The organism is Escherichia sp. MOD1-EC5950, from assembly GCF_002965345.1.
Classification (GTDB): domain Bacteria; phylum Pseudomonadota; class Gammaproteobacteria; order Enterobacterales; family Enterobacteriaceae; genus Escherichia; species Escherichia marmotae.
On record NZ_PTSR01000010.1, the window covers coordinates 1 to 57,671 of the forward strand.

The window sequence follows — 57,671 nt, forward strand, 5'->3', positions numbered from 1 at the left end:
GTAATGAACGTTTCACCACGTTTGAAGTGGCGGAACTGGTTATGCCACGCGTTGTTAAAAGCAACGACGTGCGCGAACCGTTTAATGAAGAAAAATTGCGTAGCGGAATGCTGCGGGCGCTGGAAAAACGTCCGGTAAGTTCCGATGATGTCGAAATGGCGATTAACCATATAAAGTCACAGCTCCGCGCCACCGGTGAGCGCGAGGTGCCGAGCAAGATGATTGGCAATCTGGTGATGGAGCAATTGAAAAAACTCGATAAAGTCGCCTATATCCGTTTTGCCTCTGTCTATCGCAGTTTCGAAGATATCAAAGAATTTGGCGAAGAGATCGCGCGCCTGGAGGACTAAACCGTGCAGGATGAGTATTACATGGCGCGGGCGCTAAAGCTGGCGCAACGAGGACGTTTCACCACGCATCCCAATCCGAATGTCGGATGCGTCATTGTCAAAGATGGCGAAATTGTCGGTGAAGGTTATCATCACCGTGCGGGTGAACCACATGCCGAGGTACACGCGTTGCGCATGGCGGGTGAAAAAGCTAAAGGTGCAACTGCGTATGTGACTCTCGAACCTTGTAGCCATCATGGTCGTACACCACCGTGCTGTGATGCGCTAATTGCTGCTGGCGTGGCGCGTGTGGTTGCCGCAATGCAGGATCCTAACCCGCAGGTCGCAGGGCGTGGACTTTATCGTCTGCAACAAGCAGGGATTGACGTCAGCCACGGCCTGATGATGAGCGAAGCCGAGCCGTTGAATAAAGGCTTTCTTAAGCGGATGCGCACTGGCTTTCCTTATATCCAACTGAAACTTGGCGCGTCGCTTGATGGCCGCACGGCGATGGCCAACGGCGAAAGCCAGTGGATCACTTCACCCCAGGCGCGTCGCGATGTTCAGCGTTTGCGTGCGCAAAGTCATGCTATTTTAACCAGCAGCGCCACGGTGCTGGCGGACGATCCGGCTTTAACGGTGCGTTGGTCTGAACTGGATGAACAAACTCAGGCGCTTTATCCGCAACAAAATCTACGCCAGCCGGTACGCATTGTGATTGATAGCCAAAATCGCGTAACGCCGGAACATCGCATTGTGCAGCAGCCGGGTGAAACCTGGTTCGCGCGCACTCAGGATGATTCTCGTGAATGGCCGGAAACGGTGCGCACCTTGCTGATTCCAGAACATAAAGGTCATCTGGATCTGGTTGTGCTGATGATGCAACTGGGTAAACAGCAAATTAACAGCATCTGGGTGGAAGCGGGGCCAACGCTCGCTGGAGCACTACTACAGGCGGGTTTAGTCGATGAACTGATTGTCTATATCGCACCTAAACTATTAGGCAGCGACGCCCGCGGATTATGTACGCTGCCGGGGCTTGAGAAATTAGCCGACGCGCCCCAATTTAAATTCAAAGAGATACGTCATGTAGGCCCGGATGTTTGCCTGCATTTAGTGGGCGCATGATCTCCCGGCTCGAAAGGGAAGCAGCGCACGAAATATTATGCTAAAATCCGCCCCCCTGCGGGGCCATACTCGAACCCGAAGGAAAAAAATGAACATTATTGAAGCTAACGTTGCTACCCCGGACGCTCGCGTCGCCATCACCATTGCGCGTTTCAACAACTTTATCAATGACAGCCTGCTGGAAGGTGCGATTGACGCACTGAAACGTATCGGTCAGGTAAAAGATGAAAACATTACCGTTGTTTGGGTGCCTGGTGCCTATGAGCTGCCGCTGGCGGCAGGCGCACTGGCAAAAACCGGTAAATACGACGCGGTGATTGCGTTGGGAACCGTTATTCGTGGTGGCACTGCCCACTTTGAATATGTCGCTGGCGGTGCAAGCAACGGCCTGGCGCATGTTGCCCAGGACAGCGAAATTCCGGTTGCTTTTGGTGTGTTGACCACCGAAAGCATTGAACAAGCGATCGAACGTGCTGGCACCAAAGCTGGTAACAAAGGTGCAGAAGCTGCACTGACCGCGCTTGAAATGATTAATGTATTGAAAGCCATCAAGGCCTGAAATTAGTAAGGGGAAATCCGTGAAACCTGCTGCTCGTCGCCGCGCTCGTGAGTGTGCCGTCCAGGCGCTCTACTCCTGGCAGTTGTCCCAGAACGACATCGCTGATGTTGAATACCAGTTCCTGGCTGAACAGGATGTAAAAGACGTTGACATCCTGTACTTCCGTGAGCTGCTGGCCGGGGTGGCGACTAACACCGCATACCTCGACGGACTGATGAAGCCATATCTGTCTCGCCTGCTGGAAGAGCTGGGCCAGGTAGAAAAAGCGGTACTGCGCATTGCACTGTACGAGCTGTCTAAACGTAGCGATGTGCCGTACAAAGTGGCTATTAACGAAGCGATCGAGCTGGCGAAATCGTTCGGCGCAGAAGACAGCCATAAGTTCGTCAACGGTGTACTCGATAAAGCAGCACCTGTGATTCGCCCTAACAAAAAGTGATATCCAGGCCGGTAGAGTAACGGAAAACAGTTCCGCACTCGCCGGCCTTTTCTTTTTTACCTGCTGAGGCGTAACGTATGGCATGTGGCGAGTTCTCCCTGATTGCCCGTTATTTTGACCGAGTAAGAAGCTCTCGTCTTGATGTCGAACTTGGCATCGGTGACGATTGTGCACTTCTCAATATCCCCGAGAAACAGACCCTGGCAATCAGCACTGATACGCTGGTGGCGGGTAACCATTTCCTCCCTGACATCGATCCTGCTGATCTGGCGTATAAAGCACTGGCGGTAAACTTAAGCGATCTGGCGGCGATGGGGGCCGATCCAGCCTGGCTGACGCTGGCATTGACTTTACCGAACGTGGACGAAGCGTGGCTTGAATCCTTCAGCGACAGTCTTTTCGAGCTCCTCAATTATTACGATATGCAGCTCATTGGCGGCGATACCACGCGTGGACCGCTATCAATGACGTTGGGTATCCACGGCTTTGTCCCGATGGGACGAGCTTTAACGCGCTCAGGTGCGAAACCGGGTGACTGGATCTATGTGACCGGTACGCCGGGCGATAGCGCCGCCGGGCTGGCGATTTTGCAAAACCGTTTGCAGGTTGCAGATGCTAAAGATGCGGAGTATTTAATAAAACGTCATCTCCGCCCATCGCCGCGTATTTTACAGGGGCAGGCACTGCGCGATCTGGCGAGTTCAGCCATCGATCTCTCTGACGGTCTGATCTCCGATCTCGGGCATATCGTGAAAGCCAGCGACTGCGGCGCACGAATTGATCTGACATTGTTGCCATTCTCTGACGCACTTTCACGTCATGTTGAACCGGAACAGGCGCTGCGTTGGGCGCTCTCTGGTGGCGAAGATTATGAGTTGTGCTTTACTGTGCCGGAGCTTAACCGTGGCGCGCTGGATGTTGCTCTGGGGCACCTGGGCGTACCGTTTACTTGTATCGGGCAAATGACCGCCGATATCGAAGGGCTTTGTTTTGTGCGTGACGGCGAACCTGTCACGGTTGACTGGAAAGGATATGACCATTTTGCCACGCCATAAAGATGTCGCGAAAAGTCGCCTGAAGATGAGTAACCCGTGGCACTTGTTGGCTACAGGGTTTGGGAGTGGGTTAAGCCCGATTGTTCCAGGTACGATGGGCTCGCTGGCGGCGATCCCCTTCTGGTATCTGATGACTTTTTTGCCCTGGCAACTCTACTCACTGGTGGTAATGCTGGGGATCTGCATCGGCGTCTATCTTTGCCATCAGACGGCGAAAGATATGGGTGTGCACGATCACGGCAGTATCGTCTGGGATGAGTTTATCGGCATGTGGATCACCCTGATGGCGCTGCCGACCAATGACTGGCAGTGGGTCGCTGCCGGGTTTGTCATTTTCCGGATTCTGGATATGTGGAAACCGTGGCCGATCCGCTGGTTTGATCGCAATGTGCATGGTGGCATGGGGATCATGATCGACGATATTGTCGCCGGAGTGATTTCCGCTGGAATACTCTATTTTATCGGCCATCACTGGCCGATGGGTATTCTGTAGCAGGCCGGGTAAGGCGTTCACGCTGCATCCGGCGGTTGTGCGCGATGTCTGATATGACGCTTGCCGCGTCTTATCAGACCTGCATACCTATTTAAATCCCACTATCGGATGCGGTTTATATGGCGTTTCCAGCTCGGCAATTTGTTCCGGCTTCAACGTGATATCCACCGCATTCAGTAACTCATCTAGCTGTTCTTCCCGCGAAGTTCCGATAATCGGTGCGGCAATGCCGGGTTTGCTCAATAGCCATGCCAGTGCGACTTGTGCCCGCGTAACGCCCAGTTCTTCACTTACACCGGCTAAACGGGCAGCTATTTGCGCGTCATTCTCATCGCTTTCTTTATAGAGATTTTTTCCCACTTCGTCAGAAACCAGTCGTGCAGTGGTTTCACCCCACGGACGCGTCAGACGGCCCCGTGCCAGCGGGCTCCACGGAATAACCGCCACGCCTTCCTGATAACACAGCGGCAGCATCTCGCGCTCTTCTTCACGATAAATCAGATTATAGTGATCCTGCATACTGACAAACTGCGCCCAGCCGTGCTGTTTTTGCAGTTCCAACGCCTGAGCAAACTGGGAGGCGTACATTGATGACGCGCCGATATAACGCGCTTTTCCGGCTTTTACGACGTCGTTCAGGGCTTCAAGCGTCTCTTCAATCGGCGTGTTGTAATCCCAGCGATGAATTTGCAGGATATCGACATAATCCATGCCGAGACGACGCAGGCTGTCGTCAATAGAGCGCAAAATTTGCGTGCGGGATAATCCTTCTGGTAAGTCACCGACACGATGGAAAACTTTTGTCGCGACGACCACGTCATCGCGACGGGCGAAATCCCGCAATGCGCGACCGACGATCTCTTCGCTGCTGCCATCGGAATAGCTATTCGCGGTATCAAAAAAGTTAATGCCGCCCTCAAGGGCGCGTTTGATTATTGGGCGACTGCTTTCTTCCGGCAGCGTCCATGCGTGATTACCGCGATCTGGCTCGCCAAAGGTCATACAGCCGAGGCAAAGTCGGGAAACGCGAAGGTCGGTTTTCCCTAAGAGGTTGTATTGCATGCTGCCACTCCCGTTATACTCGTCATACTTCAGGTTGCATGTGCTGCGGCTGCGAGTTATTCGGCCCATCCATGCCTTCACCCTTAACAGGGCCGCTGCAAACAGCGTTCAAATCCGCTCCATGCGGATTTGTCGTTCACCCCAGTCACTTACTTATGTAAGCTCCTGGGGCTTCACTCGTTTGCCGCCTTCCTGCAACTCGAATTATTTAGAGTCTATGAACAATCTTTTAAGCATAGCAGGAGTGGAGTAGGGATTATGCCAGCCAGGCTTTGATTTTGGCTTCCATTCCGGCGGCATCGAGGCCGAGCTCGGCGCGCATTTCTTCCTGCGTTCCTTGTGGAATAAAGAAGTCCGGTAGGCCAATATTCAGCACTGGCACCGGTTTACGATGTGCCATCAATACTTCGTTCACGCCGCTGCCTGCGCCGCCCATAATGGCGTTCTCTTCAACGGTGACCAGCGCCTCATGGCTGGCGGCCATCTCCAGAATTAACGCTTCATCAAGCGGCTTCACAAAACGCATATCGACCAGCGTAGCATTTAGCGATTCAGCGACTTTCACCGCTTCCTGCATCAAAGTACCAAAGTTGAGGATCGCCAGTTTTTCACCGCGACGCTTCACGATACCTTTACCAATCGGCAGTTTTTCCAGCGGCGTCAGTTCCACGCCAACGGCATTGCCGCGCGGGTAACGCACCGCTGACGGGCCATCGTTGTAGTGGTAACCGGTGTAAAGCATTTGGCGACATTCGTTTTCATCGCTTGGGGTCATAATGACCATTTCCGGGATGCAGCGCAGGAAGGAGAGATCAAAAGCCCCCTGGTGGGTTTGACCATCAGCACCAACAATGCCCGCGCGGTCGATAGCGAACAGAACCGGTAGCTTTTGAATTGCGACGTCATGCAGCACCTGATCGTAGGCGCGTTGCAGGAAGGTGGAGTAAATAGCCACGATCGGTTTGTACCCGCCAATCGCCAGACCAGCGGCAAAAGTCACCGCGTGTTGCTCAGCGATTGCCACGTCAAAGTAGCGATCCGGGAATTTCCGCGAAAACTCGACCATGCCGGAACCTTCACGCATCGCCGGCGTAATCGCCATCAGCTTGTTGTCTTTCGCTGCCGTTTCGCACAACCAGTCGCCAAAGATTTTTGAATAGCTCGGCAGACCGCCGCTGCTTTTGGGCAGGCAACCGCTGGACGGGTCAAATTTAGGCACGGCGTGGAAAGTGATTGGGTCTTTTTCTGCTGGTTCATAACCACGACCTTTTTTGGTCATGATATGCAGGAACTGCGGGCCTTTCAGGTCGCGCATATTTTTTAGCGTGGTGATAAGCCCCAGCACGTCGTGACCGTCAACCGGGCCGATGTAGTTAAAGCCCAGCTCTTCAAACAGCGTGCCAGGCACTACCATGCCTTTGATATGTTCTTCAGTGCGTTTGAGCAGTTCTTTAATTGGCGGCACGCCAGAGAAGACTTTTTTACCGCCTTCGCGCAGTGACGAGTAAAGTTTACCGGAAAGTAGCTGTGCCAGATGGTTGTTGAGCGCGCCGACATTTTCGGAAATCGACATTTCGTTGTCGTTGAGGATCACCAGCATATCAGGACGAATATCGCCCGCATGGTTCATCGCTTCAAACGCCATGCCTGCGGTAATCGCGCCGTCGCCAATTACGCAGACGGTGCGGCGATCCTTACCTTCTTTCTCGGCAGCCACCGCAATACCGATTCCGGCACTGATGGAGGTTGATGAATGCCCGACGCTTAACACGTCATATTCGCTTTCGCCGCGCCACGGGAACGGGTGTAGGCCGCCTTTCTGGCGGATAGTACCGATTTTGTCGCGGCGTCCGGTTAAAATTTTATGCGGATAAGCCTGATGCCCCACATCCCAGATTAACTGGTCAAATGGAGTGTTATAGACATAGTGCAGCGCCACGGTCAGTTCGACCGTGCCCAGCCCAGAGGCGAAGTGTCCGCTGGAACGGCTCACGCTGTCGAGTAAATAACGGCGCAGTTCGTCGCAGAGTTTCGGTAAACTCTCTTTTGGTAGCAGTCGCAACTCCTGGGTGGAGTCGACCAGTGCCAGGGTCGGGTATTTGGCAATATCAAAACTCATCAGAGGCCTATTAATACTTATTGTTTATTTATTACGCTGGATAATGTAGTCCGCTAGCGCTTCCAGTGCCGAGGTATCGAGCGACTGTTCAGCCAGTTGTTTCAGCGACTGGCGAGCATCGTCGATAAGATCTCTGGCTTTCTTCCGGGCTTGCTCAAGTCCCAGAAGTGCAGGGTAAGTACTTTTGCCAAGCTGCTGGTCGGCACCCTGACGTTTACCCAACGTTGCAGTATCTCCCACCACATCCAGGATGTCATCCTGAACCTGGAAGGCAAGACCGATGCTCTCTGCATACTTGTCGAGTATTGGCAGGGCATGACGTCCTTTATCTCCGGCGCTTAACGCACCAAGACGAACGGCGGCACGAATTAACGCACCTGTTTTATGACGATGAATACGTTCAAGTGCGTCCAGAGGTACGTGTTTGCCTTCCGCGTCTAAATCTAACGCCTGGCCGCCACACATTCCGGCAATACCGCTGGCATTTGCCAGTTCTGAAATCATCGCGATTCTGTCACGGTCTGAAACTTCTGGCATATCCGCATCGCTTAAAATCGAGAATGCTAACGTTTGTAAAGCATCCCCGGCGAGGATGGCGTTCGCTTCGCCAAACTTCACATGACAGGTGGGTAAACCACGACGTAAATCGTCATCATCCATTGCCGGTAGATCATCATGAATTAATGAGTAAGCGTGGATACACTCTACGGCTGCTGCTGGTGCGTCCAAAGTATTCAGACTTACGCCGAGCATTTGACCAGTAGCATAAACCAGGAAAGGTCGCAGGCGCTTACCACCTAATAATGCGCCATACTGCATGGTTTCTACCACGGGAGTGTTCTGAAAGGGCAGTGGGGCGATAAAACGGCTCAGCGCCTGGTTGGCCTGCTTAACGCAGGCTTCGAGTTGCTGCGGAAAGTCCATTACTCATTGTCCGGTGTAAAAGGTGTTGGAGAGGCGTCTTCGTTGTCAGACAGCAGGATCTGTACGCGCTGTTCGGCTTGTTGTAATTTGGCCTGCCCCTGACGTGCAAGCTGCACGCCACGTTCGAACTCATTCAGTGCCTCTTCCAGCGGCAGGTCGCCACTTTCCAGACGGGTCACAATCTGTTCCAGCTCGCTTAGCGCCTTTTCAAAGCTGGCGGGCGCCTCATTTTTCTTCGGCATAATGAATGTCTGACTCTCAATATTTTACGCCCCGTCATGGTAACGGACTCAGGGCAAATAGCAAATAACGCGCAATGGTAAGGTGATATGCGCAGCAAAGCGATGTTAGTGGTATACTTCCGCGCCTGGATGCAGCCGCAGGTGTGGGCTGCTGTATTTTTCCCCAAACAAGTCGCTTAAGACTTGCCAAAGAACCATTGCCGCCATGAAGTTTATCATTAAATTGTTCCCGGAAATCACCATCAAGAGCCAATCTGTGCGCTTGCGCTTTATAAAAATCCTTACCGGGAATATTCGTAACGTTTTAAAGCACTATGATGAGACGCTCGCAGTTGTCCGTCACTGGGATAACATCGAAGTTCGCGCGAAAGATGAAAACCAGCGTCTGGCAATTCGCGACGCTTTGACCCGCATTCCGGGTATCCACCATATTCTCGAAGTCGAAGACGTGCCGTTTACCGACATGCACGATATTTTCGAGAAAGCGTTGGTTCAGTACCGTGACCAACTGGAAGGTAAGACCTTCTGTGTACGCGTGAAGCGTCGCGGTAAGCACGATTTTAGCTCGATTGATGTGGAACGTTACGTCGGCGGTGGCTTGAATCAACATATTGAATCCGCTCGCGTGAAGCTGACTAACCCGGATGTGACTGTCCATCTGGAAGTGGAAGACGATCGTCTGCTGCTGATCAAAGGCCGCTACGAAGGTATTGGTGGTTTCCCGATAGGCACCCAGGAAGATGTGCTGTCGCTGATCTCTGGTGGTTTCGACTCTGGCGTTTCCAGTTATATGCTGATGCGCCGCGGTTGCCGTGTGCATTACTGCTTCTTTAACCTCGGCGGCGCGGCACACGAAATTGGTGTTCGTCAGGTGGCACATTATCTGTGGAATCGCTTTGGCAGCTCTCACCGCGTGCGTTTTGTCGCCATTAACTTCGAACCGGTAGTCGGTGAAATTCTTGAGAAAATCGACGACGGTCAGATGGGCGTCATTCTCAAACGTATGATGGTGCGTGCCGCATCTAAAGTGGCTGAGCGTTACGGCGTACAGGCGCTGGTGACCGGCGAGGCGTTGGGCCAGGTGTCCAGTCAGACGCTGACCAACCTGCGTCTGATTGATAACGTTTCTGACACGCTAATCCTGCGTCCGCTGATCTCTTACGACAAAGAGCACATCATTAACCTTGCTCGTCAGATTGGCACTGAAGACTTTGCCCGCACGATGCCGGAATATTGCGGCGTGATCTCCAAAAGCCCGACGGTGAAAGCGGTTAAGTCGAAGATTGAAGCGGAAGAAGAGAAGTTCGACTTCAGCATTCTCGACAAAGTGGTTGAGGAAGCGAATAACGTTGATATTCGCGAAATCGCCCAGCAGACCGAGCAGGAAGTGGTGGAAGTGGAAACCGTCAATGACTTCGGCCCGAATGACGTGATCCTCGATATTCGCTCTATCGATGAACAGGAAGATAAACCGCTGAAAGTCGAAGGGATCGATGTAGTTTCCCTGCCGTTCTACAAATTGAGCACTAAATTTGGCGATCTCGACCAGAGCAAAACCTGGCTGTTGTGGTGTGAGCGCGGGGTGATGAGCCGCTTGCAGGCGCTCTATCTGCGCGAGCAGGGCTTTAAGAATGTGAAAGTGTATCGCCCGTAATTATTGGTATTTACGTCGCATCTGGCCAGATGCGACGCTTACCGCATCGACATTACTCGTAATAATTATAAATCCCTGCCGCCATCACCAGTTGTGATGCGACTTCATGGGCTTTCTCGCGCCCAACCAGCAGGTCGATAATTTTCAGACCAAAATCAATAGCCGTGCCTGGCCCCTGGCTGGTCAGCAATTTTACGCGTGCGTCCCAGACGACGCGCTTGTCTTGCCATTGTTCTGCGGGAATTTTATCTTTCAGCGTCGGGAAACCGGTCATATTGCCAATCGGGAAGATGTCGTGCGGCACCAACACCGTGGCTGGCACAGCACAAATCGCCGCAACGATACGCCCGGAACGGTGGAACTGTTTAACCGTTTCGACCAGTAGGGTGCTGTCACGAAAACACTCTGCACCTTTGATCCCACCAGGCAGTACAATCACATCATATTCGCCATCGGCCACTTCGACCAGCGGCGCATCCGCCAGCAGTTTCACGCCGCGCGAGCAGGTAATTGCCAGGTTGCCATCGCTGGCGACGCTGGCAGTAGTGACATTAATGCCACCGCGAACCAACAGGTCGATAGTGGTGACCGCTTCAGTCTCTTCACTACCAGGGGCGAGGCAAACCAGTGCCGATGCGCTCATATTCACTCTCCTTTCTTTTTACCATTTCAAACAGGCGGGTGTTTTCCGGTACAGCAATCCCATGCGCGCGGGCACGACGTAGCAGAAAACCGTTGATATAGTCGATTTCTGTATGGCGCAACGCGCGAATATCCTGCAGCATTGACGAGATGTTTTCTGCCGTAGCATCAATCACCTGCATCACATAATCACGCAGATCTTCCGCAGAAGTATGATGCTCTTCGCGTTCAATCACCGCCGCAACTTCTTCGCATATCTGCATAATTTCTTGCGGATGATGACGTAATTCGCCATTCGGGCAATTCCAGATGGCAGTCAGCGGATTAATCACACAGTTAACCGCCAGTTTTCGCCACAGCTCGGCGCGAATATTGTTATGCCAGGCGACGTCAGGTAAAACGGTTTGCAAAATATCTGCCAGATAGCTGTAATCACCATCCTGTTGACGCGCCGGGCCTATATGAGTAATACCGCTTGCCACGTGAATGATGACGTTGCCGTCGCGGCGCGCTGCATGGGTGGTCGTGCCCATCAGTAAAGGTTGCTCAATGTTCTGTAACTCTTCAATGGTGCCCATGCCGTTGTGGATCAGCAAAATTGGCGTGGTTACAGGTAGTGTTGATGCCAGACTTTTGACGGCATCAGACACCTGCCAGGCTTTCAACGTCACCAGTAACAGATCGCTGGTGGCCAGAAAATCTGGATCATTGGCGGTCAGAGATTCGTTAAATATCGAACCGTCTGTTTCAACCAGATTCACGCTACAGTACGGTTGTGGCACCCGCAGCCAGCCCTGAACTTCGTGGCCCTGTTTGCAAAGTGCTGTAAGCCATAATTGCCCTAAGGCACCGCATCCCAATACGGTAATTTTCATTGTTCCTCCTCACCCGCAACCACACCGGGTGTTCAATAAGGCTATCCCTTAATTGTGCATGGTGTTGTGACCATGCACAATTAAGGGATGCGTCCTGGCGCAGGACTGTCTGTTATTTAACTTTGCAGGTATTATGCTTCGCATCAAAAATGAAGGGAGAGAAAAAGATGCCATCTTTCGATATTGTCTCTGAAGTTGATCTTCAGGAAGCGCGTAACGCGGTCGATAACGCGAGTCGCGAAGTAGAGTCTCGTTTTGACTTCCGTAACGTTGAAGCGTCGTTTGAGCTGAACGATGCCAGCAAAACCATTAAAGTGTTGAGCGAGTCCGATTTCCAGGTCAATCAGTTGCTGGACATTCTGCGTGCCAAATTGCTGAAACGCGGCATTGAAGGCAGCTCGCTGGATGTACCGGAAAATATCGTTCATAGCGGTAAAACCTGGTTTGTGGAAGCGAAACTGAAGCAGGGCATTGAGAGCGCGACCCAGAAGAAAATCGTCAAGATGATCAAAGACAGCAAACTGAAAGTGCAGGCGCAAATTCAGGGTGATGAGATCCGCGTAACGGGTAAATCTCGTGACGATTTGCAGGCAGTGATGGCGATGGTGCGTGGTGGCGATCTCGGCCAGCCATTCCAGTTCAAAAACTTCCGCGATTAATCGCGATAACATACGCTTTGTTCATGCCGGCTGCGGCGTGAATGCCTTTTCTGGCCTACAAAAGTTTGTGAATTCAAAAGATTGCTGCAACTTTGTAGGCCAGATAAGCATAGCGCATCAGGCAATTTCGCCTCGTTTTTATGCCTGACGAATTGCCTGTTCAACCTCAAAGCGATTCGTCACTTTGCTGTCGATTTTCACGTAAGCTGAATGTTCTTCTTCTGCAATCAACACTTCTTTGACGCCTGCAGTTTCCTGTAAACGCACTTTTAACGCCTCGTTTGCGGCAATATCCGCCGGGATTTCAATGCGCAAACTGCTGACATACGGCGGTTCTTTCATGGTACTGGCGACTGCCAGCCACACTGCTGCCAGCATTGCGCCCGCGAGAAATACGCCCTGGCCGTCAAACATGCCGTCAATCCAGCCGCCGAGCGAACCGCCAATCGCCACGCCAAGAAACTGGCTGGTGGAGTAAACGCCCATCGCCGTACCTTTGTAACCTGCTGGCGACTCTTTACTGATAAGCGAGGGCAGGAGGGCTTCCATCAGGTTAAACGCCACAAAGAAAAGCTGCACGCCGACCACCAGTTGCCAGAACTGCGTTTGCGCGTTCCACAGCACGATTTCCGCAACCACGATCAGCCCGACGCAGAAGACAAAGACTTGCTTCATCTTACGCTTAACTTCAGCGTAGATAATGAAAGGCACGACAGAGCCAAAGGCGATTAACATCGTTGCCAGATAGACTTTCCAATGTTCCGCTGCCGGAAAACCCGCGCCAGCAAGTTGCCCAGGAAGAGCGACAAACGTCGACATCAGTAGCATGTGCAGACACATAATGCCAAAGTTGAGTTTCAGTAGTCGCGGTTCTGCCAGCACTTTGCTGAAACTGCCTTTCACCATCCCGGACTCACGATTAAGTACGTGCGTGCTGCTGTTGGGTACAACCCAAATGGTCAACGCAATGCCGGTCGTTGCCAGAATAGCGATCATCCAGAACAGCGCATGTAGCCCAAGTTTGTGAGTGATAATTGGGCCAAGCACCATCGCAATGGCGAAGGTAATGCCAAAGCTAACGCCGATAAACGCCATCGCTTTGGTACGGTTTTGTTCGCGGGTGAGATCGGACAGCAACGCCATAACGGCAGCGGCAATTGCACCGGAACCTTGTAACGCCCGGCCCAGAATAATTCCCCAGATGGAGTCAGAGAGCGCGGCGATAACGCTACCGGCGACAAATACGGCTAACCCGCCGACAATTAATGGCTTGCGACCAATGCGGTCAGAAAGCAGGCCAAACGGAATCTGAAAAACGGCCTGAGTCAGACCGTAAATGCCAATCGCAATACCGATCAACGCTTCGCTGGCGCCTTGCAGAGCCATACCATACGTGGTCAGAACCGGCAGAACCATAAACATTCCCAGCATGCGCAATGAAAATACGATCCCTAAACCCCAGGTCGCGCGCCGCTCACCTGGCGTCATTTTATAATCGTTCATTACCACCTCTATTTTAAATTCGCGACTAGTGTAAAGCGGTAAACGAATGGGGTAAACAAGCGGATTTTTTAGTAAATATTTCGTGGGGGATATGTTTCTAATGCTAAGAAAAAAGGTGCCGTAGCACCTTTTTTAACAGGGATGTTGCGTTACCAGACGGCAGCCAGCAGCGTATGCGAGTCCGGCACCATAAAATCAATGGACATCATTACCGAGAGAGCTGTGATGGCGATGATCGAGAAGCCGAACAGTTTACGCGCCCAGACTCTGTCATCAGCGACTTTATAACCGCGCAGGGCCATACCTAACCACCAGACGCTAACTGCCGCGGCGACCACCAGATATTTATACCCTGCGTAACCGCCGAGAGAGAGCATCAGTGTGGCAACGGCAAAGGCGATGATGTACAGCGTGATGTGATTCTTCGCCACGGAAATGCCTTTCACTACCGGCAGTACCGGAATGTTTGCCGCCTGATAATCTTTAAAGCGGAAAATGGCGATAGCATAAGAGTGAGGCATTTGCCACAGGCTGAAGATAGCCAGCAGAATCGCTGCGCCACTATCGAAATCACCGGTCACTGCACAATAGCCAATCACCGGCGGCGCAGCGCCGGAGAGAGAACCAATCAACGTGCCGTAGACCGAGTGGCGTTTCATGTACAGGCTATAAACGCCGACATAAACCACAAAGCCCATTACCCCCAGCCAGCAGGCCAGCGGATTCGCGCCAAACCACAGCAGCATAAAGCCAGCAATACCCAGCACGGTGGCGTACACCAGCGAGACAGCAGGAGAGATCAGGCCTTTAACCAGCACCCGGTTCTTCGTCCTTTCCATCTTTCTGTCGATATCCCTGTCGATGTAGTTGTTAAACACACAACCCGACGCCACAACCAGTGACACCCCAACCAACGTGTAGATAAACAGGGGATAATCAATGCTGCCCTTTGAGGCCAGCAGGAATCCCCCAATCACCGAGATCAGGTTGCCAAAGATGATGCCTGGTTTCGTTACTTGCAGGTATTGCTTAAACATCATAACCGCCGCTCTTAGTGCATCATCATGTTGTAGTTGAGGTTCCACATAATCCAGATGGAGCCTACAACCAGAATAGCGATGATTAGCACGGTGAAGACAAACGCCGTCATGTTCCAGCCTTCATCTGATTTGGTATTCATGTGCAGGAAGCACACCAGATGCACCAGAACCTGTACCACTGCCATTGCCAGGATCGTTCCCAGAATTACGGCCGGGGAGGCAGTTCCTGTCATTACCATCCAGAACGGGATCACCGTCAGGATTATCGACAGGATAAAGCCTGTCATGTAGGTTTTTACGCTGCCATGGGACGCGCCGCCGCTCACGTTAGAATGACTCATTACATCGCCCCCATCAGATAAACAACAGTGAACACACAGATCCACACCACATCGAGGAAGTGCCAGAACAGACTCAGACACATGATGCGGGTACGGTTAGTGCTGGTCAGGCCGCGACGCGCGATTTGCACCATCAGCACCGCCATCCAGATAAGACCGGAAGTGACGTGCAGACCGTGCGTACCCACTAGCGCAAAGAACGCTGACAGGAAGCCGCTGCGATCCGGGCCCATGTCGTTAACAATCAGGTGATGGAATTCATAGAGTTCCATCCCGATAAATCCAGCACCAAACAACCAGGTCAACGCCAGCCAGGAGATAACCTGGCTTTTGTTGTTTTTGTACATGGCGATAGCCGCCATGCCGTAGGTGATGGAGCTGAACAACAGCAAGAAAGTTTCAACCAGAACGAACGGCAGTTCGAAAATGTCCTTACCTGTCGGGCCGCCTGCGGTGCCGTTCACCAGAACGGCATAGGTAGCAAACAAGATAGAAAACAGAATGCAGTCGCTCATCAGGTAGATCCAAAATCCGAAGATTTTGGTTCCGCCTGCATCGTGGTGCCCGTGTTCGTGCGCGTGGGCAGTCGCGTGCGTCAAAGTATCAGTTGCCATTTTTCAGCCCTGCCTTAGTAATCTCATCGAAATGCTGATTTTCCAGTTTTTCGATTTCTGCCACCGGCACGTAGTAATCCACGTCCTCGTCGAAGCTTTTCACGATCCAGGTGATGATCATGCCTGCGAAGCCAACAATCGCCAGCCACCAGATATGCCAGATCATGGCGAAACCGAAGATGGTGGAGAAAGCAGCGATGACGATACCGGCGCCGCTGTTTTTCGGCATATGAATTTCTTCATAGTGGTCAGGCTTTTTGTACGCTTCGCCTTTCTCTTTCATTTCCCAGAATGCATCACGCTCGTGAACGTGCGGCACAACGGCAAAGTTATAGAACGGAGGCGGGGAAGAGGTTGCCCACTCCAGCGTGCGGCCACCCCACGGGTCGCCAGTCAGATCACGGTTCTGATCGCGGTCGCGAATAGAGACGTACATCTGAATCACGAGGCAGAGAATACCCAGCGCAATCAGTACCGCACCGCTGGCTGCAATCATCAGCATCGTGTGGAACTGCGGGTCAATCTGCTGGCTCAAACGACGGGTCATGCCCATGAAGCCCAGCGCGTACAGCGGCATAAAGGCAACGAAGAAGCCGATAATCCAGAACCAGAACGCGCGTTTACCCCAGGTCTCGTTCAGTTTGAAACCGAACGCTTTAGGCCACCAGTAGGTCATCCCTGCGAAGCAGCCGAAGACCACGCCGCCGATGATAACGTTATGGAAGTGTGCAATCAGGAACAGGCTGTTATGCAGAACGAAGTCTGCGCCCGGTACTGCCAGCAGCACGCCAGTCATACCGCCCACTGAGAAGGTGACGATAAAACCGATGGTCCACAGCATCGCAGAATGGAACACGATGCGACCCTGATACATGGTGAACAGCCAGTTGAAGATCTTCACCCCGGTCGGGATGGCGATAATCATCGTGGTGATACCGAAGAAGGCATTTACGTTCGCGCCCGCACCCATCGTAAAGAAGTGGTGCAGCCAGACGATGAACGACAGCACGGTAATACAGACAGTCGCCCATACCAGCGAGGTATAACCAAACAGACGTTTACGCGAGAAGGTCGCTGCAATTTCGGAGAACACACCGAAAACAGGCAGGATCAGGATGTAAACTTCCGGGTGTCCCCATGCCCAAATCAGGTTGATGTACATCATCATGTTGCCACCCATATCGTTGGTAAAGAAATGGGTGCCCAGATAGCGATCCAGGGTTAGCAACGCGACGGTAACCGTCAGAATTGGGAAGGAGGCGATAATCAGAATGTTTGCGCACAGTGATGCCCAGGTAAATACCGGCATCTTGAACATGGTCATGCCCGGTGCACGCATCTTCAGAATGGTAACGAAGAAGTTAATACCGGTTAGCGTCGTACCTATACCGGATAGCTGGAGACTCCATATCCAGTAATCGACACCGACTCCCGGACTGTACTCTATTCCCGATAGCGGTGGATAGGCCAGCCAGCCAGTCTGCGCGAATTCGCCCACGCCGAGAGAAACGTTAACCAGAATCACACCAACAACGGTAAACCAGAAGCTTAAGTTGTTGAGGAACGGGAACGCAACGTCACGCGCGCCAATTTGCAGCGGAACCACCAGGTTCATCAGACCGATAACGAAAGGCATCGCCACGAAGAAGATCATAATCACACCGTGAGCGGTGAAAACTTGATCATAGTGGTGTGGCGGCAGGAAGCCTGCTTCGCCAGCCGAGGCCAGTGCCTGTTGACTACGCATCATAATGGCATCTGCAAAACCACGCAGCAGCATCACAATCGCTACGATGATATACATGATACCAAGGCGTTTATGGTCGACAGAGGTCAGCCACTCTTTCCACAGGTAGGTCCACTTACCGAAGTAAGTGATCAGGCCAACGAGCGCCAGACCTCCCAAAATAATGCCAGCGATCGTAACCATGATGATAGGTTCATGGAACGGGACTGCATCAAGTGTTAATTTTCCGAACATCTTTATTCTTCCTCAACCCCTTTAATGGGCGGATTCCGCGTGGCTCATGTCCATGCCTTCCATACCTTCGTGTGCGCTGTGCTCACCTTCGGGCTGAGTCATGTCCATGCTCTTACCGTGAGCCATAAACTTGTTAATCACATCGGCAAACAAGTCGGGTTTCACGTTGGAGAAATATTCCACCTGGTTGTATTCGCTAGGCGCAGCCAGTTTTTCGAAGGTGGCCATGTCAGACATGGTTTTCGTCGACTGTTTTGCTTTTGCGACCCATTGGTCGAATGCGGCACGATCCGGTGTGGCGATAGCGTTGAACTTCATGCCGGAGAAGCCCTGACCGCTATAGCTGGCGGAAATACCGTCATAAGTACCGGGTTCGTTGGCGATCAGATGCAAGCGAGTCTGCATACCGGCCATGGCATAAATCTGGCTACCCAGACGCGGAATAAAGAAGGAGTTCATCACGGAGTTGGAGGTCACTTTGAAGTACACCGGAGTGTTCGCCGGGAAAGCGATTTCATTCACGGTAGCAATGCCCTGTTCCGGGTAGATGAAGAACCATTTCCAGTCCATGGAAACCACTTCGATGGTAATGGGCTTCTCGTCGTGTGCCAGCGGCTTGCTAGGCTCAAGAGCGTGAGTGGTTTTCCAGGTCAATACCGCAAGGAAGATGATGATTAAGATTGGCACCGTCCAGACCACAGCTTCCACTTTATTGGAGTGTGACCAGTTCGGGCTGTACTTAGCATCTTTATTGCTCGCACGGTACTTCCAGGCGAAACCAACAGCCATCAAGATTGCGGGAATAACGACAATCAACATCAGGCCAAATGCCGTCAGTATCAGCGAACGTTGCTCCAGACCAATCTGTCCTTTGGGATCTAACAGCGCAGAATTACAGCCACTGAGCAATACAGAGCCTGCAAATAATGACAACCATCCCAAACTTTTATTGTATTTCCTGAGTCTCATTTAACGACCTCAATTCCACGGGATCTGGTGGCGTTTAAAGTGTGTGGGCATTTTACGGGAAGGTTACATTACTGTAAACATGATTAAATTACTGTTACTTGAATTTGGCTCGCAGGTCACATATGTTGCAAAACATATCGGATTGATTTTAAGAAGCTGTTGCAAAAGGGCGTTATAACGAAAGGGGACTGAAGGAGGGGGTGGGGATGGCAATTGGTATAACCAATCTCAAAATAAAACAATTATTTAACAAATAATTATCATTAAGGTGACAAAACGGGCGTGGAGAAATAAAGAGTCATTAGCTGAATCGTGTAAAAAATAAAATATATAGATGGGGTCAATAATTTCCGAAAGCTAAGCCGCACAAAAGAACAAATATTATTAAGCGCTGCTGATGTTTATTTAGCCGTAATAATTACGCCGGGTGATTACTACAGCTAAATAATATTCACTGATTACGTCAAATGCGTTTTTCGTAGTGCCAGATAGTCCAATAAACCACCAAGTATGACACCACCCAGAGCGACTAAAACGCCGATTTCCAGCAGTGCAGGCAGGAAAGAGAAGTGAGTCAAATCCAGCGCATTCATCGTTAACAGCAGTAACCACACGGCCAACAGACTGACGCCTGCTGCCAGTGTCCACATGGCAAAGGTATAACCAGATGGATACTCGGTACGTGGGATAAAGTTGTCGTTGACCCGCGTGTACTCCAGCGTCTGGCGGCAAACCAGCAGCAAAATAAGTCCAGGTACAGCGGCCGCAACAGAGAACAGATAGAATGTCGACCAGCCGTGAGCTTCAACAAACCAGCCCGCTACGGGGCCTACATAAACCCGTCCTACAGCAGAAAGCGCTGAGAGCAGGGCGAACTGAGTAGCGGAAAATGACTTATTACACAGGGTCATTAACAGCGCCACAAATGCCGATGTGCCCATCCCGCCACACAGGTTTTCGAAAAAGACTGCCGCGCCCATGCTGTAGAGATGCTTATCAGTCACAGAAAGCAGCCAGTAACCGGCGTTGGACGCACCTTGTAAAAGGCCGAAAATCAGCAGCGCACGGAACAGTGAAAGACGCTGCATCAAAATACCGCCGTACAATGCGCCGACGATGGTCGCCAGCAAGCCGAGCGTTTTGTTAACCACGCCCACTTCGCCGGCATCAAATCCGACACCGCGAATCAAAAAGGTGGTTGTCAGGCTCATGGCGAAAGCATCGCCCAGCTTATACAGCACAATTAAAAGCAGAATTAACCATGCGTTATTGCGACCAAAGAAATCACGTAGTGGCGCAACAACAGCTTGCTCCAGCGTTTTGGGTACAGGAATGGTGTCGGTTGGTTCTGGCGCAAGCAAAGTCGCAATGATGCACGGGATTAACAGAGCTGCCATTAGCCAGTACATGCCTTGCCAGCCCAACCATTTATCCGCCAGCCATAAGGCTAAACCGCCGGAAACCAGCATCCCTAAACGGTAACCCAGCACGCTGATTGCCGCACCTGCGCCGCGTTCTTCCGCGGGAAGCACATCCGTTTTCCACGCATCAAAGACGATATCCTGGGAGGCCGAGCAAAAAGCGATAACGACTGCCAGTGCCGCCATCCAGCGAAGTTGCGTACCAGGTTCGAGAAAACCCATCGCCGCAATCGCCAGCAACAATAACGCTTGCGTGGCGAGCAGCCAGCCGCGCCGTCGCCCGAGAAACGGCGGAGTATAGCGGTCCATCAGCGGCGACCAGAGAAATTTAAATACGTAAGCCTGACCCACCAACGAGAAGAAACCTATGGTTTTAAGATCGATATTCTCGACTGTCATCCACGCCTGTAACGTGCCGGATGTCAGGGCGAGCGGCAGCCCGGAAGCAAAACCCAGAATCAACAAAATAGCTGAACGAGGCTGTTGGAAAATACGTAAATATTGACTGGACATGGGCGTCTACAGGCCCGACTTGCACCGGGCCAGAGGGCAGAAATTAACGTGCGTTCTGCTTAATGAATTCGTGGATGCTGGTGTCCTGAGACATGTCAGCGATGGTGTCGGTCAGCACGCTGTTAACCGCGTCAGCGATGTTTTTGTTAGAGGCCTGAAAAGCGCCCTCAACGTTGTAGCTGGCACGATAGTTTTTGGTCATTTTGTTGCCATTCTGCGCGGTGGCGATGATGGCGATATCCGCTTTGGTAGCAATGTTGTAGCGCACATTGCCCTGGGACACGTCGGCATACAACTGGCTAACGATGATTTGCAGATTAACCGGGCCATTCGGGCCAACCATATAACCGCGAGCGGTCATTTGTTTTTCCAGCACTTCTTGCAGCAGGAAACGCAGATCGCGGGACGCGGTCAGGGTAACAATTTGGTTGTCACGGGTGACTTTTGCTAACGCCTGATCGGTACGCTGATCGGCACCATTAATGCTAACGGTGACGCCCATCAGACTTGGATCTTGCTGTGGCAGTGTCATCGTCGGAGAAACTTCAATGGTTGTTGGCGGTTTCGCGCATCCTGCAAGCATAAACAGAGCAACTAACGGGAAGAGGATTTTTTTGAACATGTTCTGGCTCTCAGAGACTTTTAAGCGTGTTTGGTAAAGATTCCCGCCATCATAACATCGCCAACGACGAGGGGAAGTGGGTAAGACATGTAAATTCATTATGTTGACGAAATAATCGCCTTAGGTAAAAGAAACACCGATGTGAAGCCGGTGAATCAATCTTTAAATCAGTAAACTTCATACGCTTGACAGAAAAAACAGGATGAAAGCTAATTATTTGTTGTTAAGCTGTAATGGAAACGGTTAAAGCGGCTAGTATTTAAAGGGATGGGTGACATCTCAGCGTTGTCGGAGGAGATATTTCATGATGATACGTGAGCGGATAGAAGAAAAATTAAGGACTGCGTTCCAACCCGTATTCCTCGAAGTTGTGGATGAAAGCTATCGTCACAATGTCCCAGCCGGCTCTGAAAGCCATTTTAAAGTTGTGCTGGTCAGCGATCGTTTTATGGGTGAACGTTTTCTGAATCGTCATCGAATGATTTACAGTACTTTAGCGGAGGAACTCTCTACTACCGTTCATGCGCTGGCTCTGCATACTTATACCATTAAGGAGTGGGAAGGATTGCAGGATACCATCTTTGCTTCTCCTCCTTGTCGTGGAGCGGGAAGCATCGCCTAAAAACGCATTTGCAACAGTTAGCGTTTTTCCAGTATGTTGCTAAAGATTTTATGAAAAACGGCCTGCGGGCCGTTTTGTTTTGTCTGGATTTTGCGCTTTTTGCCCAGCATTCAGACGAAAATTGCCCGGGAATTGTGAAAAAATACGCGGCAGCGCGCAATAACCGTTCTCGACTCATAAAAGTGATGCCGCTATAATGCCGCGTCCTATTTGAATGCTTTCGGGATGATTCTGGTAACAGGGAATGTGATTGATTATAAGAACATCCCGGTTCCGCGAAGCCAACAACCTGTGCTTGCGGGGTAAGAGTTGACCGAGCACTGTGATTTTTTGAGGTAACAAGATGCAAGTTTCAGTTGAAACCACTCAAGGCCTTGGCCGCCGTGTAACGATTACTATCGCTGCTGACAGCATCGAGACCGCTGTTAAAAGCGAGCTGGTCAACGTTGCGAAAAAAGTACGTATTGACGGCTTCCGCAAAGGCAAAGTGCCAATGAATATCGTTGCTCAGCGTTATGGCGCGTCTGTACGCCAGGACGTTCTGGGTGACCTGATGAGCCGTAACTTCATTGACGCCATCATTAAAGAAAAAATCAATCCGGCTGGCGCACCGACCTACGTTCCGGGCGAATACAAGCCGGGTGAAGACTTCACCTACTCTGTAGAGTTTGAAGTTTATCCGGAAGTTGAACTGCAGGGTCTGGAAGCGATCGAAGTTGAAAAACCGATCGTGGAAGTGACCGACGCTGACGTTGACGGCATGCTGGATACTCTGCGTAAACAGCAGGCGACCTGGAAAGAAAAAGACGGCGCTGTTGAAGCTGAAGACCGCGTGACCATCGACTTCACCGGTTCTGTAGACGGCGAAGAGTTCGAAGGTGGAAAAGCGTCTGATTTCGTACTGGCGATGGGCCAGGGTCGTATGATCCCGGGCTTTGAAGACGGTATCAAAGGCCACAAAGCAGGCGAAGAGTTCACCATCGACGTGACCTTCCCGGAAGAATACCACGCAGAAAACCTGAAAGGTAAAGCAGCGAAATTCGCTATCAACCTGAAGAAAGTTGAAGAGCGTGAACTGCCGGAACTGACTGCTGAATTCATCAAACGTTTCGGCGTTGAAGATGGTTCCGTAGAAGGTCTGCGCGCTGAAGTGCGTAAAAACATGGAGCGCGAGCTGAAGAGCGCCATTCGTAACCGCGTTAAGTCTCAGGCGATCGAAGGTCTGGTAAAAGCTAACGACATCGACGTTCCGGCTGCGCTGATCGACAGCGAAATCGACGTTCTGCGTCGCCAGGCTGCACAGCGTTTCGGTGGCAACGAAAAACAAGCTCTGGAACTGCCGCGTGAACTGTTCGAAGAACAGGCTAAACGCCGCGTAGTTGTTGGCCTGCTGCTGGGCGAAGTTATTCGCGCTAACGAGCTGAAAGCTGACGAAGAGCGTGTTAAAGGCCTGATCGAAGAGATGGCTTCTGCGTACGAAGATCCGAAAGAAGTTATCGAGTTCTACAGCAAAAACAAAGAGCTGATGGACAACATGCGTAACGTGGCTCTGGAAGAACAGGCTGTTGAAGCCGTTCTGGCGAAAGCGAAAGTGACTGAAAAAGAAACCACTTTCAACGAGCTGATGAACCAGCAGGCGTAATTTGCGCAGCCTAACGCGCTAAATTCGCACAAAGGCCCGTCACCGCCAGGTGGTGGGCTTTTTTTTGTCATGAATTTTGCATGGAACCGTGCGAAAACCCTCTTTCGGTGTTAGCGTAACAACAAAAGATTGTTATGCTTGAAATAGGATGATGCCGTACCCATAACACAGGGACTAGCTGATAATCCGTCCATAAGGTTACAATCGGTACAGCAGGTTTTTTCAATTTTATCCAGGAGACGGAAATGTCATACAGCGGCGAACGAGATAACTTTGCACCCCATATGGCGCTGGTGCCGATGGTCATTGAACAGACCTCACGCGGTGAGCGCTCTTTTGATATCTATTCTCGTCTACTTAAGGAACGCGTTATTTTTCTGACTGGCCAGGTTGAAGACCATATGGCTAACCTGATTGTGGCGCAGATGCTGTTCCTGGAAGCAGAAAACCCGGAAAAAGATATCTATCTGTACATTAACTCCCCAGGTGGGGTGATCACTGCCGGGATGTCTATCTATGACACCATGCAGTTTATCAAGCCTGATGTCAGCACCATTTGTATGGGCCAGGCGGCCTCAATGGGGGCATTCCTGCTGACCGCAGGGGCAAAAGGTAAACGTTTCTGCCTGCCGAATTCGCGCGTGATGATTCACCAGCCGTTGGGCGGCTATCAGGGCCAGGCGACTGATATCGAAATTCATGCCCGTGAAATTCTGAAAGTTAAAGGGCGGATGAATGAACTTATGGCGCTTCATACGGGTCAATCATTAGAACAGATTGAACGTGACACTGAGCGCGATCGCTTCCTTTCCGCGCCTGAAGCGGTGGAATACGGTCTGGTCGATTCGATTCTGACCCATCGTAATTGATGCCAGAGGCGCAACTGTGCCGCTATACTTATTCAGGTTGGCACAACGCTGGTAAGCGGCTTGCGCCTGAGAATGGCATTTGCGTCGTCGTGTGCGGCACAAAGAACAAAGAAGAGGTTTTGACCCATGACAGATAAACGCAAAGATGGCTCAGGCAAGTTGCTGTATTGCTCTTTTTGCGGCAAAAGCCAGCATGAAGTGCGTAAGCTGATTGCCGGTCCATCCGTGTATATCTGCGACGAATGTGTTGATTTATGTAACGACATCATTCGCGAAGAGATTAAAGAAGTAGCACCGCATCGTGAACGCAGTTCGCTACCGACGCCGCATGAAATTCGCAACCACCTGGACGATTACGTCATCGGTCAGGAACAGGCGAAAAAAGTGCTGGCGGTCGCGGTGTACAACCACTACAAACGTCTGCGCAACGGCGATACCAGCAATGGCGTCGAGTTGGGCAAAAGTAACATTCTGCTGATTGGTCCGACTGGCTCTGGTAAAACGTTGCTGGCGGAAACGTTGGCGCGTCTGCTGGACGTTCCGTTCACTATGGCTGATGCCACCACCCTGACCGAAGCGGGTTATGTGGGTGAAGATGTTGAAAACATCATTCAGAAGCTGTTGCAGAAGTGCGACTACGACGTACAGAAAGCGCAGCGCGGGATTGTCTACATCGATGAAATCGACAAGATTTCGCGTAAGTCTGACAACCCGTCCATTACCCGTGACGTTTCCGGTGAAGGCGTACAGCAGGCACTGTTGAAACTGATCGAAGGTACGGTTGCCGCCGTTCCACCGCAGGGCGGACGTAAGCATCCGCAGCAGGAATTCTTGCAGGTTGATACCTCCAAGATCCTGTTTATCTGTGGCGGTGCATTTGCCGGTCTGGATAAAGTGATTTCCCATCGTGTCGAAACTGGCTCCGGCATTGGTTTTGGTGCGACGGTAAAAGCGAAATCTGACAAAGCAAGCGAAGGTGAGTTGCTGGCGCAGGTTGAACCGGAAGATTTGATCAAATTTGGTCTGATCCCTGAGTTCATCGGTCGTCTGCCAGTTGTGGCAACGCTGAATGAACTGAGCGAAGAAGCTTTGATTCAGATCCTCAAAGAGCCGAAAAACGCCCTGACCAAGCAGTATCAGGCGTTGTTTAACCTTGAGGGCGTGGATCTGGAATTCCGTGACGAAGCGCTGGATGCTATCGCCAAGAAAGCGATGGCGCGTAAAACCGGTGCCCGTGGTCTGCGTTCCATCGTAGAAGCTGCGCTGCTTGATACCATGTATGATCTGCCTTCTATGGAAGATGTGGAAAAAGTGGTTATTGACGAGTCGGTTATTGAAGGGCAAAGCAAGCCACTGCTGATTTATGGCAAGCCGGAAGCGCAACAGGCGTCTGGTGAATAATTAACCATTCCCATACAATTAGTTAACCAAAAAGGGGGGATTTTATCTCCCCTTTCATTTTTCCTCTATTCCCGACGTTGAATGTGGGAGAAACATCCCCATATACTGACGTACATGTTAATAGATGGCGTGAAGCACAGTCATGTCATCTGATTACCTGGCGGACATTAAACTAAGAGAGAGCTCTATGAATCCTGAGCGTTCTGAACGCATTGAAATCCCCGTATTGCCGCTGCGCGATGTGGTGGTTTATCCGCACATGGTCATCCCCTTATTTGTCGGACGGGAAAAATCTATCCGTTGTCTGGAAGCGGCGATGGACCATGATAAAAAAATTATGCTGGTCGCGCAGAAAGAAGCTTCAACGGATGAGCCGGGTGTAAACGATCTTTTCACCGTCGGGACCGTGGCCTCTATATTGCAGATGCTGAAACTGCCTGACGGCACCGTCAAAGTGCTGGTCGAGGGGTTGCAGCGCGCGCGTATTTCTGCGCTCTCTGACAATGGCGAACACTTTTCTGCGAAGGCGGAGTATCTGGAGTCCCCGACCATTGATGAGCGCGAACAGGAAGTGCTGGTGCGTACCGCAATCAGCCAGTTCGAAGGCTACATCAAGCTGAATAAGAAAATCCCACCAGAAGTGCTGACGTCGCTGAACAGCATCGACGATCCGGCGCGTCTGGCGGACACCATTGCCGCACATATGCCGCTAAAACTGGCTGACAAACAGTCCGTTCTTGAGATGTCCGACGTTAACGAACGTCTGGAATATCTGATGGCTATGATGGAGTCGGAAATCGATCTGCTGCAGGTTGAGAAACGTATTCGCAACCGCGTCAAAAAGCAGATGGAGAAATCTCAGCGTGAGTACTATCTGAACGAGCAAATGAAAGCTATTCAGAAAGAACTCGGTGAAATGGACGACGCGCCAGACGAAAATGAAGCGTTGAAGCGCAAAATCGACGCGGCGAAAATGCCAAAAGAGGCAAAAGAGAAAGCGGAAGCAGAATTGCAGAAGCTGAAAATGATGTCTCCAATGTCGGCAGAAGCGACCGTGGTGCGAGGTTATATCGACTGGATGGTGCAGGTGCCGTGGAATGCACGTAGCAAGGTCAAAAAAGACCTGCGTCAGGCGCAAGAAATCCTCGATACCGACCATTATGGTCTGGAACGTGTGAAAGATCGCATCCTTGAGTATCTCGCGGTTCAAAGCCGCGTAAATAAAATCAAGGGGCCGATCCTCTGCCTGGTTGGACCGCCGGGGGTAGGTAAAACTTCTCTGGGGCAGTCCATCGCTAAAGCTACCGGACGTAAATATGTCCGTATGGCGCTGGGCGGTGTGCGTGACGAAGCGGAAATCCGTGGTCACCGCCGTACTTACATCGGTTCTATGCCGGGTAAATTGATCCAGAAAATGGCGAAAGTGGGCGTGAAAAACCCGCTGTTCCTGCTCGATGAGATCGACAAAATGTCTTCTGACATGCGTGGCGATCCAGCTTCCGCACTGCTTGAAGTGCTGGATCCAGAGCAGAACGTGGCGTTCAGCGACCACTATCTGGAAGTGGATTACGACCTTAGCGACGTGATGTTTGTTGCGACGTCGAACTCCATGAATATTCCGGCGCCACTGCTGGATCGTATGGAAGTTATTCGTCTCTCTGGTTATACCGAAGATGAAAAACTGAACATCGCCAAACGTCACCTGCTGCCGAAGCAGATTGAACGTAATGCACTGAAAAAAGGTGAGCTGACCGTCGACGATAGCGCCATTATTGGCATTATTCGTTACTACACCCGTGAGGCGGGCGTGCGTGGTCTGGAGCGTGAAATCTCCAAACTATGCCGTAAAGCGGTTAAGCAGTTGTTGCTCGATAAGTCATTAAAACATATCGAAATTAACGGCGATAACCTGCATGACTACCTCGGTGTTCAGCGTTTCGACTATGGTCGCGCGGATAACGAAAACCGCGTTGGTCAGGTAACTGGTCTGGCGTGGACGGAAGTCGGCGGCGACTTGCTGACCATCGAGACAGCGTGTGTTCCAGGCAAAGGTAAACTCACTTACACCGGTTCGCTGGGCGAAGTGATGCAAGAGTCCATTCAGGCGGCGTTAACTGTGGTTCGCGCGCGTGCGGAAAAACTGGGGATCAATCCAGATTTTTACGAAAAACGCGACATCCACGTGCACGTACCGGAAGGTGCGACGCCGAAAGATGGTCCGAGCGCCGGTATTGCCATGTGCACCGCACTGGTTTCTTGCCTGACCGGTAACCCGGTTCGCGCCGATGTGGCGATGACTGGTGAGATTACTCTGCGTGGTCAGGTGTTGCCAATCGGCGGTTTGAAAGAAAAACTGCTGGCAGCGCACCGCGGCGGGATTAAAACAGTGTTAATTCCGTTTGAGAACAAACGCGATCTGGAAGAGATTCCGGACAACGTGATTGCCGATCTGGACATTCATCCTGTGAAGCGCATTGAGGAAGTTCTGACTCTGGCGCTGCAAAATGAACCGTCTGGAATGCAGGTTGTAACTGCAAAATAGTGACTTCGCGCAAATTGCACTAATAAAAAAAGGGCTGGTGGGTCAATTCGGGCTTGCCAGCCTTTTTTTGTCTCGTTAAGTTAGAGGGCGGATTAGGCTTGCCCTTATTAAGGGGTGTTGTAAGGGGATGGCTGGCCTGATATAACTGCTGCGCGTTCGCACCTTGAAGGATTCAAGTGCGGGATAAATTATAAAGAGGAAGAGAAGAGTGAATAAATCTCAATTGATTGACAAGATTGCTGCAGGGGCTGATATCTCTAAAGCTGCGGCTGGCCGTGCGTTAGATGCTATTATTGCTTCCGTAACTGAATCCCTGAAAGAAGGGGATGATGTAGCACTGGTTGGTTTTGGTACTTTTGCCGTTAAAGAGCGTGCTGCCCGTACTGGTCGCAACCCGCAGACCGGTAAAGAGATCACCATCGCTGCAGCTAAAGTACCGAGCTTCCGTGCAGGTAAAGCGCTGAAAGACGCGGTAAACTAAGTATTGTCCCCATTGGGGATGTGACGAAGTTCAAGGGCGCATCTACTGATGTGCCTTTTTTATTTGTATTCCGTGACTTTCTGCAAGTTGTGGGCTGACAATTGCCCCCGTTTCTTGTCACAATAGGCCTTTGCACGCAGCGATATGTTGCGTGAGGTATACAGTCACCTACAGCGGAGTGTTGTTACACCATGATGGACAGCTTACGCACGGCTGCAAACAGTCTCGTGCTCAAGATTATTTTCGGTATCATTATCGTGTCGTTCATATTGACCGGCGTGAGTGGTTACCTGATTGGCGGAGGCAATAACTACGCCGCAAAAGTGAATGACCTGGAAATCAGCCGCGGGCAGTTTGAGAACGCTTTCAACAGCGAGCGTAATCGGATGCAGCAACAGCTTGGCGATCAATACTCTGAGCTGGCTGCGAACGAAGGCTACATGAAAACCCTGCGTCAACAGGTGCTGAATCGTCTGATCGACGAGGCGCTGCTGGATCAGTACGCCCGCGAACTAAAACTGGGTGTCAGCGATGAGCAGGTTAAACAGGCTATTTTCGCAACCCCAGCCTTTCAGGTTGACGGCAAGTTTGATAACAGCCGCTATAACGGTATCCTCAACCAGATGGGGATGAGTGCCGATCAGTACGCACAGGCGCTGCGTAACCAGCTTATGACCCAACAACTGATTAACGGCGTTGCGGGCACTGACTTTATGCTAAAAGGTGAAACCGACGAGCTGGCAGCGCTGGTTGCTCAACAACGTGTAGTGCGTGAAGCGACTATCGACGTTAACGCTCTGGCGGCTAAGCAGGCAGTGACCGAACAGGAAATCGCCAGCTACTACGAGCAAAACAAAAACAGCTTCATGACTCCGGAACAATTCCGCGTGAGCTACATCAAACTGGATGCCGCAACGATGCAGCAACCGGTTAGTGATGCGGATATCCAGAGTTACTACGATCAGCATCAGGATCAATTCACCCAGCCGCAGCGTACCCGTTACAGCATCATCCAGACCAAAACTGAAGATGAAGCGAAAGCGGTACTTGATGAGCTGAACAAAGGTGGTGATTTTGCTGCGTTAGCAAAAGAAAAATCTGCCGATATTATCTCTGCCCGTAACGGCGGCGATATGGGTTGGTTAGAAGATGCCACTATCCCGGATGAACTGAAAAATGCTGGTCTGAAAGAAAAAGGCCAACTGTCCGGCGTCATCAAATCTTCTGTGGGTTTCTTGATCGTGCGTCTGGACGATATTCAGCCTGCGAAAGTGAAGTCGTTAGACGAAGTCCGTGACGACATCACGGCGAAAGTGAAACACGAAAAAGCCCTGGATGCGTACTACGCGCTGCAGCAGAAAGTGAGCGATGCGGCAAGCAACGACACCGAATCTCTGGCCGGTGCAGAGCAGGCTGCGGGTGTTAAAGCCACCCAGACTGGCTGGTTTAGTAAAGATAAACTGCCGGAAGAGTTAAACTTTAAGCCGGTTGCGGACGCTATCTTCAACGGCGGTCTGGTTGGTGAAAACGGTGCGCCGGGCATCAACTCTGACATCATCACCGTAGACGGCGATCGCGCATTCGTGCTGCGCATCAGCGAGCATAAACCAGAAGCGGTTAAACCATTGGCAGATGTTCAGGAACAGGTTAAAGCGCTGGTTCAGCACAACAAAGCTGAACAGCAGGCGAAAATCGATGCTGAAAAACTGCTGGTTGATCTGAAAGCGGGCAAGGGTGCGGAAGCTATGCAAGCTGCCGGTTTGAAATTTGGCGAGCCGAAAACCTTAAGTCGTTCCGGCCGTGACCCAATTAGCCAGGCCGCGTTTGCACTGCCTCTGCCAGCGAAAGACAAACCGAGCTACGGTATGGCGACCGATATGCAAGGTAATGTGGTTCTTCTGGCGCTGGACGAAGTGAAACAAGGCTCAATGCCGGAAGATCAGAAAAAAGCGATGGTGCAGGGTATCACCCAGAACAACGCACAAATCGTCTTTGAAGCGCTGATGAGTAACCTGCGTAAAGAGGCGAAAATCAAAATTGGCGACGCGCTGGAACAGCAATAATCCTGAAGCCGCTTCGCAAAAAAATGCTTTGTAGCTGTAACAAGAAAAGGTCGCTTTCGCGGCCTTTTCCATTTCTGAATATTGCCATTTGTTTACTGTTTTCACTGCCGTTAAGGTGATTCCACTGTTAACAAACAAGGAGAAAACAGTATGAAACACGGAATCAAAGCACTTCTCATTACTCTGTCTCTGGCTTGTGCCGGAATGTCTCATAGCGCGCTGGCGGCTGCCCCTACGGCGAAACCGGCAGCGGTAGAAACCAAAGCGGAGGCACCCGCAGCACAAAGCAAAGCGGCAATACCGGCGAAAGCCAGTGACGAAGAAGGCACCAGAGTCAGTATTAACAATGCCAGTGCGGAAGAGTTAGCCCGCGTTATGAATGGTGTTGGCCTGAAGAAAGCGCAGGCGATTGTCAGTTATCGGGAAGAGTACGGTCCGTTTAAAACGGTGGAAGATTTAAAACAGGTGCCGGGGATGGGCAATTCGCTGGTGGAACGTAACCTTGCGGTATTAAGTCTGTAATTAATTTGCATAGTGGCAATTTTTTGCCAGACTGAAGAGGTCATACCAGTTATGACCTCTGTGCTTATAACTGTTCTTATAACAACAACGTAAGGCTATTGCGCTATGCAAACACAAATCAAAGTTCGTGGATACCATCTCGATGTTTACCAGCACGTTAACAACGCCCGCTACCTTGAGTTTCTCGAAGAAGCCCGCTGGGATGGACTGGAAAATAGCGACAGCTTTCAATGGATGACCGCCCATAACATCGCTTTTGTGGTAGTCAATATCAATATTAACTATCGCCGCCCGGCGGTGTTGAGCGACCTGCTGACCATTACCAGTCAGTTGCAGCAATTAAACGGTAAAAGCGGCATTTTAAGTCAACTAATCACCCTTGAGCCGGAAGGACAGGTGGTGGCGGATGCGCTCATCACCTTTGTTTGTATTGATCTCAAAACGCAGAAAGCATTAGCCCTGGAGGGGGAACTGCGCGAAAAGCTGGAGCAGATGGTTCAGTAAACGTTTTGTTGTGCCGGATGCGACGCGGGGTGCGTCTTATCCGGCCTCCAGGCGTGATACAATCGTAGATCGGATCAGGCGACACCCCGAATAAATTACTTCAATCCGGTCTTCTGTTTCATCGCCGTCATCACCGCCGATTTATCGGCCAGATAATGATTCAACCCGTTGGCACGCAGATTACACGCAGCACAATGACCGCAACCGTCGCCTTTAATGCCGTTATAGCAGGTCAACGTTTCGTTACGGACTAAATCCAGCTTGCCGTAATAATCCGCCAGCGCCCAGGTTTCCGCTTTATCAATCCACATCAACGGTGTTTCAAAGCGAATATCTTTCGCCATGCCCAGACTGACGGCATGGTTCAGTGCTTTCACAAACTCATCGCGGCAATCCGGGTAACCGGAGAAATCCGTTTCGCAGACGCCGGTAATTACTGCTTCTGCTTTTACCTGATACGCATATATTGCCGCCAGCGTCAGGAACAAAATATTACGCCCTGGGACAAACGTATTCGGGATACCATCGGCTTCAGGTTCATAATCTGGCACTGGAATGCTGTCACGCGTCAGGCTGCTAACCGCCAGCTCGTTGAGCAGCGTCACATCCAGCACCTTATGCGCGCGTGCCCCTAGTTTTAGCGCCAGTTCGCGGGCCACGTCGATCTCTGCGCGATGGCGCTGGCCGTAATCAAATGTCACGCAATGGACTTCATCATATTGCTGCAATGCCTGTACCAGACAGGTGGTGGAATCCTGGCCTCCACTGAACACAACGACAGCACGTTTCATAAATCATCCTGCTAAATCGGTAAAAACCTTATGGTAACGCCTGTGGTTAACCCCGACCAGTGCTTCATTGCGACGGTGCGGGAAGCCAGGCTTCGGTAAATTCAAACCAGCCGCGCGGCGTCAGACGGACACCGTTAACACCGGGTGGCGCGCTAATGCGATAGTGATAGTTAAACAGTGGTGTCAGCGTGGCGTTATCCATTAATTGTGTGAAGACCGCTTTCAGGGCGTTATGTCGGTTTTCCTCATCAGGCATCAATTGCACGGCATCCAGTGTTGAGTGCAGATGTGCATATGTGCTGGCAGTGAAAACATGTGGCCAGAGCGGATCGCAACGCAGCCATTGCTCAAGGGTATATTCCGGTGCTTCGCCAATTAGTCTATCGCCCATCATCAAATCTGCCTGAGCCAGTGGGGTTGTGTCATCCCAGTTTTTCGCATGATGAAAAATAATCTTTAATTCGCAACCTTCTGCTGCCAGCGTCGTCCGTAGCTGTTCTGCCATAGCATGAAGTTCCACTGGCAGGTGATAAGCCAGCGTCAATGTTTCCGGTAGTTTGACCTCATCTGGCACTTCCCATTGCGGAATAGTCCAGCCAGGCAGCAATGCATTACTGGCGGTGATCAGGTTTTCTCCGACTTCTAACGTTTGCAGTAAACCAGATTGATGAATAATGGTGATCACTTTTCGCGCCTGCCAGAGGGTTAGTCGGGAGCTTTTGCGCAACGTTAAATAGCAAAAACCTAAACTGATGCCGCTACTGACCTGGCTGACCAGAGGCAGATCCTCGGGTTTACCGATAGTGATTTGCACTGGATGCTGGCAACTGGTTCCCAAATCTTTTTCAAAAAGCGGTGGAGTTATCCAGTATTCAACCGCTTTTAGCAGTGGATGACGTAAATGGTAATAATCGTGACTTTCCAGACGCACCAGTTCCGCTGTGAATTGTGTTAAGCGAAAAGGACCGGTTCCCACCTGCGGGAATTGTGGATGCGCGAGATGACTGCAATAGCTTGCCAGCCGGTGGGCAAGCCAGTAATCGGGGCGATGTAAAAAGAAGGTCAGGCACTGCGGATGGGGGACTTCAATACGCTTCACGCTAATAAATAATTTACCCAATGCAGGTAGCTGGAGCAGCATCAACAACCGCTGATGCAGTTGCGTTGCTTTTACAGCATCGCCGTTATGCCAGTGCAGTGTTGAACGAAGATAAAAATCCCAGCGTAGCCCGTCAGTAGACGTTTCCCAGTGGTGCGCTAAATCGCCAATTGGGCGTTGCGTATTATTGTCGAAGCGGGTCAGGCCGGAAAAAACTTGCCCGGCGAGATGCTGCTCGGCACGGCCGGGCAAAAAGCCCGGTTGTAGCGGTTCGAGTGGGCGATAATAGGGGATACGCAACGTCGGTGTATCGTTATGCCATTGCCCGCCCATAAACGGTTGTAACAGGGTACGCAGCTCGCCAGGAGCCAGTTGCGCCAGCTCCAGCACATCCTGCTGTTTCCCGGTTTCCAGCGCCTGTTCCATCATCGTATTGCGCAGGAATTGCGGCGTCACCAGAAAGCGTAGTTGCCCGCGCTTTCCGCGTCCTGATTGCGCCTGCCACTCCAACCATCCAGCCTCCTGTGCCTGACGTAACAGTGTGCGCACATGCCGTTCGCTGCAAAAACAGCGTTCGGCCAGTTCGCTGACGGTCACGGACTGCGTCTCTCCCGCGGAAGGTTGCCACAGACGTTGATACTGGTTAAGACGGTTAAGCAGTCGCATATAAACCCGGAACAATATTATTTAACTATTCACTATTACTTCCGTATATATCGGGTGATACTCAATCACCATTAACCCTGTCACAGAGTGGAGAAAGAAATGGCTCGTCTGGCAGCATTTGATATGGACGGCACTTTATTGATGCCTGACCACCACTTAGGTGAGAAAACCCTCTCTACTCTGGCGCGCCTGCGTGAACGCGATATCACCCTTACTTTTGCTACGGGTCGCCATGCGTTGGAGATGCAGCACATTCTCGGGGCGCTATCGCTGGATGCGTATTTGATTACCGGCAACGGTACGCGCGTGCATTCTCTGGAAGGTGAATTGTTACATCGTGATGATTTACCTGCAGATGTGGCGGAACGGGTGCTCTATCAGAAGTGGGATACCCAGGCCAGCATGCATATCTTCAATGATGATGGCTGGTTTACCGAACGCGAAATTCCGGCGTTGTTGCAGGCATTTGTCTATAGCAAGTTTCGTTATCAGATTATCAATGTCAAAAAAATGCCTCTCGACCGCGTCACCAAGGTCTGTTTCTGTGGCGATCATGACGATCTTACGCGCTTGCAGATCCAACTACAGGAAGCATTAGGCGAGCGGGCACATTTGTGTTTTTCCGCGATTAATTGCCTGGAAGTACTGCCGGTGGGGTGCAATAAAGGCGCAGCGTTGGTGGTGCTGACCCAATATTTAGGTTTTTCGCTGCGCGACTGCATGGCCTTTGGCGATGCGATGAACGATCGTGAAATGTTAGGCAGCGTCGGCAGCGGCTTTATTATGGGCAATGCGATGCCGCAACTTCGCGCGGAACTCCCCCATTTACCGGTGATTGGACACTGCCGAAATCAGGCTGTCTCTCACTATTTGACGCACTGGCTGGACAATCCACATCTACCTTATTCCCCCGAATAACGAGATCCCTTCCAGCGCCGGGCAATAGCCCGGTTTTTTTTGCTTTGAATTTGTCATTTTGTGCAGTGGCGTTTAAACCGCACAGAATAAATTGTCGGTATTTGACCTTTAAAATAGAATGAAAAGAGAAAATAATTCTCTGTGGGTGGGCTATGTTAGATAAAATTGATCGTAAGCTGCTGGCCTTGCTACAGCAGGATTGTACCCTCTCTTTGCAGGCTCTGGCAGAAGCCGTTAATCTGACAACCACGCCTTGCTGGAAGCGTCTGAAACGGCTGGAGGATGACGGTATCCTTATCGGCAAAGTTGCCTTACTGGACCCGGAAAAAATTGGCCTCGGGCTGACCGCTTTTGTACTGATTAAAACGCAACATCACAGCAGCGAATGGTATTGCCGCTTTGTCACGGTGGTAACGGAAATGCCAGAAGTGCTGGGGTTCTGGCGCATGGCCGGTGAATACGATTATCTGATGCGTGTCCAGGTTGCCGACATGAAACGCTACGACGAGTTTTATAAGCGTCTGGTAAACAGCGTGCCAGGGCTGTCGGACGTTACTTCCAGTTTCGCGATGGAACAGATTAAATACACCACTTCTTTACCCATCGAATAAATATCCAAAATCAGGTCAGGACACAACGCGTGCGATTATTTGCTCAACTAAGCTGGTATTTCCGTCGGGAATGGCGTCGCTATCTCGGGGCTGTGGCCTTGCTTGTCATTATCGCGATGCTGCAACTGGTTCCGCCGAAAGTAGTCGGGATTGTGGTCGATGGCGTGACGGAACAACACTTTACGACCGGACAGATCCTGATGTGGATCGCCACTATGGTGCTGATTGCAGTCGTGGTTTATCTACTGCGTTATGTCTGGCGTGTACTGTTGTTCGGTGCGTCTTATCAACTGGCTGTTGAACTGCGTGAAGATTATTACCGCCAGTTAAGCCGCCAGCATCCAGAATTTTACCTGCGTCACCGGACGGGGGACTTAATGGCCCGCGCGACGAATGACGTTGATCGCGTGGTATTTGCCGCCGGGGAAGGGGTGCTGACGCTGGTGGATTCGCTGGTGATGGGCTGCGCGGTGCTGATTATGATGTCAACGCAAATTAGCTGGCAGTTGACCTTAATAGCGCTGCTGCCGATGCCTGTGATGGCGATCATGATCAAACGTAATGGCGACGCTTTACATGAGCGTTTTAAGCTGGCGCAGGCGGCGTTTTCCAGCCTCAACGACCGCACCCAGGAGAGCCTCACCAGTATCCGTATGATTAAAGCCTTTGGTCTGGAAGATCGCCAGTCGGCGCTATTTGCCGCAGATGCCGAGGATACTGGCAAGAAAAACATGCGTGTGGCACGTATTGATGCCCGTTTCGATCCGACCATCTATATCGCTATTGGGATGGCGAATTTACTGGCGATTGGTGGGGGAAGCTGGATGGTTGTGCAGGGCAGTTTAACGCTGGGACAGCTCACCAGTTTTATGATGTATCTTGGCCTGATGATCTGGCCGATGCTGGCGCTGGCATGGATGTTTAACATTGTGGAACGCGGCAGCGCGGCGTACAGCCGTATTCGAACGATGCTGGCGGAAGCGCCGGTCGTCAAAGATGGTAGCGAAAGTGTGCCGGAAGGACGCGGTAAACTGGATGTGAATATTCGCCAGTTTACCTATCCGCAAACTCACCATCCTGCGCTGGAAAACGTCAGTTTCGTATTGAAGCCCGGTCAGATGCTGGGCATTTGCGGGCCGACCGGTTCCGGCAAAAGTACCGTGCTGTCACTCATTCAACGTCATTTCGACGTCAGCGAGGGGGATATTCGCTTTCATGATATTCCTCTGACGCAGCTACAACTCGACAGTTGGCGTAGCCGCCTGGCAGTCGTCAGTCAGACGCCGTTCCTTTTTTCCGACACCGTGGCGAATAACATTGCGCTGGGTTGCCCAAATGCTACCCAGCAAGAGATTGAGCACGTAGCGCGTTTGGCCAGTGTGCATGACGATATTCTTCGTCTGCCGCAAGGTTACGACACAGAAGTGGGCGAACGTGGCGTGATGCTTTCCGGTGGCCAAAAACAGCGTATCTCCATTGCCCGGGCGTTACTGGTGAATGCGGAAATCCTCATTCTGGATGATGCGCTTTCTGCGGTGGACGGACGCACAGAGCACCAGATCCTGCATAACCTGCGCCAGTGGGGACAGGGGCGAACGGTCATCATCAGCGCCCATCGTCTTTCTGCACTGACAGAAGCCAGTGAAATAATTGTGATGCAGCACGGGCATATCGCTCAACGCGGCGATCATGATGTGCTGGCGCAACAAAGCGGCTGGTATCGCGATATGTATCGCTATCAACAACTGGAGGCGGCGCTTGACGATGCCCCTGAAATTCACGAGGAGGCCGTTGATGCGTAGTTTTAGCCAACTGTGGCCGACTCTGAAGCGCCTGTTAGCATACGGTTCGCCGTGGCGTAAGCCGCTGGGTATTGCGGTTCTGATGATGTGGGTTGCAGCAGCGGCAGAAGTGAGTGGGCCGCTGCTCATCAGCTATTTTATCGACAATATGGTGGCGAAAAATAATCTGCCGTTGAAGATGGTTGTTGGTCTGGCGGTGGCGTATGTTGGGCTGCAACTGCTTGCCGCCGGACTGCACTACGCGCAGTCGTTGTTGTTTAACCGGGCGGCGGTTGGCGTTGTACAACAGTTGCGTACCGATGTGATGGATGCTGCGCTACGCCAGCCATTAAGTGAGTTTGATACCCAGCCGGTCGGGCAGGTCATTTCCCGCGTCACCAATGACACAGAAGTGATCCGCGATCTCTACGTTACCGTGGTAGCAACCGTTTTGCGTAGCGCCGCACTTGTGGGTGCGATGCTGGTGGCGATGTTCAGTCTCGACTGGCGAATGGCGCTGGTGGCAATAATGATCTTCCCGGTCGTGCTGGTGGTGATGGTGATATACCAGCGTTACAGTACGCCGATTGTCCGCCGCGTGCGCGCCTATCTGGCGGATATCAACGACGGTTTTAACGAAATCATCAATGGCATGAGCGTTATCCAGCAGTTCCGTCAGCAGGCGAGATTTGGTGAACGTATGGGGGAGGCCAGCCGTTCGCACTATATGGCGCGAATGCAAACCCTGCGGCTCGACGGCTTTTTACTGCGACCACTGCTTAGTCTGTTTTCATCGCTCATTCTTTGCGGTTTGTTGATGCTGTTTGGTTTCTCTGCCAGTGGCACTATTGAAGTGGGCGTGTTGTATGCGTTTATCAGCTATCTGGGGCGACTTAACGAACCATTAATCGAACTGACCACGCAACAGGCAATGCTGCAACAGGCTGTTGTCGCAGGTGAGCGTGTATTTGAACTGATGGACGGGCCGCGCCAGCAATATGGCAATGATGATCGCCCGTTACAGAGCGGCACCATTGACGTCGATAATGTGTCGTTTGCCTATCGTGATGACAATCTGGTACTGAAAAACATTAATCTGTCTGTGCCTTCGCGCAACTTTGTGGCGCTGGTCGGGCATACCGGCAGTGGCAAAAGCACTTTGGCAAGTTTGCTGATGGGCTATTACCCGCTAACGGAAGGCGAGATTCGTCTCGACGGCCGTCCGTTAAGTTCGCTAAGTCACAGCGCGCTGCGCCAGGGCGTGGCAATGGTGCAGCAAGATCCGGTTGTGCTGGCGGATTCCTTCCTGGCGAACGTTACGCTGGGGCGTGATATCTCCGAAGAACGCGTCTGGCAAGCGCTGGAAACGGTGCAACTGGCAGAGCTGGCGCGCAGTATGAGCGACGGCATTTATACGCCGTTGGGCGAGCAGGGGAATAATCTCTCAGTCGGGCAAAAACAGTTGCTGGCGCTGGCGCGCGTGCTGGTAGAAACACCGCAAATCCTGATCCTTGATGAAGCAACCGCCAGTATTGATTCCGGTACTGAACAGGCGATTCAGCACGCCCTGGCGGCGGTGCGCGAACATACTACGCTGGTGGTGATCGCTCACCGCTTATCGACCATTGTTGATGCCGACACCATTCTGGTGCTTCATCGTGGACAAGCCGTGGAGCAGGGGACGCACCAGCAACTGCTTGCGGCTCAGGGACGTTACTGGCAGATGTACCAACTGCAACTTGCAGGAGAAGAACTGGCTGCCAGCGTACGTGAAGAGGAATCGTTGAGCGCCTGATTAGCGCAAAATTTCATCGTTGGTGCAAAAATGCAACGCACTGTGCACTGTCATAGTGCGTTTTTGTTTTCAATCACCTTTGCGTCCTGCTTTCCCTCTCGTTTTTCATTTCTGGCACACCGCTTGCAATACCTTCTTCGTGTAGCAGAACCATTACCGAATTCTGACCGGAGGGGATCTATGAAGCTGGTGACCGTGATAATCAAACCATTCAAGCTGGAAGACGTTCGTGAAGCGTTATCTTCCATTGGCATCCAGGGCCTGACCGTCACTGAAGTGAAAGGTTTCGGGCGTCAGAAAGGGCATGCTGAGCTGTACCGTGGCGCGGAATACAGCGTCAATTTCCTGCCAAAAGTAAAAATCGATGTGGCGATTGCCGATGATCAACTCGATGAAGTGATCGATATCGTCAGCAAGGCGGCTTACACCGGAAAAATTGGCGACGGCAAAATCTTTGTCGCTGAATTGCAACGCGTCATTCGTATCCGTACCGGCGAAGCCGACGAAGCGGCGCTGTAATCTCTGGCACACAGCAACAGGACTGAAAAATGAAGATAGCGACGATAAAAACTGGGCTTGCTTCACTGGCGATGCTGCCAGGACTGGTAATGGCTGCTCCTGCGGTGGCAGATAAAGCCGACAATGCGTTTATGATGATTTGTACTGCGCTGGTGCTGTTTATGACTGTTCCGGGTATCGCGCTGTTTTATGGTGGCCTGATTCGCGGTAAAAACGTGCTGTCGATGCTGACACAGGTGACCGTGACCTTTGCATTGGTTTGTATTCTCTGGGTGGTTTACGGCTACTCACTGGCGTTTGGCGAGGGCAACAACTTCTTTGGCAACATTAACTGGTTAATGTTGAAAAATATCGAATTGACCGCGGTAATGGGCAGTATCTATCAGTATATCCACGTGGCGTTTCAGGGATCGTTTGCCTGTATTACCGTTGGCTTGATCGTCGGGGCGCTGGCGGAGAGGATTCGCTTCTCGGCAGTGTTAATCTTCGTGGTGGTGTGGTTGACACTCTCTTACATTCCGATTGCGCATATGGTCTGGGGAGGCGGTTTGCTGGCTTCCCACGGTGCGCTGGATTTTGCCGGTGGCACAGTGGTGCACATTAACGCCGCAATCGCCGGTCTGGTAGGCGCGTATCTGGTCGGTAAACGCGTGGGCTTTGGCAAAGAGGCGTTTAAACCGCACAACCTGCCGATGGTCTTTACCGGAACTGCCATTCTTTATATCGGGTGGTTTGGTTTTAACGCCGGGTCTGCGGGCACGGCAAACGAAATTGCGGCACTGGCGTTTGTTAACACCGTGGTAGCAACGGCGGCGGCAATTCTTGGCTGGATCTTCGGTGAATGGGCACTGCGCGGTAAACCTTCTCTGCTGGGGGCTTGCTCTGGTGCGATTGCCGGTCTGGTCGGCGTGACGCCTGCCTGTGGTTACATTGGTGTTGGCGGCGCGTTGATTATCGGCGTGGTAGCTGGTCTGGCAGGCTTGTGGGGCGTGACTATGTTGAAACGTCTGCTGCGGGTGGATGATCCCTGCGATGTCTTCGGTGTACACGGCGTTTGCGGTATTGTCGGCTGTATCATGACCGGAATTTTTGCCGCCAGTTCGCTGGGCGGTGTGGGCTTCGCGGAAGGTGTGACGATGGGCCATCAGGTGTTGGTACAACTGGAAAGTATCGCCATTACGATCGTCTGGTCTGGTGTGGTGGCGTTTATCGGCTACAAACTGGCGGATTTGACGGTTGGCCTGCGTGTACCGGAAGAACAGGAACGTGAAGGGCTGGACGTCAACAGCCACGGCGAAAATGCCTATAACGCGTAACCTGCAATCAAATACAAATTTGCCTGATGCGCTGTGCTTATCAGGCCGACAATAAAAATCACAATTTATTGAATTTACAAGAATTGGTAGGCCGGATAAGGCGTTTACGCCGCCACCGGCATCAACAAAAGCACGTTACCAACAATCTGACAGCCGGACGGTTTTCACCTCCGGCTGTTTTTTAATTGTGATTACGCATTACCCCTTCCTGAACGGTCGAGGCAATCAGCATGCCGTCCTGGGTATAAAACTCACCACGCACAAATCCGCGGGCACTGGACGCTGACGTGCTCTCCACGCTATACAGCAGCCATTCGTTTAAATTAAACGGTCGATGGAACCACATGGAATGGTCGATGGTAGCAATTTGAATCCCCGGTTCGAGAAAACCGATGCCGTGCGGCTGTAAAGCTACTGGCAAGAAATTGAGGTCAGAGGCATAACCGAGCAGGTACTGATGAACGCGCAGATCATCCGGCACGCTGCCGTTCGCGCGGATCCACACCTGACGATGGGGGGCTGCGACGTGGCCTTTCAGTGGGTTATGAAACTCCACCGGACGGACTTCCAGCGGACGATCACAGATAAATTTATCTTTCAGCACTGGCGGTAACAAGTGGGCCAGCGACTGGGCGATTTGCGTTTCCGAAGGCAGACCATCAGGCGCAGGGGCTGGAGGCATCTCTTTTTGGTGTTCGAAACCCGCTTCCGGTGCCTGGAAAGAGGCCGTCATATAAAAGATCGGTTTGCCGTTTTGAATAGCAGCCACACGACGGGCGCTGAAACTGTTGCCGTCGCGCAGCGTTTCGACATCGTAAATAATCGGCTTTTTACTGTCGCCAGGGCGAAGAAAGTAGCTGTGGAATGAATGCACCAGACGCTCTTCGGGAACTGTCTCTTTTGCAGCATACAGCGCCTGACCCACGACCTGGCCACCAAACACCTGGCGTAAACCTAAATCTTCACTCTGGCCGCGAAAGAGTCCTTCCTCAATTTTTTCCAGATTCAACAATGTCAGTAAATTTTTTAAGGCCTGACTCATATTAACTCTCCAGTAACAAAGCTGCCGCAGCAAGCCAAAGTGAGTTGAGTATAACGCAATTTTGTTACTGGTCCGATGGGTGCAATGGTCTGAATTACTGGCTAAATGCAGGCGTTAATACGTGACATGTGCCACACTTATTGACGTTACTATTTTGTTAACCACTCTTCCGGCGAGGAAAGTTAGCCCGCTGGTGCATTGATAATAAGGAGAAGTGAATGAAACTCGTGCACATGGCCAGTGGTTTAGCGGTTGCGATTGCGTTGGCGGCTTGCGCGGATAAAAGCGCGGATATCCAGACGCCAGCACCGGCTGCAAATACGTCTATTGCAGCGACACAGCAACCTGCTATACAACAACCGAATGTTTCCGGTACGGTCTGGATCCGTCAGAAAGTCGCACTGCCGCCTGACGCCGTGCTGACCGTGACACTTTCTGACGCGTCGTTAGCGGATGCGCCTTCTAAAGTTCTGGCGCAGAAAGCAGTACGTACCGAAGGTAAACAGTCACCGTTCAGTTTTGTTCTGCCATTTAACCCGGCAGACGTTCAGCCGAATGCGCGTATCCTGTTGAGTGCGGCGGTTACCGTCAACGACAAACTGGTGTTTATCACCGATACCGTTCAACCGGTGATCAATCAGGGCGGAACCAAAGCTGACCTGATATTAGTGCCGGTTCAGCAAACCGCCGTGCCGGTTCAGGCCAGCGGTGGCGCAACAACCACTGTACCGTCGACTTCCCCGACACAAGTGAATCCGTCTTCGGCAGTTCCAGCACCTACGCAATACTAAGCGCCATTAACCCTCTCCGTCCGGAGAGGGTTAATAAATCCAGCGATAACGCTGCAAGTCGACTTGCCCGCTTCCCGACACCATCACACCTTCTGCCAGCAACGCCTGCCGCTGACGCTGTAAATCTGGGCCGGTTAACGAAATTGTGCCATGGCGATTAACCACCCGGTGCCAGGGCAAGGTGCTGCCTTCGGGTAGGCGCTTCAACACAGCGCCTACCTGGCGCGCGGCGCGGGGTGATCCTGCCAGTTTTGCGACATCACCGTAGGTGGTGACATAGCCTTCGGGAATAGCGGCTACGATTTGCCAGACGCGTTGGGGAAATGAATCTTCTTTTTCCATCTTTTCTTCCTGAGGTAATTTTTCAGCATAATCTGGAAAAACGCCTGAGTGAAGCCGCATTGCGCAAGAAAGCAGCATCTGGCACGCAATGGGTTGCAATTAGCAGGGGCAGCAGTGATAATGCGCCTGCGCGTTGGTTCTCAACGCTCTCAATGGGGGCTCTGTTGGTTCTCCCGCAACGCTACTCTGTTTACCAGGTCAGGTCCGGAAGGAAGCAGCCAAGGCAGATGACGCGTGTGCCGGGATGTAGCTGGCAGGGCCCCCACCCATTTCTGTTTCCCCGCCGTTTCGTCAAAAAATCTCAATGTGGCTAAACTTTAATCACGACTGACGCTGCAGGAATTGCCTGACTGCGCAGTACGCTTCGGAGGAGTTTCTGATGAAGTATGTTGATGGGTTTGTTGTTGCTGTTCCTGCCGAAAATAAGGATGCCTACCGGGAAATGGCCGCAAAGGCCGCGCCACTGTTTAAAGAGTTTGGCGCGCTTCGCATTGTCGAATGTTGGGCCAGCGATGTGCCAAACGGCAAAGTGACCGATTTTCGCATGGCAGTGAAAGCGGAAGAGAATGAGGAAGTGGTGTTTAGCTGGATTGAATATCCTTCAAAAGAGGTCCGCGACGCTGCCAATCAAAAAATGATGTCTGACCCACGGATGAAAGAGTTCGGTGAATCAATGCCGTTTGATGGCAAACGGATGATTTACGGTGGGTTCGAGTCAATCATCGACGAGTAGCGTGACGGGCTGTGCGGCGTGCCGCCAGCCCCTAATTCAGAGATGCTGTTTTGCCCAGATAATGAAATCTTCTTTTGGCAAAGCTTTGCTGTACAACCAGCCCTGACCGTAGTGCACACCATGCTGGCGTAGCCACTCTTCCTGTTTGCTGGTTTCGATGCCTTCCGCCACCATTTTCAGCTTCAGCGTTTTTGCCATTTCGATGATATGCGGGGTGACATTTTTATATTCCAGTGCGTCAACGAAGGATTTATCTATTTTCAGAATATCGACATCCAGATCCTGCAAATAACTTAAGCTCGAATAACCAGTACCGAAATCATCCAGATAAATATCATGACCGGCTTCCCGGTAGCGAGAAATGATCGGAGCGCTGGTTTTCGGATCGGCAAACTCGCGCTCTGTGAGTTCAAGCGCGATCTGTTTAGGGTTAACCTGGTAGTGGTTGATCATTTTCCCCAGGAGTTGCGGAATTTTTTCCGATGTGAGCACAGTAGATTCCAGATTGATTGAAATATGTTGGTTCGGGTGTTGTCGCAGCCAGTCGCCCATATCTTCAAATACGTTTCTTATAATCAGCAGCGTCAGTGGTTCAGAAAGACCCGTTTGCTGTGCCAGCGGGATGAAACTATCCGGTGACAACCAGCTACCGTCCGTCTGTGGCCAACGTGCCAGTGCTTCGGCACCGACAATTTTGCCATTGGCTAAGGAGACAATCGGCTGATAATGTACGCAAATATCACGGTTTTCGATGGCATCTTGCAGTCGGTGATGCGGTGACTGGAGGCGGCGCAAAATACGAAGCACAAATATCGCTGCCAGCAGACCAATTAATAACCCAACAGGTAACCAAATAAAGACCTGCCGATACCAGCTTGTTTGCAACATTTTCGTTGGAGCCCAGGTGATGATGGAAATATTCATCTCCGGGAGGGGCTGGATGTCGTAAATAATTCCATTATTTTCGATATGCTCACCGGGCGTTTTTTGTAGTTGGGTAATAATGCCCCGGGCAATTTCATCGCTGCTGGTTATGACAGTATTATGGGCATTGCCAATAATGGCGGCATCAATTTGCCATGAGCTATAAGGAATTACGTCGATAAAGGAGGCAGGATCGATCATTACTACGTAATGTGCGGTTCCCATAGCAACCATGTAACGGGTGATACCTAAGTCGTTGTGCGAGGTTAACCAGACACGATAACCCTCTTTTGAAATCCTCCCCGGCTCCGGGAAGGTATCCGGTGGGCTTTCGTGTTCCAGAGAAGAGCACTGGGGAATGTTGTTATCGATATAGACCACTTCCTGAATATAGCGATAGCTGTATGAAACCCGGCGCATTTCCATGAGATGTTCTTCACTACAGGCTCCACCTTGCCATCTTTCCAGCTCTTGCAGCGCATCTTTTCCTTGCATCGCCACTTTATTGGCCCGAATAGCGACACGGGAAGAATAGGTATTCAACTCCTCAATAAATGACGCTTCTACCTGCTGATGGGCCAACCAGACGCTTAAGCCGACAGGCAGCAGTACTGAAAGTATAAGTACACCTGAAATCAGGCTGACCAGATGTCGTGTTCTCACCAGCATGTCCTTATTAACACAGTGTAGGGAAAGTATATCTGATCGTGAAAAAAGGCTGGCAAGAGATCAGTGGTTAGGACGGGGATTTCATGCAGTGACTGGTGGCAACGATCGTTGTCAATTGACCAGGCGTAGAGGTTTACGCCTGGTGGGAAAACCTAACTTAAGATGTTACTTCGGTGCGGGTGAGGGTGAATATATCGTAAAAAGACAGTTCACCTTTACGGGCGATCATTTTTTGCAGTTGTTCTTTGTGGATATTCGCGACACGCGGCGAGTTCAGTATGGCTTCAACCAGCGCAGCAGGGACAAATCGCGTGTTATACCATTCGCCGTTATAGCAAACCCGAAAATCGAGCACGTCGATATCTTCATAGCGGTAGCGTGGGTAGACATCGAAAAAGAAGAAACCGTTAAGCAGGATGAATAACACAACCAGTAGCCAGACTGAATCTGACAGCGTTTGGGACTGCAACATTACCGCCAGTGTGGCAAAAAAAGCAACATACATGCCGATAAACAGCCCCGGATGTTTGCGGATAAAACTGATACTAAAGCGGGGTTTGTTGTCGCGTTTTTCGCGCGTATTCAGAGAATCAATCGTTTCGGTTAGCAGGCGTTGTATTTCAGTCATCTTTTGCCTTCGTGGTATCTGCAACTTTCCAGTGAACACCCTATTTTAACGTGGGAATGATATGAAGAAAGTAACAGATTTGCCACAATTTTGCATAACAGTTGCAAATTGTAGTTACAACTTTTTAATGATTCTGGCTGGGCTGCCGCCCACGACGACGTTGTCCGGGATATCTTTTGTGACGACCGCACCTGATGCCACTACGACGTTATCGCCAATGGTAACGCCCGGGTTAATGATGGCACGCCCCCCAATCCAGACGTTATTACCGATAGTCACCGGTTTCCCCAGTTCACCACCAGCATTACGTTCTACAGGATCGACAGGGTGTGTAGCGGTATAAATATGAACGCCCGGAGCCAGAATGCAATTATCGCCAATACGAATAGGGCAGACATCAAGCATTACGCAATCGAAGTTTGCGTAAAACCCTTTACCGAGGAAAATGTTATAGCCATAGTCGCAACGAAAGGAAGGCTCAATATACGCATCCGCAACCTGGCCGAGTAAATCGGTGAGAATTTGTTGGCGTAGTGATTGATCTTCCGGCGCGGAATGGTTGTATTGGTGAATAAGCTGACGAGCGCGCAGGCGATCGCGAGATAAAGTCTCATCTGCCGAGCAATACAACTCACCAGCAATCATCTTTTCTTTTTCTGTGCTCATTACAAACATCCTGGTTGCTGAAAATGCGGCAACACAGTAATGCAAAAAGCCAATGAAGAGAACGTTCCCGTTACTTCTGTGTGATGGAGATCACATGAGGAATGCCTTCATGGAAAAAATAGAATATACTTAATAAACAGACTGTTATAGCCTGATTTTATACTAATTGAGTTATCGAATAAATTTCCACACCGAGGAAGGGATCTTGTCGTAAAGTTTATTCATGGTCAATTCTGCAAGGCGGTGATCTGCGGCTGAGTAAAATACCGCCAGTTCATTATCTGATAGTTCGTATTTATTTTTCTCGATAACACGTTCCAGCGTGTCAATTGTCTGACAACGACGCAAACGCATCAAATAATCGGTTTTTGTTAAAGGTTTATCGGACATACTTCTACCCATGGTTGTAATAATTCGAACAAGATAAACTTGCAGGATTCTCTTTCGTGGCATTCACGAAACAACGGAACAGTCGGTTACCTGACTTCCGCCATTTCTGGAGATCCTGCATATTAATACCATAACTACTGAACAACATAAAGGTGTCGTCCAGATATTCATCTATCTGCTCAATGAGCTTATTGTCTTCATTATACTTAATTTTGTAATTAAGCGCGAAGGTTGCAATATGCTCAATGAGTTCATTAAGTTGCAGATTGATAGCCGAGGTAGGGTCGTTAACCCAACCATGATTGCTTTCTTCAAGGTTTGCAAGACAGTCATGATACAGGGTTTCGCAAAGAAACTTAAGCTGTGCAATATCATGTCTTTTTGGTGAGTATTCATCCATAACGCGTCCCCTTCTTAGCGATTGAACTAACGGACACCTTTCGGGATGGGAAAACTTACTGACCTGGACTTGCCCTCACATTTGTTAGATTAACTATAATCCACTCTTTGAAGGTTTTCATCGCATTATTACGAAAAATTACAATTAGGAGGAGGAGAGGGAAAAGGCTTACTTCTTCATCCTGGCACCAACTACGTAAAGCCTAAAGCAGTTAGTTTGATGCTATTCATAACGTAATCAGGATTCTCGCATCGCGGCTGATAAAATGGTATGGGAATTTGTCACACTAATACCCAGGATTGCTCTGATTATGATGTAATTGACATGAATAAATAAAGAATTGCCGCAAATAATTAAGAATAGCCTCTAGATGTCTATGGGTTATTATACCTATTAGCGCGACTTAATATAAATTAACTAACAATAGGCATTTTTTATGAATTTTATGCCGCGTTAAAACTACCCTCCGTTTGAAACCTTAGCTGTAAACATTGTGACTTTAAGATTATACGTATTAAAAAGGCCGCTTGCGCGGCCTTAGTGATTACGAGTTTTATCAATGATGATCGACAGTATGGTTGTGTTCGATATCTTCATTCTTGCGGCTAAAGCGGCGGCGAACCACCACAAAGAACACCGGAACGAAGAAGATCGCCAGTACCGTTGCGGTCACCATGCCGCCCATTACACCAGTACCAACTGCGTTCTGTGCGCCGGAACCAGCACCAGTACTGATAACCAGCGGCATAACACCGAGGATAAACGCCAGTGAAGTCATCAGGATCGGACGTAAACGCATTCGCACCGCATCCAGAGTAGCTTCAATCAGACCTTTACCTTCTTTATCCATCAAGTCTTTGGCGAATTCGACGATAAGTATCGCGTTCTTCGCTGACAACCCAATGGTTGTGAGCAGGCCCACCTGGAAGTAAACGTCGTTGGTTAAGCCACGGAAGGTGGCTGCCAGCAATGCACCGATAACCCCCAGCGGAACAACCAGCATAACGGAGAACGGAATTGACCAGCTCTCATACAGTGCCGCCAGACACAGGAACACGACAATCAACGAAATCGCGTACAGCGAAGGTGCCTGGTTACCGGAGAGGCGTTCCTGATAGGACATCCCCGTCCAGTCGTAGCCAACCCCCGTAGGCAGCTTACTCGCCAGTTGTTCCATCAGCGCCATCGCTTCACCGGTACTCTTACCCGGTGCCGCCTGACCTAAGATCTCCATGGATGGCAGACCGTTGTAACGTTCCAGACGCGGCGAACCGTATTCCCAATGTGAAGAGGAGAACGCCGAGAATGGCACCATCTGACCATCAGCAGCACGAACATACCAGTTACCGATATCTTCCGGCAGCATGCGGTATTTCGCTTCTGACATTACGTAAACTTTCTTCACACGACCGCGGTCGATAAAGTCGTTCACGTAGCTGCCGCCCCATGCAGCCCCCAGGGTGGTGTTAATGTCGTTAATAGAAACACCCAGTGCCTGAGCTTTTTCCTGGTCGATATCAATCTTAAACTGCGGCGTATCTTCCAGGCCGTTCGGACGCACGCTGGTCAGCAGATCAGGGTGCTTCGCTGCTTCGCCCAGCAACTGGTTACGTGCCTGGGTCAGTTTTTCGTGGCCGAGGCCCGCCTGGTCAATCAGCTCAAAGTCAAAGCCGGTTGCCGTACCCAGTTCCACAATCGCTGGCAGGTTAAAGGCGAACACCATCGCATCTTTAATTTGCGAGAAGGCACGCGTTGCACGCGTGGTAATCGCTTCAACTTTGTTCTCATCACCCGGACGGTCAGCCCAGTCCTTCAACGAAACGAACGCAATACCCGTGTTCTGACCACGTCCCGCAAAGCCGAATCCGTTAACGGCGAACACCGATTCAACGTTGTTCTTTTCTTTGGTCAGGTAGTAATTCGTCACCTCGTTGAGCACTTTTTGCGTGCGTTCTTGTGTTGCACCTGCAGGCAGTTGGACCATGGTCATAAACACGCCCTGGTCTTCATCTGGCAAGAAGGAGCTTGGCAGACGCACGAACAGATAGGCCATGCCGACAACAATGATCAGATACAGCACCAGGTAACGCCCCGTACTGCGCAGAATACCGCCTACGCTGTCGGTATAGTGGTGCGTGCTCTTTTCGAACATGCGGTTAAACCAGCCGAAGAAGCCTTTTTTACCTTCCCCATGATCGCCTTTAGCGATAGGTTTTAGCATGGTCGCACAAAGCGCCGGAGTCAGGATCAACGCCACCAGTACTGACAATGCCATTGCGGAAACAATGGTAATGGAGAACTGACGATAGATTGCACCAGTTGAGCCGCCAAAGAAGGCCATCGGTATAAATACAGCCGACAGCACCATCGCGATACCAACCAGTGCGCCCTGAATCTGCCCCATTGACTTACGAGTGGCTTCTTTCGGCGGCAGACCTTCTTCTGCCATCACACGTTCAACGTTTTCTACCACAACGATGGCGTCATCCACCAACAGGCCGATAGCGAGCACCATCCCGAACATTGTTAGCGTGTTTATCGAGAAACCAAAGGCAGCAAGGACGGCAAATGTTCCCAGCAATACCACCGGTACAGCAATGGTCGGAATCAACGTCGCGCGGAAGTTCTGCAAGAACAGATACATTACCAGGAACACGAGGATGATTGCTTCGACCAGGGTTTTCACTACTTCGTGAATGGAGATTTTCACGAACGGTGTAGTGTCGTATGGATAAACGATTTTCAGACCCGACGGGAAAAACGGCTCCATCTTCGCCAGTTCAGCCCGGATTGCTGAGGCGGTATCCAGCGCGTTTGCACCGGTCGCCAGCTTGATACCCAGACCAGAAGCCGGTTGTCCGTTAAATTCCGCGATGATGTCGTAGTTTTCACCACCCAGCTCAATTTTCGCCACATCACGCAGCAGTACGCGGGAACCATCCTGATTCACTTTCAGCAGAATTTTGCCGAACTCTTCAGTGGAGGTCAGACGCGTCTGAGCAATAATAGAGGCGTTAAGCTGCTGGCCTTTAACCGGCGGCGTACCACCGAGCTGACCGGCAGCTACCTGGGCGTTCTGTGCTTTGATTGCGGTAATAACATCAACCGGCGTTAACTGGTATTTGTTCAGTTCATTCGGGTTCATCCAGATACGCATCGCGTACTGGGAACCGAACAACTGAACGTCACCGACGCCCGATGTACGGCTGATGGCATCTTTCATATTTGCCGCTACGTAGTCAGAGATATCCTCCTGCGTCATGGTGCCGTCGGTGTTGATAACGCCGACAACCATCAGGAAGCTACTGGAAGATTTCTCAACACTCACCCCTTGCTGCTGTACTTCCTGCGGCAGTAACGGCATTGCCAGTTGCAGTTTGTTCTGCACCTGAACCTGCGCGATATCCGCATCAGTACCAGACTCAAAGGTCAGAGTGATCTGCACAGTACCCGTGGAGTCACTATTGGATGACATGTACATCAGGTTATCGATACCGTTCATATTCTGTTCGATAACCTGTGTAACAGTATCCTGCACTGTTTTTGCATCAGCGCCAGGATAGGAAGCGGAGATCGTTACTGCCGGCGGTGCAATCGTAGGATATTGCGCCACCGGCAGTTTGAGGATCGCCAGCCCCCCTGCCAACATGATGATGATGGCGATCACCCACGCAAAAATCGGGCGATCAATAAAGAAATTAGGCATGTCTTAACGGCTCCTGTTTAAGTTAAGACTTGGACTGTTCAGGCTGAGCACCGCTTGCGTCTTGCTGGTTGTTATCAGCGGTTATCTCTTGTGCTTTCACCTGGACACCAGGACGCACTTTCTGCAGCCCACTTACTACTACGCGTTCGCCTGCTTTCAGACCCTCAGTCACCAGCCACTTATCGCCAATGGCCTGGCTGGCGACGATCGGACGAGTTTCCACTTTGTCATCCGCGCCAACCACCAGTACGGTAGCTTCGCCGCGTGGTGTACGAGTTACCCCCTGTTGCGGAACTAAAATGGCGTTTGGATTAAGCCCTTCTTCCAGACGTGCACGCACGAACATACCCGGCAGCAGGGTGTGATCCGGGTTCGGGAAAATGGCGCGTAACGTGATAGATCCGGTGGTCTGATCGACGGTAACGTCAGAGAACTCCAGCGTACCATCCTGCGGGAACTTAATACCGTCACTGGTGATCAGCGACACTTTAGCTTTGCCGTTCTCTTGCTTCAGTGTGCCGTTAGCGAGTTCCTGTTTCAGACGCAGGAAGTCGTTACTGGACTGAGTCACATCAACGTAGATCGGATCAAGTTGTTGCACGGTTGCCAGCGCAGTCGCCTGACCGTTTTGCACCAATGCGCCTTCCGTCACGTTCGATTTACCAATACGGCCGGTAATCGGAGAGGTGACTTTGGTATAAGCCAGATTGATTCGTGCGGTTTCAACCGCCGCTTTCGCCGCAGTGACAGCAGCATTTGCCTGTTGTGCATCTGCCAGTGCCTGATCGTACTCCTGCTTACTGATGTACTGAGTACCCAGCAGCTTCTGGTAACGATTAACAGTCAACTGCGCGATATTGGCTGCTGCTTGCGCTTTAGCCAGATCGCCTTTTGCACTATCGTAAGCTGCCTGGTAGGTAGCAGGATCAATCTGATAGAGAGATACCCCCGCTTCGATGTCGCTACCTTCTTTGAAATTACGCTTCAGGATGATCCCGCTAACTTGAGGACGAACTTCTGCGATCCGGAAAGCACTGGTGCGGCCCGGAAGCTCGGTTGTGATCTGCAGAGGTTCAGTTTTGACTGTTACTACCCCAACGGCGGGCATCTGCTGGCCACCTTGTTGGGCCTGTTTGTCGTCACATCCTGTAAGCGCTAAGCTGCCTGAGAGCATCAGAACGATCGCCAGAGGCGTAAACCCTCTGTTTTTGTTCATATGTAAACCTCGAGTGTCCGATTTCAAATTGGTCAATGGTCAAAAGTCGATAAACCCATTGCTGCGTTTATATTATCGTCGTGCTATGGTACATACATTCATAAATGTATGTAAATCTAACGCCTGTAAATTCACTAACATATGGCACGAAAAACCAAACAAGAAGCGCAAGAAACACGCCAACACATCCTCGATGTGGCTCTACGTCTTTTCTCACAGCAGGGGGTATCATCCACCTCACTGGGAGAGATTGCAAAAGCAGCAGGCGTTACGCGTGGTGCAATCTACTGGCATTTTAAAGATAAGTCGGATTTATTCAGTGAGATCTGGGAGCTGTCAGAATCCAATATTGGTGAACTAGAGCTTGAGTATCAGGCAAAATTCCCTGGCGATCCACTCTCTGTGTTAAGAGAAATACTAATTCATGTTCTTGAATCGACGGTGACAGAAGAGCGGCGGCGCTTATTGATGGAGATTATATTCCATAAATGCGAATTTGTCGGAGAAATGGCAGTCGTTCAGCAGGCACAACGTAATCTCTGTCTTGAAAGTTATGACCGTATAGAACAAACGTTAAGACATTGTATTGAAGCGAAAATGCTGCCCGCGGATTTAATGACGCGTCGCGCAGCAATTATTATGCGCGGCTATATTTCCGGTTTAATGGAAAATTGGCTGTTTGCCCCGCAATCTTTTGATCTCAAAAAAGAAGCCCGCGATTACGTTGCTATATTGCTGGAAATGTATCTCCTTTGTCCCACGCTTCGTGCACCTGCCGCCAACGAAAAATCCTGAATCAGACTCCAGGATTTATCCTGGACATTTTCGCTGTTGCTATTCTGGTTCTCCACGCCGTGCTATTCTAGCCGCTTGACTATTTCAGGTCGTTCTTCAGGTTCAGAAACCTTCACTCATCATGACTATGTTCCAGTATTACAAACGATCACGACATTTTGTTTTTTCAGCATTTATTGCTTTTGTTTTGGTCTTGTTATGCCAGAACACGGCCTTTGCGCGGGCGTCATCGAATGGTGATCTACCGACGAAAGCGGATCTACAGGCACAACTTGACTCGCTTAATAAACAAAAAGATCTTTCTGCCCAGGATAAGCTGGTACAGCAAGATGTTACTGACACATTAGCCACTCTTGAGAAAATCGAGCGTGTAAAAGAAGAAACGGTGCAATTACGGCAAAAAGTTGCCGAAGCACCAGAGAAAATGCGCCAGGCGACTGCTGCGTTAACTGCGCTTGGCGATGTGGATAACGACGAAGAAACTCGTAAGACGTTGAGTACGCTGTCGTTACGTCAGTTGGAGTCTCGCGTTTCGCAGGCGCTGGACGAGTTGCAAAACGCACAAAACGATCTGGCTTCTTATAACAGCCAGTTGGTTTCATTACAGACGCAGCCCGAACGCGTGCAAAATGCGATGTATACCGCCTCGCAGCAGTTGCAACAAATTCGCAGCCGTCTGGATGGCACTGAGGTTGGTGAGGCGGCTTTACGTCCCAGCCAGAAAGTGTTGATGCAGGCGCAGCAGGTTTTGCTGAATGCCGAGATTGACCAGCAACGTAAAAGCCTGGAAGGGAACACCGTCTTACAGGATACCCTACAAAAGCAACGCGATTACGTGACGGCGAACAGCACGCGTCTGGAACATCAACTGCAACTGTTGCAGGAGGCGGTGAACAGCAAGCGCCTGACATTAACTGAAAAAACAGCGCAGGAAGCGGCAACGCCGGACGAAGCTGCGCGTATTCAGGCTAACCCGCTGGTGAAGCAGGAACTGGAAATTAACCAGCAATTAAGTCAGCGTCTGATTAGCGCCACAGAAAACGGCAATCAGTTGATGCAGCAAAACATCAAAGTTAAAAACTGGCTGGAGCGGGCGCTGCAATCGGAACGCAATATTAAAGAGCAGATTTCTGTCCTGAAGGGCAGCCTGCTGTTGTCCCGTATTCTTTACCAACAACAACAAACGCTGCCGTCGGCGGATGAACTGGAAAACATGACCAACCGCATCGCGGATTTGCGTCTCGAACAGTTCGAAGTCAACCAGCAACGTGATGCACTGTTCCAGAGCGATGCTTATGTGGCCAAACTGGAAGAGGGCCATGCTAACGAAGTCAACGATGAAGTCCGTGACGCACTGTTGCAAGTGGTAGATATGCGTCGTGAACTGCTGGATCAGCTAAACAAACAGTTGGGTAACCAACTGATGATGGCCATTAACCTGCAAATCAACCAGCAGCAGTTAATGAGCGTGTCGAAAAACCTGAAATCTATCCTGACCCAACAAATTTTCTGGGTGAACAGTAACCGTCCGATGGACTGGGACTGGATTAAGGCGTTCCCGCAAACGCTGCAGGATGAATTCAAGTCGATGAAAATTACGGTGAACTGGGAAAAAGCCTGGCCCGCCGTATTTATCGCTTTCCTTGCCGGTTTACCGCTGCTGTTAATTGCCGGGCTGATCCACTGGCGTCTGGGTTGGCTGAAAGCGTATCAGCAAAAACTGGCTTCCGCCGTAGGTTCCCTGCGTAACGATAGCCAGCTCAACACACCAAAAGCGATTCTTATCGACCTGATTCGCGCGCTGCCGGTGTGTCTGATTATTCTCGCCGTTGGCCTGATTCTGCTGACCATGCAGCTCAACATCAGTGAATTACTGTGGGCGTTCAGCAAAAAACTGGCGATTTTCTGGCTGGTGTTTGGCCTGTGCTGGAAAGTGCTGGAGAAAAACGGCGTTGCGGTTCGTCACTTTGGTATGCCAGAGCAACAGACCAGCCACTGGCGTCGGCAGATTGTTCGCATCAGCCTCGCGTTGTTGCCAATCCATTTCTGGTCTGTGGTAGCAGAACTCTCCCCGCTGCATTTGATGGATGATGTGCTGGGGCAGGCGATGATTTTCTTTAACCTGCTGCTGATCGCCTTCCTGGTATGGCCAATGTGCCGTGAAAGCTGGCGTGATAAAGAATCCCACACCATGCGTCTGGTCACCATTACCGTGCTGTCGATCATCCCGATTGCGCTGATGGTGCTGACTGCAACAGGCTATTTCTACACTACGCTGCGCCTCTCCGGGCGTTGGATTGAAACGGTGTATCTGGTAATCGTCTGGAACTTGCTGTACCAGACAGTGCTGCGTGGGTTAAGCGTGGCGGCACGGCGTATCGCCTGGCGTCGTGCGCTGGCGCGTCGGCAGAATCTGGTGAAAGAAGGGGCCGAAGGTGCCGAGCCGCCGGAAGAGCCAACCATCGCGCTGGAGCAAGTCAACCAGCAGACGTTGCGTATTACGATGTTGCTGATGTTTGCGCTGTTTGGTTTGATGTTCTGGGCGATTTGGTCCGATTTAATCACCGTATTCAGCTATCTCGACAGCATCACCCTGTGGCATTACAACGGCACTGAAGCCGGGGCTGCGGTGGTGAAAAATGTGACGATGGGCAGCCTGCTGTTTGCGATTATCGCCTCAATGGTGGCCTGGGCGCTGATCCGCAACCTGCCAGGTTTGCTGGAAGTGCTGGTGCTGTCGCGGCTGAATATGCGTCAGGGCGCGTCGTATGCCATTACAACCATCCTTAACTACATCATCATAGCCGTTGGCGCGATGACCGTGTTTGGGTCGCTTGGCGTATCGTGGGATAAACTCCAGTGGCTGGCGGCGGCATTATCTGTAGGTCTGGGTTTTGGTTTACAAGAGATCTTCGGTAACTTTGTCTCGGGTTTGATCATCCTGTTCGAACGTCCGGTGCGCATTGGCGACACAGTAACCATCGGCACTTTCTCCGGGACGGTCAGTAAGATCCGTATTCGTGCTACCACCATTACAGATTTCGATCGCAAAGAAGTGATTATCCCGAACAAAGCGTTTGTTACCGAGCGTCTGATCAACTGGTCGTTAACCGACACCACCACCCGTCTGGTGATCCGCCTCGGTGTGGCTTACGGTTCTGATCTGGAAAAAGTACGCAGAGTACTGCTTCAGGCGGCGGCGGAGCATCCAAGGGTGATGCACGAACCCATGCCGGAAGTCTTCTTCACTGCGTTTGGTGCCAGCACGCTGGATCATGAGCTGCGTTTGTATGTTCGTGAACTGCGTGACCGCAGCCGCACTGTCGATGAACTGAACCGCACCATTGATCAGTTGTGCCGCGAAAACGACATCAACATTGCCTTTAACCAGCTTGAAGTGCATCTGCACAACGAGAAGGGCGATGAAGTGACTGAAGTGAAGCGCGACTACAAAGGCGATGATCCGACGCCTGCGGTAGGGTAATAACAAAAGGGGCAGCATTGAGTTGCCCCGAGATTACTGACAAAGTGCGCGTTGTTCATGCCGGATGCGGAGTGACCGCCTTATCCGGCCTACAAAACCGCGAAAATTCATTATATTGCAGGAGCGGTGTAGGCCTGATAAGCGTAGCGCATCAGGCAGTTTTGCGTTTACCAGCAATCTGCGGGGACATTTAGTGGCTCCATTTATTTATCACTTTTCGCCTCATCATCGTGCGTTAATTTCTTTTCATAATCGCGTTTTACAATATCCAGTGCGCGCAGCACGGTGCGGGCTGGGATCTGATTTTCTTCCAACAGCACAATCAAATCGACGGCCAGTTTCACATCGTCAGGGGCATTTTCCAGTGACATATTTTCTCCATTGTTAGCGAGTTAAACGCGCTAACCTGTTTTCGATTTTTTCCAGCGCATGGCGGCACCGAACCAGGCGTGCTTCATAGGCTTCAACCTCACGATGCAGCGTCTGCTGCTCGACTAAATCGGTCGCCTGTGCCAGACGTGCTTTACGCTCGGCAACCATCTCACGTAGCCGCCGCTCA

Annotated in this window: 54 protein-coding genes and 1 other RNA gene (1 of these 55 running past the window's edge); 28 read left to right on the forward strand and 27 right to left on the reverse strand. The window is 51.1% G+C overall.

Features of this window, described 5'->3' with window-relative positions; translation table 11 throughout:
* The 6 genes from nrdR to pgpA all read left to right on the forward strand — a co-directional run.
* A partial coding sequence (gene nrdR, locus BEA93_RS12300) for a transcriptional regulator NrdR (RefSeq protein WP_097363765.1) occupies positions 1–350 on the forward strand: 350 nt, incomplete at its 5' end.
* A 3-nt stretch (positions 351–353) separates the two neighbouring features.
* Complete coding sequence (gene ribD, locus BEA93_RS12305; protein ID WP_001150410.1) at positions 354–1,457, forward strand: bifunctional diaminohydroxyphosphoribosylaminopyrimidine deaminase/5-amino-6-(5-phosphoribosylamino)uracil reductase RibD; 1,104 nt, start codon at positions 354–356, stop codon at positions 1,455–1,457.
* A gap of 88 nt (positions 1,458–1,545) precedes the next feature.
* Positions 1,546–2,016 carry a 6,7-dimethyl-8-ribityllumazine synthase gene (gene ribH / locus BEA93_RS12310; RefSeq protein ID WP_001021161.1) on the forward strand — a complete coding sequence of 157 codons (471 nt, stop codon included), beginning with the start codon at positions 1,546–1,548 and terminating at the stop codon, positions 2,014–2,016.
* Positions 2,017–2,035: 19 nt separating this feature from the next.
* Complete coding sequence (gene nusB, locus BEA93_RS12315) at positions 2,036–2,455, forward strand: transcription antitermination factor NusB (protein ID WP_000801121.1); 420 nt, start codon at positions 2,036–2,038, stop codon at positions 2,453–2,455.
* A gap of 77 nt (positions 2,456–2,532) precedes the next feature.
* On the forward strand, positions 2,533–3,510 hold the full coding sequence (gene thiL, locus BEA93_RS12320) for a thiamine-phosphate kinase (RefSeq protein ID WP_001515885.1): 978 nt from the start codon (positions 2,533–2,535) through the stop codon (positions 3,508–3,510).
* On the forward strand, positions 3,488–4,003 hold the full coding sequence (gene pgpA / locus BEA93_RS12325) for a phosphatidylglycerophosphatase A (protein WP_001515886.1): 516 nt from the start codon (positions 3,488–3,490) through the stop codon (positions 4,001–4,003). The genes thiL and pgpA overlap by 23 nt, the downstream gene beginning before the upstream one ends.
* Positions 4,004–4,090: 87 nt before the next feature.
* Here the strand turns inward: pgpA and yajO are convergent, their stop codons facing one another.
* From yajO to xseB, 4 genes are all read right to left on the reverse strand, one after another.
* Positions 4,091–5,065, reverse strand: coding sequence for a 1-deoxyxylulose-5-phosphate synthase YajO (gene yajO, locus BEA93_RS12330; RefSeq protein ID WP_001199769.1), 975 nt, complete (start codon positions 5,063–5,065; stop codon positions 4,091–4,093).
* A 256-nt stretch (positions 5,066–5,321) separates the two neighbouring features.
* Positions 5,322–7,184 (reverse strand): 1-deoxy-D-xylulose-5-phosphate synthase, encoded by a 1,863-nt coding sequence (gene dxs / locus BEA93_RS12340; RefSeq protein ID WP_000006775.1) that lies wholly within the window; start codon positions 7,182–7,184, stop codon positions 5,322–5,324.
* Positions 7,185–7,208: 24 nt separating this feature from the next.
* Complete coding sequence (gene ispA / locus BEA93_RS12345; RefSeq protein WP_000347244.1) at positions 7,209–8,108, reverse strand: (2E,6E)-farnesyl diphosphate synthase; 900 nt, start codon at positions 8,106–8,108, stop codon at positions 7,209–7,211.
* Positions 8,108–8,350: an exodeoxyribonuclease VII small subunit gene (gene xseB / locus BEA93_RS12350; protein ID WP_001124936.1), complete on the reverse strand. Its 243-nt coding sequence runs from the start codon at positions 8,348–8,350 to the stop codon at positions 8,108–8,110. The genes ispA and xseB overlap by 1 nt, the downstream gene beginning before the upstream one ends.
* Positions 8,351–8,555: 205 nt before the next feature.
* Here xseB and thiI point away from each other — a divergent pair, with 205 nt between their 5' ends.
* Positions 8,556–10,004, forward strand: coding sequence for a tRNA uracil 4-sulfurtransferase ThiI (gene thiI / locus BEA93_RS12355; protein WP_105224628.1), 1,449 nt, complete (start codon positions 8,556–8,558; stop codon positions 10,002–10,004).
* A 52-nt stretch (positions 10,005–10,056) separates the two neighbouring features.
* Here the strand turns inward: thiI and yajL are convergent, their stop codons facing one another.
* Positions 10,057–10,647 carry a protein deglycase YajL gene (gene yajL, locus BEA93_RS12360; RefSeq protein WP_001276331.1) on the reverse strand — a complete coding sequence of 197 codons (591 nt, stop codon included), beginning with the start codon at positions 10,645–10,647 and terminating at the stop codon, positions 10,057–10,059.
* Positions 10,610–11,521, reverse strand: coding sequence for a 2-dehydropantoate 2-reductase (gene panE, locus BEA93_RS12365; protein WP_105224629.1), 912 nt, complete (start codon positions 11,519–11,521; stop codon positions 10,610–10,612). Before panE ends, yajL begins: the two co-directional genes overlap by 38 nt.
* Positions 11,522–11,688: 167 nt before the next feature.
* Here panE and yajQ point away from each other — a divergent pair, with 167 nt between their 5' ends.
* Positions 11,689–12,180, forward strand: a complete 492-nt coding sequence (gene yajQ, locus BEA93_RS12370; RefSeq protein WP_001138904.1) for a nucleotide binding protein YajQ — start codon at positions 11,689–11,691, stop codon at positions 12,178–12,180.
* A gap of 138 nt (positions 12,181–12,318) precedes the next feature.
* On the opposite strand, the gene BEA93_RS12375 is transcribed toward yajQ, so the two are convergent.
* The 8 genes from BEA93_RS12375 to BEA93_RS12410 all read right to left on the reverse strand — a co-directional run bounded on the left by BEA93_RS12375 (position 12,319) and on the right by BEA93_RS12410 (position 21,184).
* A complete protein-coding gene (locus BEA93_RS12375) occupies positions 12,319–13,683 on the reverse strand; it encodes an MFS transporter (protein WP_001000941.1) in 1,365 nt (454 codons plus the stop codon).
* Positions 13,684–13,832: 149 nt separating this feature from the next.
* A complete protein-coding gene (gene cyoE / locus BEA93_RS12380) occupies positions 13,833–14,723 on the reverse strand; it encodes a heme o synthase (RefSeq protein WP_000971348.1) in 891 nt (296 codons plus the stop codon).
* Positions 14,724–14,734: 11 nt separating this feature from the next.
* Positions 14,735–15,064: a cytochrome o ubiquinol oxidase subunit IV gene (locus BEA93_RS12385; protein WP_000019804.1), complete on the reverse strand. Its 330-nt coding sequence runs from the start codon at positions 15,062–15,064 to the stop codon at positions 14,735–14,737.
* Positions 15,064–15,678: a cytochrome o ubiquinol oxidase subunit III gene (locus tag BEA93_RS12390; protein WP_000179822.1), complete on the reverse strand. Its 615-nt coding sequence runs from the start codon at positions 15,676–15,678 to the stop codon at positions 15,064–15,066. The genes BEA93_RS12385 and BEA93_RS12390 overlap by 1 nt, the downstream gene beginning before the upstream one ends.
* Positions 15,668–17,659 carry a cytochrome o ubiquinol oxidase subunit I gene (gene cyoB, locus BEA93_RS12395; RefSeq protein ID WP_000467192.1) on the reverse strand — a complete coding sequence of 664 codons (1,992 nt, stop codon included), beginning with the start codon at positions 17,657–17,659 and terminating at the stop codon, positions 15,668–15,670. Before cyoB ends, BEA93_RS12390 begins: the two co-directional genes overlap by 11 nt.
* Before the next feature lie 21 nt (positions 17,660–17,680).
* A complete protein-coding gene (cyoA, locus tag BEA93_RS12400; protein ID WP_001515888.1) occupies positions 17,681–18,628 on the reverse strand; it encodes a cytochrome o ubiquinol oxidase subunit II in 948 nt (315 codons plus the stop codon).
* Between the two features lie 458 nt (positions 18,629–19,086).
* On the reverse strand, positions 19,087–20,562 hold the full coding sequence (gene ampG / locus BEA93_RS12405) for a muropeptide MFS transporter AmpG (protein WP_016248419.1): 1,476 nt from the start codon (positions 20,560–20,562) through the stop codon (positions 19,087–19,089).
* A 43-nt stretch (positions 20,563–20,605) separates the two neighbouring features.
* Positions 20,606–21,184, reverse strand: a complete 579-nt coding sequence (locus tag BEA93_RS12410) for a lipoprotein (RefSeq protein WP_000473501.1) — start codon at positions 21,182–21,184, stop codon at positions 20,606–20,608.
* 304 nt (positions 21,185–21,488) lie between these two features.
* Between BEA93_RS12410 and bolA the strand changes: the two genes are divergently transcribed.
* From bolA to fadM, 9 genes are all read left to right on the forward strand, one after another.
* Positions 21,489–21,806, forward strand: coding sequence for a transcriptional regulator BolA (gene bolA, locus BEA93_RS12420; protein ID WP_000973458.1), 318 nt, complete (start codon positions 21,489–21,491; stop codon positions 21,804–21,806).
* Between the two features lie 343 nt (positions 21,807–22,149).
* A complete protein-coding gene (tig, locus tag BEA93_RS12430; RefSeq protein WP_001198397.1) occupies positions 22,150–23,448 on the forward strand; it encodes a trigger factor in 1,299 nt (432 codons plus the stop codon).
* Positions 23,449–23,693: 245 nt separating this feature from the next.
* Positions 23,694–24,317 (forward strand): ATP-dependent Clp endopeptidase proteolytic subunit ClpP, encoded by a 624-nt coding sequence (gene clpP / locus BEA93_RS12435; protein WP_000122253.1) that lies wholly within the window; start codon positions 23,694–23,696, stop codon positions 24,315–24,317.
* Between the two features lie 126 nt (positions 24,318–24,443).
* On the forward strand, positions 24,444–25,718 hold the full coding sequence (gene clpX / locus BEA93_RS12440) for an ATP-dependent protease ATP-binding subunit ClpX (RefSeq protein ID WP_000130317.1): 1,275 nt from the start codon (positions 24,444–24,446) through the stop codon (positions 25,716–25,718).
* Between the two features lie 187 nt (positions 25,719–25,905).
* Positions 25,906–28,260, forward strand: coding sequence for an endopeptidase La (lon, locus tag BEA93_RS12445; RefSeq protein WP_001295325.1), 2,355 nt, complete (start codon positions 25,906–25,908; stop codon positions 28,258–28,260).
* A gap of 190 nt (positions 28,261–28,450) precedes the next feature.
* Entirely contained in the window at positions 28,451–28,741 is a 291-nt protein-coding gene (gene hupB, locus BEA93_RS12450; RefSeq protein ID WP_254892905.1) for a nucleoid-associated protein HU-beta, read from the forward strand.
* Between the two features lie 191 nt (positions 28,742–28,932).
* On the forward strand, positions 28,933–30,804 hold the full coding sequence (gene ppiD, locus BEA93_RS12455; RefSeq protein ID WP_000969351.1) for a peptidylprolyl isomerase: 1,872 nt from the start codon (positions 28,933–28,935) through the stop codon (positions 30,802–30,804).
* A 150-nt stretch (positions 30,805–30,954) separates the two neighbouring features.
* Positions 30,955–31,326, forward strand: coding sequence for a helix-hairpin-helix domain-containing protein (locus BEA93_RS12460; RefSeq protein WP_000680305.1), 372 nt, complete (start codon positions 30,955–30,957; stop codon positions 31,324–31,326).
* A 105-nt stretch (positions 31,327–31,431) separates the two neighbouring features.
* Positions 31,432–31,830, forward strand: coding sequence for a long-chain acyl-CoA thioesterase FadM (gene fadM, locus BEA93_RS12465; RefSeq protein WP_001194532.1), 399 nt, complete (start codon positions 31,432–31,434; stop codon positions 31,828–31,830).
* Positions 31,831–31,925: 95 nt separating this feature from the next.
* Here the strand turns inward: fadM and queC are convergent, their stop codons facing one another.
* Together queC and BEA93_RS12475 are read right to left on the reverse strand one after the other, a co-directional pair.
* On the reverse strand, positions 31,926–32,621 hold the full coding sequence (gene queC, locus BEA93_RS12470) for a 7-cyano-7-deazaguanine synthase QueC (protein WP_001515891.1): 696 nt from the start codon (positions 32,619–32,621) through the stop codon (positions 31,926–31,928).
* 64 nt (positions 32,622–32,685) lie between these two features.
* The gene (locus tag BEA93_RS12475) at positions 32,686–34,386 is read right to left on the reverse strand and encodes an SgrR family transcriptional regulator (protein WP_001238185.1); all 1,701 of its coding nucleotides are present in this window, start codon (positions 34,384–34,386) and stop codon (positions 32,686–32,688) included.
* 99 nt (positions 34,387–34,485) lie between these two features.
* Between BEA93_RS12475 and cof the strand changes: the two genes are divergently transcribed.
* The 6 genes from cof (at position 34,486) to amtB (ending at position 41,326) form a co-directional block, all read left to right on the forward strand.
* Complete coding sequence (gene cof, locus BEA93_RS12480) at positions 34,486–35,304, forward strand: HMP-PP phosphatase (protein WP_001515892.1); 819 nt, start codon at positions 34,486–34,488, stop codon at positions 35,302–35,304.
* Positions 35,305–35,456: 152 nt separating this feature from the next.
* Entirely contained in the window at positions 35,457–35,915 is a 459-nt protein-coding gene (decR, locus tag BEA93_RS12485) for a DNA-binding transcriptional regulator DecR (protein ID WP_000884589.1), read from the forward strand.
* 29 nt (positions 35,916–35,944) lie between these two features.
* The gene (locus tag BEA93_RS12490; protein ID WP_001515893.1) at positions 35,945–37,717 is read left to right on the forward strand and encodes a SmdA family multidrug ABC transporter permease/ATP-binding protein; all 1,773 of its coding nucleotides are present in this window, start codon (positions 35,945–35,947) and stop codon (positions 37,715–37,717) included.
* Positions 37,710–39,491 carry a SmdB family multidrug efflux ABC transporter permease/ATP-binding protein gene (locus BEA93_RS12495; RefSeq protein ID WP_001256183.1) on the forward strand — a complete coding sequence of 594 codons (1,782 nt, stop codon included), beginning with the start codon at positions 37,710–37,712 and terminating at the stop codon, positions 39,489–39,491. Before BEA93_RS12490 ends, BEA93_RS12495 begins: the two co-directional genes overlap by 8 nt.
* Before the next feature lie 180 nt (positions 39,492–39,671).
* Positions 39,672–40,010, forward strand: a complete 339-nt coding sequence (gene glnK / locus BEA93_RS12500; RefSeq protein ID WP_000780338.1) for a P-II family nitrogen regulator — start codon at positions 39,672–39,674, stop codon at positions 40,008–40,010.
* Positions 40,011–40,039: 29 nt separating this feature from the next.
* On the forward strand, positions 40,040–41,326 hold the full coding sequence (gene amtB, locus BEA93_RS12505) for an ammonium transporter AmtB (protein ID WP_000685045.1): 1,287 nt from the start codon (positions 40,040–40,042) through the stop codon (positions 41,324–41,326).
* A gap of 181 nt (positions 41,327–41,507) precedes the next feature.
* On the opposite strand, the gene tesB is transcribed toward amtB, so the two are convergent.
* On the reverse strand, positions 41,508–42,368 hold the full coding sequence (gene tesB / locus BEA93_RS12510) for an acyl-CoA thioesterase II (protein ID WP_000075873.1): 861 nt from the start codon (positions 42,366–42,368) through the stop codon (positions 41,508–41,510).
* A 218-nt stretch (positions 42,369–42,586) separates the two neighbouring features.
* On the opposite strand from tesB, the gene BEA93_RS12515 reads away from it, so the two are divergent.
* Positions 42,587–43,159: a YbaY family lipoprotein gene (locus tag BEA93_RS12515; protein ID WP_001515895.1), complete on the forward strand. Its 573-nt coding sequence runs from the start codon at positions 42,587–42,589 to the stop codon at positions 43,157–43,159.
* A 30-nt stretch (positions 43,160–43,189) separates the two neighbouring features.
* Here BEA93_RS12515 and BEA93_RS12520 read toward each other — a convergent pair whose 3' ends face one another.
* Entirely contained in the window at positions 43,190–43,501 is a 312-nt protein-coding gene (locus BEA93_RS12520) for an MGMT family protein (protein WP_172954571.1), read from the reverse strand.
* Positions 43,502–43,663: 162 nt separating this feature from the next.
* Here BEA93_RS12520 and ffs point away from each other — a divergent pair.
* Both ffs and BEA93_RS12530 read left to right on the forward strand, forming a co-directional pair.
* Positions 43,664–43,760: signal recognition particle sRNA small type (ffs, locus tag BEA93_RS12525), an RNA gene on the forward strand.
* Between the two features lie 120 nt (positions 43,761–43,880).
* Complete coding sequence (locus BEA93_RS12530) at positions 43,881–44,234, forward strand: DUF1428 domain-containing protein (protein ID WP_000878149.1); 354 nt, start codon at positions 43,881–43,883, stop codon at positions 44,232–44,234.
* A gap of 36 nt (positions 44,235–44,270) precedes the next feature.
* Here BEA93_RS12530 and BEA93_RS12535 read toward each other — a convergent pair whose 3' ends face one another.
* The 7 genes from BEA93_RS12535 to acrA all read right to left on the reverse strand — a co-directional run bounded on the left by BEA93_RS12535 (position 44,271) and on the right by acrA (position 52,833).
* A complete protein-coding gene (locus tag BEA93_RS12535) occupies positions 44,271–45,821 on the reverse strand; it encodes an EAL domain-containing protein (RefSeq protein ID WP_001515896.1) in 1,551 nt (516 codons plus the stop codon).
* Positions 45,822–45,984: 163 nt separating this feature from the next.
* Positions 45,985–46,455: a YlaC family protein gene (locus BEA93_RS12540; protein WP_001515897.1), complete on the reverse strand. Its 471-nt coding sequence runs from the start codon at positions 46,453–46,455 to the stop codon at positions 45,985–45,987.
* A gap of 114 nt (positions 46,456–46,569) precedes the next feature.
* Positions 46,570–47,121, reverse strand: coding sequence for a maltose O-acetyltransferase (maa, locus tag BEA93_RS12545; RefSeq protein WP_105224631.1), 552 nt, complete (start codon positions 47,119–47,121; stop codon positions 46,570–46,572).
* 171 nt (positions 47,122–47,292) lie between these two features.
* Positions 47,293–47,511 (reverse strand): HHA domain-containing protein, encoded by a 219-nt coding sequence (locus tag BEA93_RS12550; RefSeq protein WP_001280991.1) that lies wholly within the window; start codon positions 47,509–47,511, stop codon positions 47,293–47,295.
* A gap of 4 nt (positions 47,512–47,515) precedes the next feature.
* Positions 47,516–47,911: an Hha toxicity modulator TomB gene (gene tomB, locus BEA93_RS12555; protein WP_000344801.1), complete on the reverse strand. Its 396-nt coding sequence runs from the start codon at positions 47,909–47,911 to the stop codon at positions 47,516–47,518.
* Between the two features lie 556 nt (positions 47,912–48,467).
* Positions 48,468–51,617, reverse strand: a complete 3,150-nt coding sequence (acrB, locus tag BEA93_RS12560; protein ID WP_001132495.1) for an efflux RND transporter permease AcrB — start codon at positions 51,615–51,617, stop codon at positions 48,468–48,470.
* A gap of 22 nt (positions 51,618–51,639) precedes the next feature.
* Complete coding sequence (gene acrA, locus BEA93_RS12565) at positions 51,640–52,833, reverse strand: multidrug efflux RND transporter periplasmic adaptor subunit AcrA (protein ID WP_001515899.1); 1,194 nt, start codon at positions 52,831–52,833, stop codon at positions 51,640–51,642.
* Between the two features lie 141 nt (positions 52,834–52,974).
* Here acrA and acrR point away from each other — a divergent pair, with 141 nt between their 5' ends.
* Both acrR and mscK read left to right on the forward strand, forming a co-directional pair.
* Positions 52,975–53,628, forward strand: coding sequence for a multidrug efflux transporter transcriptional repressor AcrR (gene acrR / locus BEA93_RS12570; protein ID WP_000101742.1), 654 nt, complete (start codon positions 52,975–52,977; stop codon positions 53,626–53,628).
* A 121-nt stretch (positions 53,629–53,749) separates the two neighbouring features.
* Positions 53,750–57,112: a mechanosensitive channel MscK gene (gene mscK / locus BEA93_RS12580; RefSeq protein WP_000177768.1), complete on the forward strand. Its 3,363-nt coding sequence runs from the start codon at positions 53,750–53,752 to the stop codon at positions 57,110–57,112.
* Between the two features lie 203 nt (positions 57,113–57,315).
* Here mscK and rsmS read toward each other — a convergent pair whose 3' ends face one another.
* Together rsmS and priC are read right to left on the reverse strand one after the other, a co-directional pair.
* The gene (gene rsmS / locus BEA93_RS12585; RefSeq protein WP_000051145.1) at positions 57,316–57,483 is read right to left on the reverse strand and encodes a pleiotropic regulatory protein RsmS; all 168 of its coding nucleotides are present in this window, start codon (positions 57,481–57,483) and stop codon (positions 57,316–57,318) included.
* A 13-nt stretch (positions 57,484–57,496) separates the two neighbouring features.
* On the reverse strand, positions 57,497–57,671 hold the final stretch of the coding sequence (gene priC / locus BEA93_RS12590) for a primosomal replication protein N'' (protein WP_000858960.1). It continues 353 nt past the right edge of the window; 175 of the gene's 528 nt are visible here — the last part of the coding sequence; its start codon lies beyond the right edge, outside the window; the stop codon is at positions 57,497–57,499.

Bases quoted from the DNA above. Each gene is read 5' to 3' on its own strand.
- ribH (WP_001021161.1), top strand. From the start codon at position 1,546: ATGAACATTATTGAAGCTAACGTTGCTACCCCGGACGCTCGCGTCGCC.
- thiL (WP_001515885.1), top strand. From the start codon at position 2,533: ATGGCATGTGGCGAGTTCTCCCTGATTGCCCGTTATTTTGACCGAGTA.
- pgpA (WP_001515886.1), top strand. From the start codon at position 3,488: ATGACCATTTTGCCACGCCATAAAGATGTCGCGAAAAGTCGCCTGAAG.
- yajO (WP_001199769.1), bottom strand. From the start codon at position 5,065: ATGCAATACAACCTCTTAGGGAAAACCGACCTTCGCGTTTCCCGACTT.
- dxs (WP_000006775.1), bottom strand. From the start codon at position 7,184: ATGAGTTTTGATATTGCCAAATACCCGACCCTGGCACTGGTCGACTCC.
- ispA (WP_000347244.1), bottom strand. From the start codon at position 8,108: ATGGACTTTCCGCAGCAACTCGAAGCCTGCGTTAAGCAGGCCAACCAG.
- xseB (WP_001124936.1), bottom strand. From the start codon at position 8,350: ATGCCGAAGAAAAATGAGGCGCCCGCCAGCTTTGAAAAGGCGCTAAGC.
- thiI (WP_105224628.1), top strand. From the start codon at position 8,556: ATGAAGTTTATCATTAAATTGTTCCCGGAAATCACCATCAAGAGCCAA.
- yajL (WP_001276331.1), bottom strand. From the start codon at position 10,647: ATGAGCGCATCGGCACTGGTTTGCCTCGCCCCTGGTAGTGAAGAGACT.
- panE (WP_105224629.1), bottom strand. From the start codon at position 11,521: ATGAAAATTACCGTATTGGGATGCGGTGCCTTAGGGCAATTATGGCTT.
- yajQ (WP_001138904.1), top strand. From the start codon at position 11,689: ATGCCATCTTTCGATATTGTCTCTGAAGTTGATCTTCAGGAAGCGCGT.
- BEA93_RS12375 (WP_001000941.1), bottom strand. From the start codon at position 13,683: ATGAACGATTATAAAATGACGCCAGGTGAGCGGCGCGCGACCTGGGGT.
- cyoE (WP_000971348.1), bottom strand. From the start codon at position 14,723: ATGATGTTTAAGCAATACCTGCAAGTAACGAAACCAGGCATCATCTTT.
- BEA93_RS12385 (WP_000019804.1), bottom strand. From the start codon at position 15,064: ATGAGTCATTCTAACGTGAGCGGCGGCGCGTCCCATGGCAGCGTAAAA.
- BEA93_RS12390 (WP_000179822.1), bottom strand. From the start codon at position 15,678: ATGGCAACTGATACTTTGACGCACGCGACTGCCCACGCGCACGAACAC.
- cyoB (WP_000467192.1), bottom strand. From the start codon at position 17,659: ATGTTCGGAAAATTAACACTTGATGCAGTCCCGTTCCATGAACCTATC.
- cyoA (WP_001515888.1), bottom strand. From the start codon at position 18,628: ATGAGACTCAGGAAATACAATAAAAGTTTGGGATGGTTGTCATTATTT.
- ampG (WP_016248419.1), bottom strand. From the start codon at position 20,562: ATGTCCAGTCAATATTTACGTATTTTCCAACAGCCTCGTTCAGCTATT.
- BEA93_RS12410 (WP_000473501.1), bottom strand. From the start codon at position 21,184: ATGTTCAAAAAAATCCTCTTCCCGTTAGTTGCTCTGTTTATGCTTGCA.
- bolA (WP_000973458.1), top strand. From the start codon at position 21,489: ATGATGATACGTGAGCGGATAGAAGAAAAATTAAGGACTGCGTTCCAA.
- tig (WP_001198397.1), top strand. From the start codon at position 22,150: ATGCAAGTTTCAGTTGAAACCACTCAAGGCCTTGGCCGCCGTGTAACG.
- clpP (WP_000122253.1), top strand. From the start codon at position 23,694: ATGTCATACAGCGGCGAACGAGATAACTTTGCACCCCATATGGCGCTG.
- clpX (WP_000130317.1), top strand. From the start codon at position 24,444: ATGACAGATAAACGCAAAGATGGCTCAGGCAAGTTGCTGTATTGCTCT.
- lon (WP_001295325.1), top strand. From the start codon at position 25,906: ATGAATCCTGAGCGTTCTGAACGCATTGAAATCCCCGTATTGCCGCTG.
- ppiD (WP_000969351.1), top strand. From the start codon at position 28,933: ATGATGGACAGCTTACGCACGGCTGCAAACAGTCTCGTGCTCAAGATT.
- BEA93_RS12460 (WP_000680305.1), top strand. From the start codon at position 30,955: ATGAAACACGGAATCAAAGCACTTCTCATTACTCTGTCTCTGGCTTGT.
- fadM (WP_001194532.1), top strand. From the start codon at position 31,432: ATGCAAACACAAATCAAAGTTCGTGGATACCATCTCGATGTTTACCAG.
- queC (WP_001515891.1), bottom strand. From the start codon at position 32,621: ATGAAACGTGCTGTCGTTGTGTTCAGTGGAGGCCAGGATTCCACCACC.
- BEA93_RS12475 (WP_001238185.1), bottom strand. From the start codon at position 34,386: ATGCGACTGCTTAACCGTCTTAACCAGTATCAACGTCTGTGGCAACCT.
- cof (WP_001515892.1), top strand. From the start codon at position 34,486: ATGGCTCGTCTGGCAGCATTTGATATGGACGGCACTTTATTGATGCCT.
- decR (WP_000884589.1), top strand. From the start codon at position 35,457: ATGTTAGATAAAATTGATCGTAAGCTGCTGGCCTTGCTACAGCAGGAT.
- BEA93_RS12495 (WP_001256183.1), top strand. From the start codon at position 37,710: ATGCGTAGTTTTAGCCAACTGTGGCCGACTCTGAAGCGCCTGTTAGCA.
- glnK (WP_000780338.1), top strand. From the start codon at position 39,672: ATGAAGCTGGTGACCGTGATAATCAAACCATTCAAGCTGGAAGACGTT.
- amtB (WP_000685045.1), top strand. From the start codon at position 40,040: ATGAAGATAGCGACGATAAAAACTGGGCTTGCTTCACTGGCGATGCTG.
- tesB (WP_000075873.1), bottom strand. From the start codon at position 42,368: ATGAGTCAGGCCTTAAAAAATTTACTGACATTGTTGAATCTGGAAAAA.
- BEA93_RS12515 (WP_001515895.1), top strand. From the start codon at position 42,587: ATGAAACTCGTGCACATGGCCAGTGGTTTAGCGGTTGCGATTGCGTTG.
- BEA93_RS12520 (WP_172954571.1), bottom strand. From the start codon at position 43,501: ATGGAAAAAGAAGATTCATTTCCCCAACGCGTCTGGCAAATCGTAGCC.
- BEA93_RS12530 (WP_000878149.1), top strand. From the start codon at position 43,881: ATGAAGTATGTTGATGGGTTTGTTGTTGCTGTTCCTGCCGAAAATAAG.
- BEA93_RS12540 (WP_001515897.1), bottom strand. From the start codon at position 46,455: ATGACTGAAATACAACGCCTGCTAACCGAAACGATTGATTCTCTGAAT.
- maa (WP_105224631.1), bottom strand. From the start codon at position 47,121: ATGAGCACAGAAAAAGAAAAGATGATTGCTGGTGAGTTGTATTGCTCG.
- BEA93_RS12550 (WP_001280991.1), bottom strand. From the start codon at position 47,511: ATGTCCGATAAACCTTTAACAAAAACCGATTATTTGATGCGTTTGCGT.
- tomB (WP_000344801.1), bottom strand. From the start codon at position 47,911: ATGGATGAATACTCACCAAAAAGACATGATATTGCACAGCTTAAGTTT.
- acrB (WP_001132495.1), bottom strand. From the start codon at position 51,617: ATGCCTAATTTCTTTATTGATCGCCCGATTTTTGCGTGGGTGATCGCC.
- acrA (WP_001515899.1), bottom strand. From the start codon at position 52,833: ATGAACAAAAACAGAGGGTTTACGCCTCTGGCGATCGTTCTGATGCTC.
- acrR (WP_000101742.1), top strand. From the start codon at position 52,975: ATGGCACGAAAAACCAAACAAGAAGCGCAAGAAACACGCCAACACATC.
- mscK (WP_000177768.1), top strand. From the start codon at position 53,750: ATGACTATGTTCCAGTATTACAAACGATCACGACATTTTGTTTTTTCA.
- rsmS (WP_000051145.1), bottom strand. From the start codon at position 57,483: ATGTCACTGGAAAATGCCCCTGACGATGTGAAACTGGCCGTCGATTTG.